The organism is Curtobacterium sp. MMLR14_006 (genome assembly GCF_001864985.1).
In the GTDB taxonomy this organism is placed as follows: domain Bacteria; phylum Actinomycetota; class Actinomycetes; order Actinomycetales; family Microbacteriaceae; genus Curtobacterium.
In genome coordinates, this window is the sequence record NZ_MJGU01000001.1 from 1 (window position 1) to 57,671 (window position 57,671).

The following is a 57,671-nucleotide window of genomic DNA, read 5'->3' on the forward strand; positions in this document are numbered from 1 at the left end:
AGGCCCGGTGCCAGCTGGCACCGGGCCTCCCGTCCGTCAGGTGGTCGCGTGGACTACGCGGCGACCGGCGCGCGCTGGCCGACCGTCTCGGCGGCCGCGGCAGCCTCGCCGCCGGCGGCGGCCTCGTCCACGGGACGGCGGCGCACCCACTTCTTCAGGGCGACGAGCACCCCGGCGGACACGAACGCGCCGAGCACGACCGCTCCGAGCCAGGCCCAGAAGTTCCCGATCGCGAAGAACACGAACACGCCGCCGTGCGGTGCTCGCGAGGTCACGCCCACCGCCATCGAGATCGCACCGGTGACCGCCGCCCCGACCATCGAGGCCGGGATGACGCGGAGCGGGTCGGCCGCGGCGAACGGGATCGCACCCTCGGAGATGAACGAGAAGCCGAGCAGGTAGGCCGCCTTGCCGTTCTCGCGCTCCGGCTTCGTGAAGCCCCCGCGGTAGAACAGCGTCGACGCGAGCGCCATCGCGAGCGGCGGCACCATGCCGGCGCCCATCACGGCGGCCATGATCTCGAACGGCACGACGTTCGTGGCGGTCCCCGCGCCGAGGCCGGCGACGGCGAACGCGTAGGCCACCTTGTTGACCGGTCCGCCGAGGTCGAACGCCATCATGAGGCCGAGGATGATGCCGAGCAGGATCGCGGAGGCACCGGACAGCGAGTTGAGGAAGCCGGTCAGCTGCGTCATGAGCCAGGCGATCGGGCCGCCGAGCACCAGGAGCATGAGCCCGGAGGCGATGATCGACGCGAACAGCGGGATGATCACCACCGGCATGAGGCCGCGCAGCCAGCGCCAGGTCGGGATGCGCCCGATCCAGTACGCGGCGGCACCGGCGATGAGGCCGCCGACCAGACCGCCGAGGAACCCGGCGTTCATGAAGACGGCGATCGACCCGGCGACGAACCCGGGCGCGATGCCCGGTCGGTCCGCCATGGCGTAGGCGATGTACCCGGCGAGCGCGGCCACCAGGAACCCGAGCGAGACCTGTCCGATCTGGAACGCGGCGGCGCCGAGGTAGTAGCCGAGGCCCTCCGCCGGCAGGTTCAGCAACGTCGAGTGCGTCAGCGTCCAGGCGGCGTTGCTCACGCCGTCGTCGCCGTGGGTCGACGCGATCTGGTACCCGGAGAGCAGGAAGCCGAGCGCGATGAGGAGCCCGCCGCCCGCGACGAACGGGATCATGTAGCTGACGCCGGTGAGCAGCCAGCGCTTGAGCGACTGACCGAAGTGCTCGTTCTTCGCGGTCGACTCGCCGTCGGTGGCGGCGGCGCCCTGGACGCGGGCGGCGTGCGGGTCCTCCGAGGCGCGCACGGCCTCGGCGATCATCGCATCGGGCTCGTCCACGCCGCGCTTGACCGGCCCGGAGACGAGCGGCTTGCCGGCGAACCGACCACGGTCGCGGACGTCGACGTCGACCGCGAACACGACGGCGTCGGCCCGGGCGATGAGCGCCGGGTCGAGGGGCTCGACCTGCGAGGACCCCTGCGTCTCGATGTGCATCTCGGCACCGGCGCGCTGGGCGGCGGCGACGAGCGCGTCGGCCGCCATGTAGGTGTGCGCGATGCCGGTCGGGCAGGCGGTGACGCCGACGAAGACCTTGCGGTCGGCGGCCGGTGCGGCCGGTGCGGCCGATACTGCGGTCGCAGTGGAGGCCCGGCTCGCGTTCCCGACGCCGGCCTCGGCCACCTCGCCGCTCACCTCGTGGTCGACCAGCCGGACGATCTCGTCGGCGGTGGTCGCGGCGCGGAGTGCGGCGGTGAAGTCGTCGCGGATGAGCGCACGGGCCAGGGTCGACAGCACCGTCAGGTGGTCCTTGTCGGCGCCCTCGGGCACGGCGATCATGAAGACGACGTCGGCGTCGCCGTCCGGGGCGCCGAAGGGCACCTTGCGGGCGAGGCGCGAGAACGCCAGGGTCGGCTCGGACACCGACGCCGACCGGGCGTGCGGGATCGCGATGCCACCGGGGACGCCGGTGCCGACGCTCGCCTCGCGGGCGATGGCGTCCTCGGCGAGGGCACGGCCGTCGGCGGCACGCCCGGTCGCGGCGACGCGGTCGGCCAGGACGCGGATCACCTCGGTCGACGTGGCACCGAGGTCCTCGTCGAGGCCGACGAGCTGTGCGCTGATGAGGCGCGGACTCGAGTCTGCGGACATGTGCTTGCTCCTTCGCAATGGCGCTGGTCGCGCGGTGGTGCAGGTGTTCGGGGGTGGGGAGGGGATCAGGCCGGCTCGGGGGCCGGGTGCGTGTCGAGCACCCGGACGGAGACCGCCGTCGGGTCGGTGTGGTCGAGGGCCGGCACGTCGCTGCCGGGCAGTGCCGCTGCGGCGGCCCCGGTGGCGACGGCCTGGGCGAGGCGCCGCTCGGGGGACGCCCCGGCGACCTCGGCGAGCAGGTAACCGGCGAGCGAGGAGTCCCCCGCGCCGACCGTCGACCGGGCGACGATCGTCGGGGCGGCCGCCGCGAAGGCGCCGTCCGCGGAGACCAGGACCGCGCCGGCGCTGCCGAGGGTGAGCAGCACCGTGCCGACGTTCCGTTGCCGGAGCCGGCCGGCACCGGCGACGGCGGCGTCGAGGTCGCGCTCGTACTCGTCCGGGTCGCCGCCGACGACCTCGGCGAGCTCCTCGGCGTTCGGCTTCACCAGGTCGATCCGTTCGCCGGACTGCAGCAGCGCCGTGAACGGCACCCCCGACGAGTCGACGGCGATCCGGACGTCCGCTCCGTGCCGGGCACGGACGGCCCGGACGAGCACCGCGAGCGCGTCGTCGGGCAGTCCGGGCGGCAGCGAGCCGGCGAACACGACCCAGCGGGCGGCCGGACCGGTGGCGGTCGCGGCGGCGGTGTCGGCGACCAGCGCGGCGAGGTCGTCGAGTCGGCCGGCGAGCGAGGGGCCAGGCTCGTTGAGCTTCGTCGTGGTGCCGGTCGGCTCGGTGACGGTGACGTTCGAGCGGAGCGGTGCGCCGATCGGCAGCGCGGCGGTCGGGATGCCCCGGGTCGCGAGGCCGAGCAGCACCGGGTCGAGCTCGTCGCCGGGCAGCACGGCGGTGGTGTCCCCGCCGCTCGCCACGACCACGCGGGACACGTTGACGCCCTTGCCGCCGGGCTCGGCGGTCGACCGGGTGGCCCGCTGCACGGCACCGCGCTGCAGTTCACCGGCGAGCTCGATGGTGCGGTCGAGGGACGGGTTCGGGGTCACCGTGACGATGCGGGTGCTGCCGTGCTGCTCGTTCACGCGACGACCACCTCGACGTCGGCGTCGGTGAGCGCCCCGGTCAGGTCCGCCGGCGGCTGCTCGTCGGTGACGAGCGTGTCGATCTCGTCGAGCCGGGCGAAGCGCATGAGCGCCTCGACCCCGTGCTTCGCGGCGTCGGCGAGCACCACGGCCCGGCGGGCGGCGAGGACGTAGGCACCCTTGACGGCGGCCTCGTACTCGTCGGGGGTGCTCAGGCCGAACCCGGCGGACAACCCGTTCGTGCCGATGAAGGCGATGTCGGGGCGCAGCGCCCCGATCTGCTCGACGGTGGCGGTGCCGACGGCGGCGCTCGTCACGCCGCGCACCCGACCGCCGAGCAGGTGCAGCTCGACGTTCGCGCTGTGCTGCAGCACCGCGGCGATCGGCACCGAGTTCGTGATGACGGTGATCGTCGCGCCGGCCACCTCGGGCTCCCAGCGGGCGAGCTCGGCGGCGACGGCGGCGCTCGTGGTGCCGGCGTCCAGGGCGATCGACCCGGTGAAGGTGGCCGGCACCAGGCGCATCGCGGCCCGGGCGATCGCGGACTTCGCGGTGCCGTGCTGCCCCTCGCGCTCGGCGACGCTCAGCTCGACGACGCTCGAACGTCCGACCGGCACCGCTCCCCCGTGCACCCGACGCAGCACGCCGGCCGACTCGAGCGCGCCGAGGTCGCGGCGGACGGTCTCGGTGGTGACGTCGAAGTGCTCGGCCAGGTCGGCGACGGAGACCCGGCCGGCGTCCTGCAGCGCTGCTGCGATCGCCTCGTGCCGCTCGGTTGCGTACATGCCCGAACTCCTTCGTTCCCGTGGGTTTTGGAAACTGTAAGCCCGAACCCCACGCAAACGCAACCGCCGCCGCGAACGACCGAACACGACGAGGTCGCACGATCTGCCGCTCGAACAGCGCCGACGCGGCACATCGTGCGACCTCGACGCACCGCACGCGGCGAGTCGTGCGACCTCGGCGGCGCCGCGCGGGCCGGGGCACGCGGCCGGGGCGCGCCGAAGTGACGCCGCCCGCACACGGACGCCCCGCCCTGCTCGTGCAGGACGGGGCGTTCGTCGCGGTGGGTCAGCCCTTCACGGCCCCCGCCGTCATGCCGCTCACCAGCCGGCGCTGCACGATGAGGAAGAAGACCACCACCGGGATCGAGAACAGCACGCTCGCCGCCATGAGCCCGCCGAAGTCCGTCCCCTTGTTCGTCGAGAAGCCGGCGAGCCACACCGGCAGGGTGTACATCCCCTGGTCCTTGAGCATCACGTACGCGATGAGGTAGTCGTTCCACGCCGCGATGAACGCGAACACGCTCGTGGCGATGACCCCGGGCATCACGAGCGGGAACAGCACGCTCCACAGGATCCGGAACGTGCCGGCGCCGTCGACCTTCGCGGCCTCCTCGATCTCGACCGGCACGGAGACGAAGAACCCGCGCATCACCCAGATCGAGAACGGCAGCACGCTCGCGACGTAGGCCAGGATCAGCCCGATGTAGCTGTTGAGCAGCCCGAGGGTCTGGAACGACAGGAACAGCGGGATGAGCAGCGCGCCGGACGGGATCATCTGCACGAACAGGATGGCGACCAGGATCGCGCGTCGTCCGCGGAACCGGAACCGCGAGAGCGCTGCCGACGCCAGGAACCCGACGACGATCGACAGCAGCACGGCCGCCACGACGACGATGGTCGAGTTCCGCAGGTACACCAGGAACCCGTCCTGCGTCAGCGCGCGGGTGAAGTTCTCGAACGTGGGGTGCAGCGGCAGCCAGATCGGGGTCATCGTGGTGACCTCGTCGGCGGGCTTGAACGCGGTGTTCACCATCCAGTAGATCGGGAACACCCACACCAGGCAGAACAGCACCGCGATCGTGTTCGCGACGATCCGCGGCCTGCGCCGCCGGGTCCGCGGCGTGGCGGGCGTCGGCCGAGGTGCAGGAGCCGGCGTCGGCGCCCCGGCGGTCGGGCGGGACTGCGTCGAGAGGGTCACAGGTCCTCCTCACCGCTGCGGACGAGGCGGCGGATGTAGTAGCTGGTGAGCACGCCGAGGATCACGGTGGAGATGACGGCGATGGCGGCGCCCTGCCCGTAGGCGTTCGAGACGAACGACTGCACGAAGGTCCAGATGCCGAGGGTCAGGGTCGCTTCCTCCGGTCCGCCACGGGTGAGCAGCCAGATCTGGTTGAAGACGTTGAAGTCCCAGATCACCGACAGGATCGACACGAGCAGCAGCGTCGGCGCGAGCGCCGGCAGGGTGATCGACCGGTACATCGTCCAAGTCGAGGCGCCGTCGAGCGCGCCGGCCTCGTAGTACTCGGGCGCGATCTGCGACTGCGCCGCGTAGAGCGTCAGCGCGACGAAGGGCACGGCCTGCCAGATGACGAGCGTGAGCACGATCGTGTAGGCCTGCGCCGGGTGCGACGCCCAGTTGTCCTGCGTGTGGTCACCGAACACCCGCAGCTGCGTGACGAGCCAGTTGAGCACGCCGTAGAACGGCTGGAACAGCCACTGCCAGACCAGGCTCGACGCCACGTTCGGCATCGCCCACGCGAGCACGAGCACGACGCTCACGATCGTCCGCATGGCCACGCCGAGCCGGGTGAGCAGCTGGGCCACGCCCATCCCGATGACGATCGTGCCGAGCACCATCGCGCCGGTGACGAGCACGGTGCGCAGGATGACCGGCCAGAACGACGCGTCGGTCAGGACGTCGGTGTAGTTCGACGCCCCGGCGAACCCGGCCTGTCCGGTGAAGATGGCCCGCAGCCCGTAGTCCTGGAACGAGATGACGACGAGCCGGACCAGCGGGTAGACCACGAGGGCGAGCAGCAGGACGGCTGCCGGCGCGAGCAGCACGAGCGGTGCCCGCGACGCCACCGGCGACCGGCGACGCGGCCGGGGTCGGGGCTGGGGGCCGTCCGTCCCCCGCCGGCCGGTGGCCGGCCCGGTGTGCACCGGGTCGGCCACCTGCTCCGCAGTGGAGGTCATCGACTACGGCTGCGCGTTCAGCGCGGTCGTGAGGTGCTTCGAGAAGCCCTCGGCTGCCTGCTGCGGCGTCTTCCGTCCGGTCGCGACGTCGGCGAACATCGACTGGAACGACGCGTCGCCCTCGATGGTCGCCCAGCCCGGCGCGCCCGGGGTCGGACGGCTGGTCGAGGCGGCCTCGAAGTACGGCTTGTGCAGCGTGTCCACGTCACCGGCGACCGCGTCGAGCAGCTGGGTCGAGTTCGGCTCCCAGCCGTCCACGCCGAAGACCTGCTCCTGCTGGAACTCCTTCGAGGTCAGGATCTTCAGGTAGTACAGCGCCAGGTCCTGGTTCTGCGACTTCGCGGGGATCCCGAGGTCGGACCCGCCGAGGAACACCGGCTGCGTCTTCCCGGCCGTCTTCGAGGGCATCGGGAAGGTCCCGATCTGGTCGGCGAGTGCGGGCTTGGCCGTCGTCACCGACCCGATCTCCCACGCGGACCCGAGGAACGCCGAGGTGTTCCCCTGGGCGAAGACGTCGCTCTGCGAGGGCTTGTCGGTGTTGATGTCCTGCGTGGACTTCGCGGAGTAGTCGTTCTGGAAGTCCTTCCACGCCGTCAGGCCCTCGACCGCGTCGTCCGAGTCGAGCGTGCCGGTCCACTTGCCGCCGTCGTCCGTGGCGATCTCGCCGCCGGCGTCCCACACCCACTGCAGGCCGCCGTACCAGTACTGCCCGGGCATGTAGAACGCGGAGAAGTCGCTGCGCGGGTTCGCGGCCTTGACCTTGTCGAGGTCGGCGGTGAGCTCCTCGTAGGTCGTCGGCACCTCGGTGACGCCGGCGTCCTTCCAGACCTTCTTGTTGTAGACGACGGCACGGTTGCCGGCGAAGAGGGGCGCTCCGTAGAGCTTGCCGTCGACGGTCGCCGGCCCCTCGAGCCCGGTGAGCCAGGTCTGCCCGTCCTTCAGCTCGTCGCGGTACGGCGTCAGGTCCTTCAGCCCGCCGGCGGCCGCGTACACCGGCACCTGCGTGTTGCCGAGGTCCACGACGTCCGGAGCGTCGGACTGCGCGAGCGCGGTGGTGAGCTTGGTGGTGATGCCGTCCCACTGCTGGGTCTGGATCGTCACCTTCGCCCCGGTGTCCGCGGTGAACTGCTTCTCGGCGGCCTGCAGGACCTTGTCCGTCAGGTCGCCGTTCATCACCCAGACGGTGATGGTCTTGCCCTTGCCATCGGGTGTGCCGATGGACTTCGTGCCGCCGTCGGAAGCTCCGTTGCTTCCGGCGGAGCACCCGGTGAGGGCGAGCGCGCCTGCGAGGGCGAGCGCACCGAGTGCGGCGAAACGCGTGCGTGTCACGTTGACTCCCTTGGTCCGACCTTTATGAAAGGACGTTGCGTATTGGTCATGAAAGACCCTTCGGAAGCCGTTGTCAACCGTTGGACCGGTCCCTGCGGAGAGCGGTCTCCCGCGTGTTTCCGGGGGATCACGGATGGCGAACAGATGATGACCACCGCTTGACGCGGTGGTCATGACCAGGCATGATCTGCGCCGCACGAGCGTGGCTCTGCAGGCGACGGCCAGGAGGCCCGGCACCGGTCTCGGGACCGGTGCCGGGCCTCCACGGCGCCACCTCCACGGCGTCACCTCCACCGCACCGTGTCAGACGGCCGCCAGGGCGGACGTCGGCGGGATGCGCGCCGCGCGCGCCGCCGGGTAGAGCCCGGAGACCCCGCCGATGACGACCGTCGCGCCGAGGCCGCCGGCCACCGCCCAGGGCGGCAGCGCCACCGGCCACCCCTGCGCGACGGCGAACGCCACCGTCACGCCGACGCCGATCACGACCCCGGCCACCCCGCCGAGGAACGACAGCAGCAGGGACTCGACCAGGAACTGGTCGCGGATCGTCCGCCGACGTGCTCCGAGGGCGCGGCGCACCCCGACCTCGGCGCGACGCTCGAGCACCGTGATCACCATCGTGTTGGCGACGCCGATGCCCCCGACGAGCAGCGCGACGCCGCCGATGCCGACGAGCAGTCCGGTGAACGAGTCGTCGGTGGCGTCCTTCGCGGCGAGCGCGTCCGACGGTCGGGTGACCCCGACGTCCTGCGGCGCACCCGGTCGGACCGCGGCCGCGAGGACGTCACGGGCCGCTTCCACCCGCTCCGGGTCGACGCGCGTGTAGACGGCGGTCGGCGCCCCGTCGAACCCGAGCTGTCCGGCGAGCGCACGCGGCACGAACACGCTGTTGTCGAGTTCCGCGGCGAGCGCGAGCGGCCGGAGGACCCCGACCACCTGCACCCACTGTCCGCCGATCCACACCCGGGTGTCGGCACGGACCCGGTCGATGCCGAGCGCGGCCGCGGCCGCGTCCCCGAGCACGACCTGCGGCGCCGCGGTCCGGGCGTCGTCGATCCACCGCCCGGAGGCGAGCTCGCCACCGAGCACCCCGGGCACGTCGCCCCAGGCGGCGAGCACGGCGATGCCCTTCGTCTCCGGCGCCGGGACGTACCCGTTGCGGTAGACCCCGGCGCCCGGCACCGTGCCGACCGCGGCAGCGGACTCGACGTCGTCCTGCCGGTGCACCGACTCGAGCGCGGTGTCCGGCAGCGGCGGTGTCTCGCCGAACCCCTCGGCCTCGGTGACGGTGAGCACGTTCGTGCCGAGGGCGTCGAGGACCTGGTCGACCTTCGCCTTGCTCGACGACGAGATCCCGACGACCGCGATCATCGCCGCGATGCCGATGGCGATGCCGAGGGCCGACAGCACGACGCGCGCCGGCCGGGTCCGCAGGCCGAACACCCCGAGTCGGAGCAGGTCCGTCGGGCTGACGGTGCCCCGGGCGCTCACCGGTCGCCCCGGATCGCGGCGGCGAGCGCGGCGGCCCCGCCCGCGGTGTCGTCCTGCGAGACGAGACCGTCCCGCATCCGGACCCGGCGGGGCAGCGATGCCGCGAGCTCGAGGTCGTGTGTGATGACGAGCACGGTGGTCCCGCCGTCGTTGAGCTCGCGCAGCAGTCCGAGGACCGCCGTGCCCGACGCGGTGTCGAGCGCCCCGGTCGGCTCGTCCGCCAACAGGATCGTGGGCTCGCCGACGACGGCCCGGGCGATCGCGACCCGCTGCTTCTCACCGCCGGACAGCTGGTGCGGGCGGTGGTCGACCCGGTGCCCGAGTCCGACCCGGCCGAGCGCCTCGACCGCGCGCCGGTGCCGGTCGCGGCGCGGGACTCCCGCGTAGAGCAGCCCGTCGGCGACGTTCTCGGCGGCGGTCGCCCCGGCCTGCAGGTGGAAGTGCTGGAACACGAAGCCGATGTGCTCGGCCCGCAGGCGCGACAGGGCGTCGTCGGACATCGTGGCGACGTCGTTGCCGGCGATCGTCACGGTGCCGGAGGTCGGCCGGTCGAGCGTCCCGACGATGTTGAGCATGGTCGACTTGCCGGACCCGGACGGCCCGACGACGGCGACGAGTTCCCCGGCCGTGACCTCGAGCGAGACGCCGCGGAGCGCGCCGACGTCGCCGTAGGTCTTCACGACGTCCGCGAGCGACAGGACGACCTCGCGGTCCGGCGCGGTGGTGCCGGTCATCCGGGCACCACCACCCGGTCGCCCGCGGCGACGTCGCCGGTGATCGCCACGCGGCCGCCGGCGGTGAACCCCGGCTCGACGGGCACGCGCTCGGTCGTGCCGTCCCGGCGGACCAGGTCGACGGCGTAGTGGCCGCCGGAACCCGCGACGAGGGCCGAGACCGGCACGGAGAGCACGCCCCGTTCGGTGGTGCCCTCCGCGTCGACCTGGGCAGAGGCCGCGGCCGGCAGCTTGCGGTCGCCGGGGTCGAAGGACACCGAGACGACGACCTTGGTCCCGCCGTCCTCGTCGGTCTCGGGCTGGACGTCGGCGACCTCGCCGCGCATCGGGGCCCCCGTGCCGTTCACCCGGACGTCCACCCGGGTGCCGACCGCCAGCCGCTCGGCGTCGCGCTGCGACACGGTCGCCGAGACGATGCGCTCCGTGCTCGTGACCTGCAGCACGTCGCCGCCGCCGGTGCCCGCTGCGCCCGCGCCTGCGGCGCCGGTCGACCGGCCGAGCTCGCCGTCCACCGACGCGACCCGCACGGCCCCGTCGACGAACGCGACGTCGTCGGCGGTCAGGACCCCGGTCACCTCGTGGTCCCGGTCCTCCTGCCACTGCCGCACCGCGGCCTGGGTCCGCGGGCCGAACTCGTCGTCCACGGACACGTCGTAGCCCAGGGCCGCGAGGTTCTCGTTGAGCTGCCGCACGTCGGTGCCGTGCACCCCGCGGGACAGGTCGCGCCACAGCGGTACCGTGCCGTACATCGACCGCACACCGCGCTCGTCCACCGCGTACAGGTCCTCGTCGCGCTCGATGACGTCGCCGGGGCGGGGCAACCACGTGATCGTGCCGGCGGCCGCTGCGGGCACGCCCGTCGGGGCGCCGTAGCCGAGGGTGCCGGCGAAGACCTTCGAGTCGGTCAGGTCGCCCTTCGTGACGGTCGCGGTGGGGCCGCTGGAGGCGTCGTCCGGGGTGGCCGACGCCGACGACGACCCCGGGGCCGGGGCGACGACGGCCCACGTGCCCAGACCGACCCCGACGACGGCGACCAGACAGGCGCCGACGACCAGCGACCGTCGACGCACGGAGCGGCTCACTCGCCGGCCCCGGTCGTGCCGGACCCGAGCGTCTCCTCGTCGCACGCGCGCGCGACCTCGTCGAAGGCAGCCCGGTCGTCCGGCTGGTACGCCTGCCTGCCCGCCTCGTCGTCGGGGTAGTCGGAGAACCCGCCCTCGCGGATGCACGCCGCTGCCTGCCGCTGCTGCTCGGCCGCACCCTCCATCGGCTTCGCCATCTTCCCGTCGCCGGCGCCCCCGCCGTCACCGATGCACTCCTTGAGGTCGTTCTGGTACTGCTCCGGGTCGACGCCGTCGGGCGCACCGAACTGCATCGTCTGGCCACCGCTCGAGGGGTCCGCCATGTCGTACCCCTTGCCGCGCATGCACTCGGCGAGCGTCGCGCCCTTGCCGGCCGCCCCGGCGGTGTGCCCCGAGGTGGCGCCGGCGGACCCGGTGTCCTCCGCGCTCGAGCACCCGGCGAGCAGTCCGGGCAGCAGGACGACGGCGACGGCTGCGGTGGCGAGGAGGGAACGGGTCCGGCGGGTCTTCGTGGTGGTTGTCGTGTTCATGCCTCCAGGACACCGGATCAGCTGTTTCGCCCGGCGTCTCGTCGGGGTTGCACCGGCGAAACACCGACGCGGACGACGAGTCCACCGGCAGCTCGCGCGTCGACGGACAGCGACCACCCGTGCGCCTGCACGACGGACGCCACGATCGACAGTCCGAGACCGCTGTGCCGCCCGGCCGACCGCGCCGACGAGCACCGCCGGAACGGTTCGACCAGGCGGGGCGCCTCGTCCACCGGCACCGCGGGCCCGGAGTTCTCGACGACGATCCCGTCCGACGACGTCGTCACCCGGACGAACCCGCCGGGCTCGTTGTACTCGACGGCGTTGCCGACGAGGTTGCCGAGGAGCTGCCGCAGCAGCGTCGGCTCGGCGTCGACGACCAGGCCGGGAGGCCCGGTGCGGGTCTCGTGCGTCAGCGCGACCCCGGCGTCGGCTGCGTTTCCGGCCGCCCCCGCGACCACCTCGGCGGTCACGTCGTCCACGTGGACCACCTGCGTCGTGCCGTCGAGCCCGCGGTCGGCCTCGGCGAGTACCAGCAGCGACTCGACCAGGTGCTCGGTCCGCCGGTTCTGCTCGAGGAGTTCGTCGCGGACGGCCCGGACGTCGTCGCCGCCGACGTCGTCGTGCAACCCGATCTGCACGGCGGCCCGCTGCACCGCGAGCGGGGTCCGGAGCTCGTGCGACGCCTGCGCCACGAACCGCCGCTGGCTCTCGAACGCCGTCTCGAGCCGGTCGAGCAGGTCGTCGATGGTGCGGGACAGCCGCCGGAGTTCGTCGTCCGGACCGACCAGGGCGATCCGCTCGTGCAGGTTCGACGCGGTGATCCGGGTCGCGGTGGCGGTGATCCGGTCGATCGGGCGGAGCATCCGCCGGCTGACGAACCACCCGACACCACCCGCGAGCATCCCCGCGACGACGATCCCCACCGCCGACCACTGCCACTGCAGCGCGTTGGCCTCGGTGACGACGCGCAGGGTCGTCTGCGACGCACCGATCCGCTCGGGGGTGATCGGGACGGCGGACGGGATCCGGGTCGCCGGCCCGCCGTCCCGACCGAGCACGGGGAGCGTCCGGGCGAACGACTGCTGGGACGCCAGGTTCACGAACACCAGCACGGCGGTGGTGAGCACCATCGAGGCCACGGCGAAGGCGAGAGCCGTCCGGACGCGGATGGTGAGCGTCCGCATCACAGGGCGTACCCCTGCCCCGGCACCGTCCGGATCGGGTCCGGGTCGCCGAGCTTGCGCCGGAGCTTCGACATCGTCACCCGGACGGCGGCGGTGAACGGGTCGACGTTCATGTCCCAGACCTTCTCGAGCAGTTCCTCGGCCGAGACGATCCGGCCGTCCGCACGCAGCAGGGTCTCGAGCACGCCGAGCTCCTTCGCGGTGAGGTCGAGCGGGCGACCGTCACGCGTCGCCATCCGTCGGTTCGTGTCGAGGAGCAGGCCGGCACGTCCGAGCACCGGCGCGACGGGTGCGACGCTCCGGCGGCCGAGCGCCCGGACCCGCGCGACGAGCTCCGGGTACTCGAACGGCTTCGTCAGGTAGTCGTCGGCGCCGAGTTCGAGGCCGTTCACCCGGTCGGTCAGGGTCGTCGCCGCGGTGAGCATGAGGATCCGGGTCAGGCTCCCCCGGGCCGCCAGCCGCCGGGCGACCTCGTCGCCGTGCATGCCCGGCAGGTCGCGGTCGAGCACGACGACGTCGTAGTCGTTGACCGCCAGGAGCTCGTCGGCGTGGTCGCCGCGGTGGGCGACGTCGACCGCCATGCCCTGCCGGGTCAACCCCGTCGCGACGAGGTCGGCGAGGGCTTGCTCATCATCCACCACGAGTACACGCACTGATGTATTGCAGGTGATGTTCCTACGAGGAGACTGGGAGCACGGTGACGACACCGGTCCGCTCGTCCACCCGGACCACGAAGGTGGCGGCCGTCGGCAGTGGGACGGTCAGGAGCGGCAGGGCGTGGGTGCTGACGAGGTCCATGCTCCGACCATGGCGGCCGGAGGGTTTCCTCGGTGTTGCGCGTGCGGCTCAGGCGTCGAACGGCACCTCGCCGTGGTCGCTCACGCCGGCACGCTGTCGGTACGCCAGGTGCCCACCGAGGTACCCGCCCACGCCGACCACCGCCAGCGCCGCGAAGCCGAACGCCTTGCCTGCACCGTGGTTCCCGTGCTTCCGCTGCCACCACGACACCCCGTACAGCGAGATGCCGACCCAGTTCACCGCCTGGTGCACCCACCCCGTGCGCAGCTGCTCACGGTCGAGCTCGGACCAGTCCACGTAGCCGGCGAGCGATGCGCTGCCGGACGACACCAGCCCGACGCCGACCAGGGTCTTCGCGGCCTTCGCGTTGCCCTTCCCGCCGATCAGGTCGAGCACCGCGGCGGAGATCCAGGCGCCGAGCGGCACCTGGACCATGAGGGGGTGCACGGGGTGGCCGAACGGCACGCCGTGCAGGAGCCGGCGGAGTCCTCGCGGCTTCGCGAGGGCGTTCACGACGGCACGGTCGATGTCGACGGCCTTGTCGAGCACGCTCGCGTGCTCGACGGCGTCGGTGAGGCGGCGGAACGCGCGGATCTCAGGCATGCCCTGCAGCCAACCCGGGAGGCCCGGTGCCGGGTCCCAGGAACCGGCCCCGGGCCTCCTGTCGGTCACCCCGTCCACCCCGGAACCAGGTTCCGGACACAGCACCACGTCGTTCCGCGGTGTCGTGTCCGGAACCTGGTTCTGCGCGGCCGTCGCCTACTCCTCGACGATCTCCGCCAGCTCGAAGGGCTCGACCGTCAAGCCGTCGCCATCGGCGGCGACGTCCACCCGCACGGTGTCGCCGTCACGGACGTCGCCGGACAGGATCGCCCGCGCCAGCTTGTCGTCGATCTGCCGCTGCATGAGCCGGCGGAGCGGCCGCGCGCCGTAGAGCGGGTCGTACCCGCGCTCGGCGAGCCAGCTGCGTGCCTGCGGCGTCACCGCGAGTTCGAGCCGTCGGTCGGTCAGGCGTCGGGCCAGCCGGTCGACGTAGAGCGAGACGATCTGCCCGAGGTCCTCGGCCGACAGCGCCTGGAACACCACGATGTCGTCGAGACGGTTGATGAACTCCGGGCGGAACGCCTGCTGCACGAGCTCGCGCACGGCTGTCTCGCGCTGCTCGTCGGTCAGTGTCAGGTCGGTCATGAACTGCGAGCCGAGGTTCGACGTCAGCACCAGGATGGTGTTCCGGAAGTCGACCGTCCGGCCCTGACCGTCGGTGAGCCGCCCGTCGTCGAGCACCTGGAGCAGCACGTCGAACACCTCGGGGTGCGCCTTCTCGATCTCGTCGAGCAGGATCACCGAGTACGGGCGGCGGCGGACCGCCTCGGTCAGCTGCCCACCGGCCTCGTACCCGACGTACCCGGGCGGGGCGCCGATGAGCCGCGCGACCGAGTGCTTCTCGCCGTACTCGCTCATGTCGATGCGGACGAGCGCCTTCTCGTCGTCGAACAGGAACTCGGCGAGCGCCTTCGCCAGCTCGGTCTTGCCGACACCGGTGGGCCCGAGGAACAGGAAGGACCCCGTCGGCCGGTCCGGGTCGGAGATGCCGGCGCGGGTGCGGCGGACGGCCTCGGACACGGTGGTCACGGCAGTGCGCTGCCCGATGATCCGCCGGCCGAGCTCGCTCTCCAGGTGCAGGAGCTTCTCGGTCTCGCCCTGCAGCAGTCGACCGAGCGGGATGCCCGTCCACTGCGCGACGACGGCGGCGATGTCCTCGTCGGTGACGCTGTCGTTCACCATGCGGTCGGTGCTGCCTGCCCGCTCCGCGGCGGCGAGCTCGGCCTCGATGCGGGGCTTCTCGCCGTACTCCAGGCGCGAGACGAGCTCGTAGTCGGCCTCGCGCTGCGCCCGCTGCGACCGCATGTTCAGGTCGTCGAGCTGCTGCTTCAGTTCACCGATGCGGTTCAGGCTCGCGCGCTCCGCCTGCCAGCGCTGCTCGAGTTCGCCGAGGCGTTCCTCGCGCGTGTGCAGCTCGTTCCGCAGGGTCTCGAGCCGCGCCTTCGAGGCGTCGTCCTTCTCCTGCTTCAGCGCGAACTCCTCGACGCGGAGCCGGTCGACGTTCCGCTTCAGCTCGTCGATCTCGACCGGGCTCGAGTCGATCTCCATGCGGAGCCGGCTCGCGGCCTCGTCGATGAGGTCGATGGCCTTGTCGGGCAGCTGCCGGCCGGAGATGTACCGGTTCGACAGGCTCGCCGCGGCGACGAGCGCGGAGTCGTTGATCGTGACCTTGTGGTGCGCCTCGTAGCGCTCCTTGAGCCCGCGGAGGATCGCCACGGCGTCCTCGACGCTCGGCTCACCCACGTAGACCTGCTGGAAGCGGCGCTCGAGTGCGGCGTCCTTCTCGATGTACTCGCGGTACTCGTCGAGGGTGGTCGCCCCGATGAGTCGGAGCTCCCCGCGGGCGAGCATCGGCTTGAGCATGTTCGAGGCCGCGACGGACCCCTCGCCGCCACCGGCACCCATCAGGGTGTGCAGCTCGTCGATGAAGGTGATGACCTGGCCGTCGGAGTCGTTGATCTCCTTGAGCACGGCCTTGAGCCGCTCCTCGAACTCGCCGCGGTACTTGGCGCCGGCGATGAGGGCGGAGATGTCGAGGGAGACGAGCCGCTTGTCCTTGAGGGAGTCGGCGACGTCCCCGGCGACGATGCGCTGCGCGAGCCCCTCGACGACGGCGGTCTTGCCGACGCCGGGCTCGCCGATGAGCACGGGGTTGTTCTTCGTGCGGCGGGTCAGCACCTGGCTGACGCGTCGGATCTCGGAGTCGCGTCCGATCACCGGGTCGAGCTTGCCGCTGCGGGCGATCGCCGTGAGGTCGACGCCGTACTGCTCGAGGGCAGTCTTCTGTCGCTCTTGCGAGTCAGGAGCACCCTGGAGGTTCGCCATGCGTTCCGTCCTTTCGTTGCGGTGGTCTCGTACTTGAGTCTACTGCACTCAACTTAGGACCGCGCGGGTTCATTCCGGATCCCGACGGCGCTGACGAGCGCGCCGGCCAGCAACAGCAGCGCCATCACCACCATGGCCCGGTGCAGCCCCTCGACGCCCACCTCGCCGCCGAGCACGACGCCCGCCAGCGCCACCGTGACGAGCCCGGCGATCCGCGCGACGGCGTTGTTCACCGCGGAACCGGCGCCGGCCTCGGTCTGCGGGACCGAGCCGAGCACGGCGCTCGTGAGCGGGGTGACCATGAGCGCGATGCCCGCGCCGACGAGCACCAGCCCAGGGAGCACCGACCACCAGTACCCGGCCGGGTCCTCGCCCGTGAACAGGAGCAGGAGCGCCCCGACGGCGCCGACGGCGGGTCCAGCGGCCATGAACCACCGCGGCCCCCACCGGCCGGCCAGCGAGCCGACCGTCGTCGAGAGCAGCAGGAGCATCACCGTCGGCGGCAACGTCGCGAGGCCGGCGACCCAGGCAGGGAAGCCCCAGACCTCCTGCAGGAACAGCGTGACGACGAAGAACACCATGCCGAGCGCGCCGTAGATCGACAGCGTCGCGAGGTTGCCGACCGTGAAGTTCCGCGCCCGGAACAACGCGAGCGGCACCAGCGGCGCCCCGGACGTGCGCGTCACCCGGAGCTCCCACGGCACGAAGGCCACGAGCGCCGCGGCCCCGAGCACGAGCGCGGCGACCACGACCGGCGCGCCCCACCCGAGCCGCTCCTGCTCGATCAACCCGAGCACCACGCCGCCGACCCCCACCACGGCGAGCACCGCACCGACCACGTCGATCCGTGGGCGGGTGGCGGGGTGCACGTCGCCCGTGATGCGCAGCACGAGCACGATCGTCACCGCGATCGGCACCGCCGTCAGCACGAAGATCCACCGCCAGCCGATGCTGTCCACCACGAGCCCGCCGACGACCGGCCCGAGGATCGACGCCGCGCTCGACCACGCCGTCCACGTGCCGATCGCCCTCGCCTGGGCCGCCCCGCGGAACGCAGCCACGATGAGGGCGAGCGCACTCGGCGTGACGAGCGCACCCCCGACGCCCTGCAGCGCCCGGGCGACGATGAGCACCGCGCCGGACGGGGCCACCGCGCACAGCACCGACACGACCCCGAACACCACCAGCCCCCACGTGATGATCCGCACCCGGCCGAACACGTCCGACAGCGACCCCGCGACCAGGATGAGCGACCCGAGTGTCACGAGGTAGGCGTCGACCGTCCACTGCTGCACGACCAGGCCGCCACCGAGCTCGGACCGGATGGCGGGCAGTGCCACGTTCACCACGCTCGAGTCGAGCCCCACCACGAACGAGGACAGGACCGCCACCACGAGCACGGTGCGTCGGTCGTCCCGGAGCGCCGCGACGGCGGCGTGCGGTGCGGAGGTCATGTGCTCATCCTCCGCCACCCCGGCCGATCAGGCGGCCGGTCGGACGGCTTCGCGGGCGAGAACGGTTCCCTCGGGGGCCCGGACCCGCCGTACGCGACCCCGGACACGCCGAAGCCCCCGCGACCGGAGGGTCACGGGGGCTGCCGACAGGACGGGGCTGGGTGTCCTAGATCTGGGAGGAGTTACGCGACTCCGGGGTGGGCTGCACCGTCGGCGCCGGGTTCACGACCGGCTGGGCGACGGGAGCGGCGGGGTCGGCGACCGTGTTCTGGACGCCGGCATCGGTGCCCTTGGTCCGCTTGTCATCGGTCTCCATCTCCTTCTTGAAGATGTTGATCGACTGACCGAGGCCCTTGGCGAGCGCCGGGAGCTTCGTCGCACCGAAGAGCAGGATGACGATCCCGAGGATGACCAGCAGGTGAATGCCGGTGAGACCTTGCCACATGTTGACTCCTTGGTTCTGGACCTGATCGCCGTCTCGCGCGTCATCGTCGACACGTGCAGCGGAAGTCCGTCGTCCTCCCATCGTAACGCGCGCTCCCCGGGATGCCCAGGCCGAGCCGGAACGGACACCGTTCGCACAGGGAAGCCGCGCGCCCGCGGCAGCCGCGGGCGACCGCTCAGTAGGCCCCGTGCGAGCGGAGCACCGACGGGATCGTCCGCGCGAGGATCACCAGGTCGTGCAGGAACGACCAGTTCTCGACGTAGTGCAGGTCGAGGCGGACGCCCTCGGCCCAGTCCAGGTCGGACCGACCGCTCACCTGCCAGAGTCCGGTGATTCCCGGGGTGACGAGCAGACGGCGGTCCGCGAAGTCCTCGTACAGGGCGACCTCGCGCGGGAGCGCCGGCCGCGGCCCGACCAGGCTCATCGAGCCGGTCAGCACGTTCCAGAGCTGGGGCAGTTCGTCGAGCGAGGTCCGCCGCAGGAACGCACCGACGCGGGTCACCCGGGGGTCGTCCTTCATCTTGAAGAGCGGCCCGGCACCCTCGTTCTCGGACTGCAGCGCGGCCATCCGGGCCTCGGCGTCGACGCACATCGTGCGGAACTTCAGGATCGAGAAGGCCGCCCCACCCCGGCCGACGCGCACCTGGCGGAAGAAGACCGGCCCGCCGTCGTCGAGGCGCACGGCGAGGGCGACGACCCCGAGCAGGGGCGCCAGCAGGAGCAGTCCGACACCGGCCCCGACGACGTCGAGCAGACGCTTGCCCGCCCGACGCCGGTAGTCCGGGGTCTCGATGTGCATGAGCGGCAGGCCGTCGACGGGGCGCTCGTGCACGCGTCCGGCCGCGATGTCGGCGAGGGGCGAGGACACGACGAGCTCGACCCCGTGCTCCTCGAGCTGCCAGCCCAGGCGGCGCAGGCGGGCGTGCCCACCCCGCACCGCACCCGCCACGACGACCGCCGAGACGCCCTGCTCCTGCGCGAGCGGGAGCACGTCCTCGATGCCACCGACGACCCGGGCGCGCGCGGCCCCGAGGTCGATCTCGGCACCCGCGGCCTCGCAGTCGGTGACGACGGCCCGGACGCGGTAGCCGGCGCTCGGCGTCGCGGCGATGCGGGAACCGACGTAGCGGACGTCCTCGGCGTCGCCGACGAGCAGGACGTCCTGCAGGCGCTCGCCCCGGGAACGGGAGCGCGCGAGCACGGTCCGGACGGCCTTCCGGCCGAGCACCAGGAACGCGAGCCCGAGCGGGAACGCGATCGCGACGTAGCCACGGGCGAGGTCGAGCTGTGCCGCGTACGCCACCACCGCCACCCCGGCGACGGCCACCAGGCTCGCGGTGACGAGCCGGCGGTACTCGTCGCCGCCGATGCCCGCGATGCGCGGGTCACGGGTGCGGAACACCGACAGCAGGACCATCCAGACGACCACGATGGCCGGTGCGACGGCGAACTCGAGCCAGCCGGACCGGGGCCGGACCGCCGTGAGCTCCCAGGGGAACCGGGCGACGTGCGCCACCGCGAACGCGGCGAGCAGCAGCCCGAGGTCGAGCAGGGCGACGGCCGGCACGTACCCGTGGCGGGCGCCCGCGGGGGCGACCGGACGGTGCGCGTGCGGCGTCGCGTGCACCCGCGGCCGCGGTCGCGCCGGACGGGAGCGCTCGGTGCCCGTCAGACCGGTGTCGGTCGGGTCGGTACCGATCAGGTCGCGGCCGATCGGGCCGGCGCCGACCGGATCGGTGCCGGCCGGCGCGGGCGCGACCGGGACGGCAGCGGTGGGTGGACGCATCGCGAGGGACATGGTGGGACCTCCTGTCGACCGGCCGACCGGGGAGGTCGACCGGACGCCGGGTCGGTCGGGTCACGACGGCGAGCGGCGCACCATCCAATGTATCACCGTGTCGTTCTGGATATCACCGAGCGGACAGCACCTGGTCGAGGCTCCACAGGACCGGGGCCGCACGGAGGGCCGGGACGTCTGCTTCCGAGACACCGGTCAGGCGGAACACGACGCGCTCCCCCGGCAGCAGGGTCATGAACCCCCGGTCCACCGTCCCGGCACCGGCGACCCGGTCCGGCTGCACGAGCAGGTCCCGCACGAGCGAGTCGGCCTCGACGGTCAGGTCCAGGCCGCCGTCCACGGCGGTGAACGACGTCCGGTAGCGCGCCGGCTCCCACCGCAGGTCGGCGTCGGGTGCCGACGTCCACACCGCTCGGCGCCAGTCCATGTCCGCGACGACGAGCTCGTTCGCGGGGTCGTCGACCACCCCGACCGACTCGGGCAGCGCCACCACCGCGACGCCGGCCGACGGCAGGCGGACCGGCAGCTCAACCTCGGCGAGGATCGCCCCCGCCGTCGTGACCCGGCGCACCCGGACGACGCTCTCCAGCCCGCCCCGGGCGGAGCGGACGGCGATCTCGACGGGCGACGACCCGAACGCGCCGGGCGAGACGCCGAGCGAGAGCGTGTCAGCCAGCTCGCCCGTCTCGTCGACCGGAGCCGACGGCGCCGGGTGGTCCGGGCCTCCTGTCCGGTCCTCGTCCTGGGCGACGGACGCGGGCGGGCGCGCCCCCGACGCGGACGGCGACCCGGCGGTGGCGACGGACACGCGGGACACCGGACGGATCGTCAGCAGGACGTCGTCGTACAGCCGTCGCAGCTCGTGCGCGAGCGGCTTCAGCCGCCCCGCCGAGTCGATCGCCGACCACGAGGACACCGGCCACAGGTCGTTCAGCTGCCACACCACGACACCCGTGTTGCGGGGCCAGTGCGTCCGCCAGTGCTCGACGCCGGTCGCGATCGCCCGGGTCTGCTGCAGCTGGGTCAGGTAGTGCCAGGCGTCGAAGTGCGCTGGGTCGACCGCACCGAACCGCGGTGCGATGCCGCTGGCGAGCTTCGCCATGCCGCCCTCGGCCTTCTGGTGGTGCACGACGCCGGGTGAGTCGACGCGCATCGGCTCGTCGGCCACGGCGTCGCGCAGGGTCCGCCAGGCCGGCGGCGCCTGCCAGCCGAACTCGGACACGAAGCGCGGCACCGACTCGCGGTACGCCGTGTCGGGCAGCCGGTTCCAGGCGTCCCACGAGTGGTGCGTCTCGTGGTCGACGTCGTTCGCGGGGAGCGACTCCGAGCCGGACCACGGCGAGGCCACCGTGTAGAAGCGCGACGGGTCGACCGCGTCGACGATCGTCGGCAACAGGTCGAGGTAGTAGTCGAGGCCCCAGCCGCGCCCGTCGAGCGAGGACTCCCAGTCCCCGACGTCGTGCAGCCAGATGTTCTCGTTGTTGCCGTTCCACACCACGAGCGAGGGGTGCCGCGACAGCCGGGCGACGTTGTCCCGGGCCTCGGCGATGACCTCGCTGCGGATCGGCTCGACCTCGGGGTAGGCGGCGCAGGCGAAGGGGAAGTCCTGCCAGACGAGTAGCCCGAGCTCGTCGCAGACCTCGTAGAAGTCCCGGGACTCGTAGACCCCGCCGCCCCAGACACGCACCAGGTTCGTGCCGAGCGACGCCGCCGCGGTCAACCGGGACTCGAGCCGCGACCGGTCGACGCGCGAGATGATCACGTCGTCCGGGATCCAGTTCACGCCCCGCACGTCGACGAGGGTCCCGTTGACGTGCACGGCGAACGGGCGGCCGATGCGGTCGACCTGGGTCTCGATGCGCGTCGACCGGAACCCGGTGCGGAACGTGTCGCGGTCGAGCACCTCGCCGTCGACGGTCTGCAGCTCGACGACGACGTCGTACAGCGACGGGTCGCCGTACCCGCGCGGCCACCAGCGCCGCGCATCGGGCACCCGCACCGTCACGACGGTCTCGTCGTCCTTCGGGGTGAGCTGGGCGCGGGAGCGCTGCCGGGTGGTGGTGCCCTCCTCGGTCTCGCCGCTGACCGTCACGACGAGCACGAGGTCGTCGTCCTCGCCGTCCTGGTCGAGGTCGGCGGTGCTCTCGCCGAACACGGACGGTCCGGACCGCTCGACCGTGATGTGCGTGTCGAGCACACCCTCGCCGGCCTCGACGTCGACGAGCGGCCGCACCTCGCGCAGCCGGGCGGTGGACCACCGCTCGATCGCGACCGGCCGCCACGGCCCGCTGGTCACCGCTGTGAGGCCCCAGTCCCAGCCGAAGTTCGACGCCGACTTGCGGACGTACGGGAACGGCTCGTCGTACGGGCCCGGCATGCTGCCGGCCTTCGCGGCGACCCGGCCGGCCTCGCGGTAGGGCGACTCGAACAGGATCTCGAGGTCCTTCGCGGTCGCGTCGCCCGACCCGCTCTGCACGCGGGCGTCGAACCGGTAGCGGCGGTGCATGTTGCGGGTGGTGCCCACGACGACGCCGTCCAGGCTGAGCTCGGCCACCGTGTCGAGCCCGTCGCAGACCAGGTCGACGCGCTCGTACCCGCGCGGGTCGACGTCGACCGTGCGGCGGTACGCCCAGTCGGCGCGGCCCACCCACTTCGCGGGCTGCTCGTTCAGGTGGAACGTGGGGTCGGGCAGCAGCCCCTCGCGCTCCAGGTCGGTGTGCACCTGCCCCGGCACCGTCGCCGGGATGGTGCGGTCCGCGATGCCGGCCGGCGCGCCGGCGGGCACGGTGTCCCCCGCGATCGTCACGGTCCAGTCGTCGCGGAGTTCCTCGCGTTCGAGGGTCATGCGGGTCCTTCTCTGGGTGCACGGGATGTCCGTCCACCTCGGTCGGGACGCCGGCCGGCGGCCCGCCCCGCGGCCGTTCGGGCGGCCAGGAGGCGCGGCACCGGTTGCCCGGGCGTCGTCGCGTCGCGCGCGCGGGCGGGTTGCGCTCGCGCGGAGGGTGCTCGGCGATGCTAGTACGCCCGAGCCACCAGCGACCTCCGTGGTGACACGGTCGGTGTCGTGCGGCAGGGTGGGGAGGTGATCACCGTCGACCTCGCCCGAGCCCTCCGAGACGCCGGCCTGCGCTGGCACCCCGACACCGGGGACCGGTTCGTCATCGACAAGCCCGAGGCCGACGGCGACGTCTACACGGTGTCCGAGATGACCGTCGAGCGGCACGACTCCCCGACGGGCACCATCCTCGGCTTCAACGGCACGACCGAGTGGGCGCTCGACTCCGTCACCGCGGACGAGTCGCTCTGGCTCCCGCGCGAGGACCAACTGCGCGAGCTGCTCGGCCCGTCCTTCGTCGGGCTCACCCGGGTGCAGCTCGGCGACCGCGTCGTGCACACCGTGACCGCGACGATCGGCGGCGTCGACCGGAGCTTCGCGTCGGAGGACCCCGCGGTCGCGTACGGGCAGGCGCTGCAGGCGTACATCCGCGCGGCGCTCGACTGACCGACGCGCCGCACCTGGACGTTCCTGGAACAACCGCTGACCGCCGTTTGGTTGCATGACACCATGACCGTTCCGAACATCACCCTGAACGACGGCAAGACCATCCCGCAGCTCGGCTTCGGCGTCTTCCAGATCGACCCCTCCGAGACGAAGGCCGCGACCCTCGCCGCACTCGAGGTCGGCTACCGCCACATCGACACCGCCGAGATGTACGGCAACGAGAAGGAGGTCGGCGAGGCGATCGCCGAGTCCGGCATCGACCGCTCGGAGATCTTCGTCACCTCGAAGCTCAACAACGGCTTCCACGCGCCCGAGGCCGCGCTGGAGAACGGCAAGAAGTCGGCGGAGCTGCTCGGCGGCTACACCGACCTGTTCCTCATCCACTGGCCGCTGCCCACCGTCTCGGACTTCGTGCCGACCTGGAAGGCCCTCGAGGAGCTCTACCACGCCGGCACCTCCCGCTCGATCGGCGTGAGCAACTTCCAGGCGCACCACCTGCACCGCCTGCGCGCCGAGACCGACGTGCCGCCGGCCGTCAACCAGATCGAGGTGCACCCGTACCTGACGCAGGACGAGCTCCGTGCCGTGGACACCGAGCTCGGCATCGCGACCGAGGCCTGGTCGCCGATCGCGCAGGGCCTCGTGCTCGACGACGAGACCATCACGCGCATCGCCGGCGCCGTCGGCAAGTCCCCGGCGCAGGTCGTCCTCCGCTGGCACATCCAGCGCGGCGACATCGTCTTCCCGAAGTCGGTCACCCGCGCCCGCGTCGAGGAGAACTTCGCGATCTTCGACTTCGAGCTCTCCGACGAGGACATGACGGACATCACCGGCCTCGACAAGGGCCACCGCACCGGCCCGGACCCCGACACGTTCGACTACGTGCCGGCCTGATCGGTCCGGACCACCACGCACGGAGCCGCCCGGGACCCCCGGGCGGCTCCGCCCGTTCCGGGCGGATACGCTCACAACCAGAGGGGTGGAGATGACGGTGAGTCGTGCGCGCGACGACGGCTGGACACCGGAGTTCGGTGCCGCCTACCGCACCGTGCTCGGCGCGATCCGAGACGGCTCGCTCGAGCGCGACACCGACCACGACGAGCTCGCCCTGTCCGGACGGTTCGACGTCGACCCCGCCGTGTTGCACGGCGCACTCGAACGCCTGGCCGACATCGGACTCGTGGAGTTCGTCGCCGACGCGGCGGTCCGATTCGGCTCACTGTCCGTCCCTGCCTGGGTCGACAACGGCTGGCTCCTGGTCGGGTTGGTGGAAGGCGTGATGCGATCTGCGCTGCCGGTACTCACCGAGACGGACGTCGCGGCGCACACCGCCGTCGCCGAGGCTCTGCGTCGAGCCGCCGCCCTCCGCACGCCCGACCTGGACCCGGCCTTCTGGGCCTCCCTGCAGTTCTGGATCGAGCGCACCCCGAACCGGGTCCTCGCACGCCTGACGTCCCGGGCGATGGAGCGCGTGCGCTTCGGGTTGGAACCGTCGGTGCGCTTCGAAACGACCGACGTCGAAGCTTGGGTCGCGACGTCGCAACAAGCTGTCCGCTACCGCGTTCCTGCTTCGACCGAGCGCGCTGCGCACGTCCTCGCTCGGTTGTGGGACGCGCACCTGCGCGGGTCGGCCGGACGCTTCGACCGATTCCCCGACGCCCTCGTGGCCGAGACGTCATCGGCCGAGGACGCGCCGTTCTGGGCCACGTGGCGCCCGGACGACCTGTGGTGGGATCTGCTCGCCATGGTGCGCGACGGCACGCTCCGGCGCGAGCACACCTACCGCGCTCGAGAGATCGCCGCACGCCTGCGGCAGCCGGTGCGGACCCTCATGCCGCTGTTCCGGCGGCTCGAACTCATGGGCCTCGTGGACACGCGGGCGGACGACCCCGAGGGGATCCGTGTCACCCGGCCGGACGTGCAGCACTGGATCGACTCACTCCAACTCGCCTCGACGCTCGCCGAGATGTGCGCCCGGTGGGCGGTCCCGGTGCTCTCCGACCAGGGTCGAGCCGAGCTGCACGCGGTGACCGCCGCAGCCCGACGCCAGGCGCGGATCCGCGACTACGCGTACACGCTCACGATGGTCGACCTCTCGCGGGTACTCGGGGCGCACACCCCGAACCCGTGGATCGCGGGGAACCTCCGCCTGGCGATCAGTCGGCTGGCGTTCGTGTTCGACGAGGCGCCGCCGCTCCGGCAGTGGGACATCGACGACGTCTTCGCGTTGCTCGACCAGGCGATCGACGCCGGTGACGCGGCGCTCGCCACCGAGGCGATGCACGCGCAGAACGTGCTCTTCGACGCGCACATCGCCGACGTCGTCGAACGGTTCGGTCGCCGCACGAGCTGAGCCGCACGGCGCGCGTCCGCGCCGTGCGGCCCAGGCCGGTCAGACCTCCGTGCCGACGTCTCGCCGACGTCGACGGACGACCAGCAGCACGGCGCCGGACGCCGCGAGTCCGCCTCCGATGAGGGCAACGGCCACGACGCCATCGGACCCGGTCCAGGCCAGCCGGGACGTGCCGCTGCCGGCGGACCCACCGGCGCGTGGTCCACCGGACGCGGACGCGGCCCCCGGAGATCGACCTGGATCACCGGGTTCGCCGAGACCGACGCCCGGCGTCTCGGACGGTCCCGGCGTGGGTTCCTCCGTCGGACCCGGCGTCGGGTCGGGCGTCGGACCAGGCCCCGGCGTCGGGTCCGGGTCCGGGTCCGGGGTCGGTTCGACCTCCACGCGGATCGTCGCCGACGCCACCTGCCCGGCGTCCGAGGTGACCTCGTACCGGACCGGCTTCGCCACCCCGCTGAACCCGTCCTCCGGTGTGAAGGTGATGCGCCCCTGGTCGTCGGCCACGTAGGTGCCCTCGCCGGGGACCCGCAGCTGCTTGCCGTCCGCGGAGAGCTCGGCCCCGTCGATCCCGTCCGCGGTCAGCCGCAGCGACCCGAGGTCGGCGCCGCTGCCGTCGAGCGCGTCGTTCCCGACCACGTCCACGACCACCGGTTCGCCCTGCGCGCCGGACGCCGTGTCGTCGGACGCGACGGCCTCGGGCAGCAGGACGTCGAACCCGATCGTGTCGGTGTCGTTCGTCAGGTCGACGTCGCTCACCGAGCCGTCCCGCGCGACGGCGGACAGTCCCTCGTCGAAGCGGTCCGCCGTGAAGTCCGTGACGGTCTCCGCGGTGGTCGTGTAGGTACCGCTCCGGGTCGTCGCCGGCACGGTGCCGCGACCGACCAGGGTGATCTCGCCACCCGGCGGAGCCGTCCAGTCGGTCCCGACCGCACCGCTCCCCCGGTCGTCGCCGCACGTCGCGCCACCGCTGGCCTCGCACGTCCAGCTGACCTCGGTCAGCGGCAGGTCGTCCGTCAGCGCGACGGTCCGGGCGACGGCGTCCGGCGGGCCGCCGATCGTCGCCGGCCCGTCGTTGACCGAGCGCACGCGGAACGTCACGTCGCTCCCGGCCGCGACCGGTCCGTCGGTGTCCACAGACGCCGTCGTCACCACGTCCGTCGGCTGCGTGGCCCGCACGTTCCGGAGCTCGTGGAACTCCGACCGTCCGCCGGTCGAGGCGCTGAACCCGAAGCGCATCCGGTCCGGCAGCGCCGTCGCCGGCAGGTCGGTCGAGATGACGTGCCGCAGCTCGGCCGGCTCCGAGCCGACCGCCGTGGCGTCGGACATCGAGACGATCGCGGTGATGCCCCCGGCGTCCCGCGGCACGACGTCGACCTGCACGTGGCGGTAGGTCGCCGTGGCGGCGTCGGCTCCGCGGTCCTCGAGGAACCCGAGTCCTCGGTCACCGGTCGTCGCGAGCACCGGGTAGCACTGGGCCTCTGCACCCCGGACCGTCACGGCGTTCGGGACGGACTCCGGCACCGCGAAGTTGCCGAAGCGGTCGAACCCGACCCCGACGACCCCGCCGTCGAGCCCGGCCGAGCACGCGGCACGACCGTCGTAGTACCCGAGCCCGCCGCCGACCGGGCCGATCGACTCGAGCGGCACCGCGGCGTCCTGCAGGAAGAACCCGATGCCGTCGGCGTACCCGGTGTCGGTCGGGCTGTACATCCGCTGGTCGAACTCGACCGTCAGACCGTGGCTCGAGTCGTACGGCACCTCGTTGTACACGGCCGAGCGGGAGTACTTCGCGTTGTCGGTCATCCGCAGCCACTTGCCCGCGGCGCCGTGGTCGACGACGGCGGCCTGGGCGTCGTCCGTCGCGATGCGGGTCCAGCCCGCGGGCATCGCGGTGCCGACCGGCAGGTCGGCGAAGGGGTCGCGGATCGGGAACGGCTCGACGGCGTGCGCCGGGCCGGGCTCGGCCACGACACCCACCCCGGCGACGAGCGCGCCGAGGGCGAGCGCCGGCACGAGGGCGACGGCCCTCGCGGTGCGGCGTGGTGATCGGTTCATGGGAGTCCTCTCTGACGTGCGAGAGACGACTGTGCAGGACCGTTCACCGACCCACAAGTATTATCTGCGTGATATGCCGGAGCCGGTATCGGGGTCGATCACGTGGAGCTCGCGACCGACGCCGTGACCGTGAACTTCGGCGTCCGGACGACCTGCCTCGTCGGCCCGACGAGCCGCTCGAGCACCGGCCGGTAGCGCAGGTGCGAGTTCCACACGCACCACAGTTCGCCGCCGGTCTGGAGGATCGTGGCCGCGTTCCGGAACATCGCTGCGGCCGCGTCGGTGGTCACCGTGGTGTCCGCGTGGAACGGCGGGTTGCAGAGCACGAGCTGCGCCGAGCCCGCTGCGATCTCGTCGCCGGCGTCGGTCCGTACCACCGTCACCCGGTCCGCGACGCCGTTCGCCTCGGCGGTCGCCCGCGTCGAGTCCACCGCGATCCGCGAGACGTCGGTCGCGACGACCCGCACCGTCGGTCGACGACGCGCGACTGCCGCGGCGATCACCCCGTTGCCGCTCCCGAGGTCGACGACGGTGCGAGCTGTGGGCACCGCGTCGTCGAGCACGTCGAGCAGCACCCGGGTGCCCTGGTCGAGCGAGGTCCCCGCGAACACCCCGCCGTGCGCGACGAGCGTCATGCCGAGGTCGTCCACGTGCACGGACCGCGGCCAGGGGTCGGTGACCGCGGCGCGGTTCGCCTGCGCGCGCAGCGGGTCCTGCGCGATGAGCAGCCGCGACTTCCCGCGCCCGCGCGACGCCGTGACCTCGCCGAACGACCGCCGCAGCACGTCGTTCTGCGACACGTGCATGTACTTCACGTTGCCGCCGCAGAGCAGCACGACGTCGGGAGCCGCGAACCGTGCGACGGCCCGCGCGATCTCGTCGAGCCGGTCGTGCGACTTCGACAACCGGAGCACCACGAGCCGGACGTCGCGGAAGGCGTCCTCGAGCGTCGCCGGGTGGTGGAACCCGCGCAGCCCGAACGTGCCGGCGTTGGCCTCGAGCGCACGCTCCCCCACCAGGGAGTCCTGCACGACCCGGATGTCCGACGCCCCGTACTGCGTGATGAGCCCGAGCGTCAGGACGCCGTGACGGTCGTCGACGACCGCGACCTCGCCGGGCTGCCGGAGCGCATCGCCGTGCACGTGCGGCGCCTCGTCGATGAGGAACCGGTCGGTGCCGTCGATCGCGATGAGGTCCGGCGCGGAGTCGTCGCGGCGGCGGAAGAGGTCGGCGAAGTCTGGCACCGCGTCAGCGTACCGACGACGGCGCTGCTGTCGGTCAGCGCGGCCCGCGGTACAGGACGATCTGCGTGTTCCGCTGCGGCCGGGACCCCGCCTTGAGCGAGATCGCGGCACCGGTCGCCGTGGCCGCGAACACCCGCGCGCCCGGTCGGTTGATGAGGTGGTCGGCCAGCGCGGACTCGAGCTCACGCACCCGGTCGCGCAGTGCCCGGTTCTCGTTCTCCAGGTCGAGCACGCGCCGGATCCCCTCCAGCGACACCCCCTCGGAGCCGAGCCGCGCGATCTCACGCAGCTGCACGACGTCGCGCATGGAGTAGCGGCGCGAACCGCCGCGGGTCCGCCCCGGCACGACCAAGCCGAGCCGGTCGTACTGCCGCAGCGTCTGCGGGTGCATCTCGGCAAGCTCCGCCGCGACCGCGATCGCGAAGACGGGCGAGTTCTCGTCCATGTCGGTCACGGCGCGTTCCCTTCCGTCGTCCGCGTGGTGTGGGGACCGGCCTGGAGGCTCGGGGCGGCTTCCTGACGGAGCCGCTCCGTGCCTCCAGGCCGGGTCTTCTGCTGTGGTCGCGTGACGCTAGTCGCGCGCCTTGGCGAGGAGGTCCTCGCGGGGGTTCTCGTCGGGCAGGGCGGCCGCGAGCGCCTCGACGGCCTCGCGCTGCTTGTCCGACAGGTGGGAGGGCACCGCGACCTGGACGGTCGCGAGCAGGTCGCCCGTGCCGTTCTTCGTCGTGACGCCGCGGCCCTTGACGCGCAGGACGCGACCCGACGGCGTGCCGGGAGCGACCTTGAGCTTCACGGGTGATCCGCCGAGCGTCGGGACCTCGATCGTCGCGCCGAGCGCCGCCTCGGTGAACGTCACGGGGACGTCCACCCGCAGGTTGAGCCCGTCACGCTCGAAGACCGGGTGCTTGCGCACCGAGACCTGGACCACGAGGTCACCGGGTTCGCCGCCGTCGGGCGAGGGTTCCCCGCGACCACGCAACCGGATCTTCTGCCCGTCCGCGACCCCCGCGGGGATCCGGACGTTCACGGGCCGACCGTTGCCCTGCGACAGCTTGACGGTGTCGCCGGCGATCGCGGTCGCGAAGTCGAGCGTCGTCGACGCCGTGACGTCGCGGCCCTTCGTCGGTCCGCCGAAGCCACGGAACCCGCCGCTCGGCTGACCGAAGCCACCGCCACCGCCACCGCCGAACATGCCACCGAGGATGTCCTCGAAGCCGCTCCCGCCGCCCGCGCCGCCCTGGCCGAAGCGGACACGCTGTCCGCCACCGCCCTGCTGCCCGAACATGCCGCCGAAGACGTCCTCGAAGCCCCCACCCTGGCCCGGGCCACCCGCGGTGAAGCGGGCACCCGAACCCATGGCACGGACCTGGTCGTACTCGGCGCGCTGCTCCTTGTCGGAGAGCACCGAGTAGGCCTCGCTGATCTCCTTGAAGCGGTTCTCGGCAGCTGCGTCACCGGGGTTGGAGTCCGGGTGGAACTGCCGGGCGAGCTTCCGGTAGGTCTTCTTCAGCTCGGCCTCCGACGCGTCCTTCGACACGCCGAGGACCTTGTAGAAGTCCTTGTCGAACCAGTCCTGACTGGCCACTGGTACCTACCTTCCGTTCCGGCTCAGGCCGGGACCGCCACCGCGACCTTGGCCGCACGGAGCACGCGCTCACCGAGCTTGTAGCCCGGCTCGACGACGTCCGCCACGGTCTGGCCGGTGGCACCCGGGGTCGGGAGCTGGACGATCGCCTCGTGGATGTTCGGGTCGAACGCCTCGCCCTTCTCGCCGATCTGCACGAGCTTGAACTTGTCGAAGCCCCCGCGGATCTTCTGCCCGATGACCTGCATCGGCCCCTCGGTGAGGTCGCCGTGGGCCTCGGCCCGGGTGAGGTCGTCGAGCGCCGGGAGCAGCGCCCGCACGACCTCCGCGATCGCGACCTCGCGGTTTGCCTCACGGTCACGCTCGACGCGCTTCCGGAAGTTCACCAACTCGGCCTGCGCGCGGAGCATGTCCGCACGCATCTCGGCGACCAGGTCGCGGTCCTCGGTGCTCAGCTTGTCCTCGGCGATGCCGCGGGCGGCGTCGGCGAGCAGTGCTTCGTCCTCGGGGCTCAGGTCGGTCGGCACCTCGACGTCGGGACCCTCGGCCTCGATGAGGTCCTCCGGCTCCGCGGCGTTCGTGGCGTCGCCCTCGACCTGCGGCTCGTCGTTGTTCTCGACGCCGTCCTTCGGGTCCTGGGTGGGATCGGTGTTGGGGTCCGTCACTTCTTGTCGTCCTCGTCGTCCACGACCTCGGCGTCGACGATGTCCTCGTCGTCCTGCGCGGTCTGGTCACCGGCGGGCTGCTCGCCACCGGCCGCGGCACCCGCGTCCTGCTGCGAGTAGATCGCCTGGCCGAGCTTGCCCTGCGACTCGTTGAGCTTGTCGAAGGCGGTCTTCACGGCGTCGTCGTCCTCGCCGGCGAGGGCCGACTTCAGCGCGTCGACGTCGGCCTGGACCTCGGACTTGACGTCCGCGGGGAGCTTCTCGTCGTTCTCCTTGATGAGCTTCTCGATCGAGTAGACGAGCTGCTCGGCCTGGTTGCGACGCTCGTTGGCCTCGCGACGGGCCTTGTCCTCGGCGGCGTGCTCCTCGGCCTCGCGGACCATGCGCTCGATGTCCTCCTTCGGCAGCGACGAGCCGCCGGAGATGACCATCGACTGCTCCTTGCCGGTGCCCTTGTCCTTCGCGGACACGTGCACGATGCCGTTGGCGTCGATGTCGAACGTGACCTCGACCTGCGGCACGCCACGGGGAGCCGGCGCGATGCCGGTGAGCTCGAAGGTGCCGAGCGGCTTGTTGTCGCGGGTGAACTCGCGCTCGCCCTGGAAGACCTGGATCGCGACCGACGGCTGGTTGTCGTCAGCGGTCGTGAAGGTCTCGCTCCGCTTGGTCGGGATCGCGGTGTTGCGGTCGATGAGCTTCGTCATCAGGCCGCCCTTGGTCTCGATGCCGAGCGACAGCGGCGTGACGTCGATGAGCAGGACGTCCTTGCGCTCGCCCTTCAGCACGCCGGCCTGCAGCGCGGCGCCGACGGCGACGACCTCGTCCGGGTTGACGCCCTGGTTCGGCGACTTGCCGCCGGTCAGCGACTTGACGACCTCGGCCACGGCGGGCATGCGGGTCGAGCCACCGACGAGCACGACGTGCGCGATGTCGTTGACCGAGACACCGGCTTCCTTGATGACGTCGTTGAACGGCTTCTTCGTGCGGTCGAGCAGGTCGGAGGTCATCTGCTCGAACTGGGCGCGCGAGATGGTCTCGTCGAGGTTCAGCGGGCCGTCGGCGGTGAGCGTCAGGTACGGGAGCTGGATGTTCGCCGACATCTGCGACGAGAGCTCCTTCTTGGCCTGCTCTGCCGCTTCCTTCAGGCGCTGCTTGGCGATCTTGTCCGTGGACAGGTCGACGCCGTGCTCGTCCTTGAACTTCTTGATCAGGTGGTCGACGATGCGCTGGTCCCAGTCATCGCCGCCGAGGCGGTTGTCGCCGGAGGTCGCACGGACCTGGATCGTCGAGAAGTCGTCGTCCTTGCCCACCTCGAGCAGGGAGACGTCGAAGGTGCCGCCACCGAGGTCGAAGACCAGGATGAGCTCGTCTTCCTTGCCCTTGTCGAGGCCGTAGGCCAGCGCGGCCGCGGTCGGCTCGTTGATGATGCGCAGGACGTTGAGGCCGGCGATCTCACCGGCGTCCTTCGTGGCCTGGCGCTCGGCGTCGTTGAAGTACGCCGGGACGGTGATGACCGCGTCGGTGACGTCTTCACCGAGGTACTGCTCGGCGTCGCGCTTGAGCTTGCCGAGGGTACGGGCCGAGATCTCCTGCGGCGTGTACTTCTTGCCGTCGATCTCGACGGTCCAGTCAGTACCGATGTGGCGCTTGACCGACGCGATGGTGCGGTCGACGTTGGTCACGGCCTGGCGCTTCGCGGTCTCGCCGACCAGCACCTCGCCGTCCTTCGTGAACGCGACGATCGACGGGGTGGTCCGGAGGCCCTCGGCGTTGGCGATGACGGTGGGCTCGCCGCCCTCGAGAACGCTGACGACCGAGTTGGTGGTTCCGAGGTCGATGCCTACTGCACGTCCCATGTGTGGTGCTCCTTCTTGCTCGAGGTAAGTCGTTGGACTTGCGTCCGATGGACTCAACTCTACTCGGGACCACGGCGACGTCAACCCAGGAGGGTCGAAGTTGCGTCGATCCCACTCAACTCCCAGCGACAGGCAGTGCGTGAACCTATGTATCTCACGTGATATTCTGAATACACATGCTGCGACGTTCGTTGTCGCCCGCGTGCTTCCCTCCCGCACAGCCGCCGTCGCGCGGCTTGTCCTGAAAGATGCACATGTCTCACAAGAAGAGGGCCTCGACGGCCTTCAAGTCCATGGGCGCGGCCGGGCTGGCCGCCGCCACGATCGTGTCAGGGTTGTCGTTCGGCTTGCCCGCCGCCAGCGCCGCTGCCGATCCAATTTCGACGAGTTCGATGACCTCTCCGCTCGTATTCAAGGTCGGCAGCTCGTATCGCGCTTACACGATCCAGCCGGAACAATGGGGCGAAAGTCGATTCAAGGTCACCAACCACAGCAGCTACAGCTCGGCCTCGGCTGCGGCGACGCCCGTCAGCATGCCTGACCCCGGTCAGCGTGGCGTCATCAGCGTCGAGGGGAAGTGTCTCGGTGCGCACGGCTTCGGGTCCTTCACCCTGGTAAGTGCGGAGGCCCGCTACTGCAGTGGAGACAGTCAGAGCAACTGGCGCGTATCGACAAGCGGCTCGCTCTACCTGGACTTCGGCGATTGGAAGGGCTATGCGGGCGCGCAGCAGTCCTATGAAGGCGCCGTTTTTGGAAGCATCAGCGGCACGAGCTACGACCTGGGTGGACCGCGTTTTGATACGTCGCCGCTGGTCGCGAGCCTCACGAAGACGAACAACATCGCGCGAACCGCGGTGATCGGCGGGACGGCGACACCGAACGGGACGGTGACGATCGGCTCGAAGACCGTGAACGTGTCGAATGGCGGCACGTGGTCGATGACGGTGGATGGGCTCTCGGTTGGGACCCAGACGTTGACGGCGAAGCAGCGGTTCAACAACGCTGACGTCGACGAAAAGCCCGTGACGGTGACGATCGTGGAGGGTGGCACCGTTGTCGGTGTCAACCAGGGTCCGGTTGAGTTGACGCGTGGTGCAAGCACGGAGGTGCCGTTCCTGGTGCAGAACAACGAGACCCGCACGAACATGAAGGGCTCGGTCACGTTGACTGCGCCGGCGGGCACGACGTTCGCGGACGGACAGGCGACGGTCGCTGCCAGCTATCGTTCCGGCACGAGCGGTGACTTCCGTCCCTACACCCGGCTGGACCTGAAGAACGGTGTCCGTTCCGACGGGAACACGAAGATCACCTTCGACCTGGACACCGCTGGCGGCAATATGGTCGCCGGCGAGCAGTACCAGTACATGCTCAACGTCACGACTCCGGCTGATGCCGCTGCGGGCTCCGGGCAGATGGGCTTCACCTACGCCGGTGACAGCTCGAAGGGTGACTACCGTGCCGAGGGGAAGACGACCACCAATCTCGAGGTAGCGCAGCGTGAGCTGACGGCTGCAGTCGACTCGATCGACCACGCCGCCGGCAGCGCGGTCCTCAAGGGCACGGCGACGCCGGGTGCGACGATCGTCATCGGTGAGCAGAGCGCGACCGCGAACGAGGACGGCGACTGGAGCCTCGAGGTCACCGGCCTGGAGTCGGGCCCGAACAGCCTGCTCGTGGAGCAGAAGATCGGCAACGACACGGTTGACTCGAAGCCGGTCACGGTCACGATCAACGACGCCGCGATCATCGGGCAGGACGGCCCCGCCGCCACGCTCGAGCGTGGTGAGCGCACCAAGGTGCAGGCACAGTTTGAGACCAAGGGCGACGTCTCGCGTCCGGACGCACAGGTGACCTTTACAGCACCCGAGGGCACCACGTTCGCCGAGGGGCAGAACACCATCGAGGGCTCCTACAAGAAGCCCGGTGAGGACTGGGCGAACCGTTCCGCGACGCTCACCGGTGGGGAGCAGTCGATGGACGGCAAGACCTACACCTACACGTTCAAGCCGACCAGCAGCACGTGGACGCTCCCGGATGCGTCGCTACTGCGCTGGGACATTGATGTGGTGACCCCGGTGGATGCTGCCGAGGGCACGTCCTCGATGACCACGAAGCTCGAGGGCACCGCTGTGCAGGGGTCCTTCAACGCCTCCAGCAGCACGCGGACCACGATCGAGTCGGCGGAAGCGCCCGCTCCGGCGCCGCTGGTGGTCACCACGCCGGCGAACGACTCCGTCGTCGATGTGAAGCGCCCCATGTTCTCCGGCACCGGCGACGAGGGAGCGACGATCGAGGTGCGCGGCAAGTCCGGCCGCCTCGTCGCCACGACCACCGTGCAGGACGGCGCATGGAGTGTCCCGGCGTCGTTCGACCTGAACGACAACGCGTACGCCCTGGACGTGTTCCAGAAGCCGCTGCAGGGCAAGGAGTCGCAGACCGAGGTCCGCTTCACGATCGCGACGAACCCGCTCACGACGCAGCTGACCGCCGACGGTCGGTTCCTGGCCGATGTCACCAAGCCGGCTGAGATCTTCGGCAACGCCACCACCGGCGCGACCGTGACCGTGAAGGACAGCCTCGGCAATCCCGTCGGCGAGGCGGAGGCTGTGGACGGCAAGTACGTCATCCCGGTGCCGCCGTCGCTCGCCCACTTCGGTGTCAACGAGTTCACCGTCACCCAGACCAAGAACGATGTCACCTCCGACGAGGAAGACGTGTCCCTGGATTACGGCACGCCCGCACCGATCCAGATCGCCAGCCCCCAGAACGGTGACACCGTCGCCAAGGAGGGTCTGACCTTCACCGGCACCGGCGACGACGGCGCCCGGATCGATGTCCGCGGCAACGTCCGCGCGATCGCGACCGGCACCGTCACCGACGGCACCTGGACCGCACCCGTGACCCTGGACCTGCAGAACGATGTCTACGACCTCCGCGCGATCCAGACCACCAAGGGTGGCCTCACCACGCAGCAGCCCATCACGATCACCATCACCGACCGCACCGATCGCGGACCTGACGGCGACGGCGGCGTTCAACGCCACGGATGAGAACCTGCCGGCACTGGTGTCGGGCACGGCCGAGCCGGGCGCGACGGTCACCGTCCGCGACAGCAAGGGCGAGGTCATCGACACCGCCATCGCCACGGGCGGTCGTTACACGATCACGATCCCGCCGTCGAAGGCGCACTTCGGTGTCAACGAGTTCACCGTCACCCAGACCGTTGACGGGAAGGTCTCCGACCCGCTGACCCGGACCCTGGACTACGGCACCCCCGCAGCCCCGGCGATCCTCACCCCGGACAACGGCGCGACCGTCACGAACGGGTCGATCCGCTTCACCGGCACCGGCGCCTCGGGCGCGAAGCTCGACATGCGCGGCAACACGTCCTCGATTGGTGACACCAAGATCGTCGACGGCGCATGGACGGTCGACGTCACCCGACAGCTGACCCCGAACGTCTACGAGCTCCACGCGTTGCAGACCACCAAGGGCGGTCTCACCCAGCGCAGCAACATCACCGTCACCATCCAGGACGAGCAGATCACCGAGCTCAACGCCGCCGGGACGTTCCCGGAGGACGTCGAGCAGGAGGCGTTCATCTCCGGAGCGGCGCAGAACGGCGCTGACGTGGTCGTGAAGGAAGGCACGACGGTCATCAAGAGCGTCAAGGCCGTCGACGGCAAGTACACGGTGCAGATCCCGGCGACCGTCGCCGGGGAGCGCACCTTCACCGTCACCCAGACGGTCAAGGGCGACACCTCGGCGCCGAAGACCGTGACGCTGGACTACGGCACCCCGGCCGACATGGTCGTGGAGTCCCCGACCGACGGCAGCACCGTCCCGGCCGACCAGGTCGTGTTCACCGGCACCGGCCAGCCCGGCGGCAAGGTCACCCTCGGCGGCACCGTCAGCCGGCTCGGTGAGGCCAACGTCAACGCGCAGGGCAACTGGACCATCACCGTCCAGCGCACCCTGGTCCCGATGGACTACGCCCTGTACACCAAGCAGATCACCAAGGGGAACCTGATCGGCGCGGACGACGTCCGCACCATCACCATCACCCAGTAACACCGCACCAGCACCACCACGGGCGCCCCTCCACACCAGGAGGGGCGCCCGTCCTCGTTGCGTGCTCCGAGCCAGGGCAACCCGGGCGACGGCGACGCCGGTCAGGGGATCTCAGGCGGAGACCCCAGCTGGAAGGTCCGAGCCAGGACCCCCGGCAGACGCGAAGAAGCCGCCGGCCCGAGGGCCGGCGGCTTCTGCGCTGCGGGGGAAGGGATCAGCGGGTCACGAAGAAGTTCCCCTTGCCGTCGTCGTCGACCTTCGGCTTGTTGTCCGAGGTGACGCGGTTGCCGTCGGTGGTGACCTTCACCGAGCCGACGGTCTTCGCCGAGATGTCGTTGATCGAACCGGTCACGACGAGCTCCTCGACGTTGCCGAGGTGGATGACCGCGTTGCCGGCGGTGACCTGCACCGAGGCGCAGTCGCCGAGCGTGACGTCCTTGTTCGCCTGGTCGATGACCGCCTTGCCGTCCGTGCAGGAGGCCTTCGTCTTGTCGATGTCGGCCGGCGGGTTGCTGAAGACGTCGCTGTGTGCCTTCGCGGTGGAGCTGGCGCTCGCGCTCGGCTTCGTGGTCGCCTTGCTCGTCGCGTCGTCGCCGGTGCCGGAGCAGGCGGTGAGCGCACCGAGCACGCTGACGACGGCGAGGCCGGTGACGAGGAGGCGGCGGATCGGGGGCGTGGGGGGCGTCATGGCAGTGTCCGTTCTCGAGGTTGACGGGCGCGTCGGGCGCACCCATGGGCGTGACGTATACATGTCACGTTCTATACAATACTTGATATGCTACCGAGGTGACAATCCACACGCGGCCCTGTGCGGCCTTCCTCAGCCACAGCGCAGCACTCTCCGGGGCAGAGCTCCTGATCGCGCGGGTCGCGGCCGCCTGCACCCGGACCACGCCCGTCGTCGTGCTGGGCGAGCACGGGCCGCTCGAGGGCGTCCTCGCCGACCGCGGCGTGCCCTGCGCGGTCGTCGAACTGGACCGCTCCGTCCAGCAACACACGGTCGGCACGACGTCCGGCGTCGTCGCGAAGACCGCCGCGACACTGCGCTCGACCCGCGAACTCGCACGTGCTCTCCGCCGCCTCGGCGTCGACGTCGTCGTGACGCACTCCGCGAAGGCCCACGTGTACGGCGGGCTCACCGGCCGCATCGCCGGCATCCCCGTCGTCGCGCACGTCCACGACGTCGTCGGCACGGCCGGGTCGTCCCGCGCGAACGCCCTGCTGCTCCGCGCCGCCCTCGCCGCGCTGCCGCGCGCCGTCATCGCGAACTCGCAGACCACGGCCGCTTCCCTCGGCCGGTCGGCTCGCCGGGCCAGCGTGATCGGCTGTCCGACGGTCGTCCCGGACGTCGTCCCGCCGAGGACCGGCACGACGCCCACCATCGGCATGGTCGGGCGGCTCACCCCGTGGAAGGGACAGGACGTCGCGCTCCGGGCCTTCGCGGCCGCCAGGACGGCCGGACTCGACCCTGCGGCCCGGCTCCGGCTGGTCGGAGCGGCGCACTTCGGGGACGACGAGCAGTTCGCAGCGGCGCTCCGCCACCTCGCCGACGCGCTCGGTGTCGCCGAGGTCGTCGACTTCCGCGGGCACCGTGACGACGTGGTCGCCGAGATCGCCGCGTGCGACCTCGTCGTCCACGCCAGCACCCGTCCGGAACCGTTCGGGCAGGTGGTCGTCGAGGCGATGGCGCTCGGCCGTCCGGTGGTCGCCGCGGACGCCGGCGGACCGGCAGAGGTCGTCACGGACGGCGAGGACGGCGTGCTCGTGCCCCCCGGCGACGTCGGTTCGCTCGCCGCCGCCATGACGCGGCTGATGGCCGACCGGGAGGCCCGTGCCCGGCTCGCCGACAACGGCCGCCGGTCCGTCGCGCGGTACGCGCTCCCCCACGTGGTCGGCATGATCGAGGACGTCCTGCTCGCCGCCGCGCGCTGACGCGCGCGGCGGCCCTGGTCGCTCGCACGACGTCGACCGGACCCGACCGACGGAGCCGCGCCGGGCCTCCCGTCAGACGCGGACGGCGCTCTCGATGCCGGTCCACGCACGGACCTCGCGGCGGAAGCGCGCCGTGGAGAAGTCCTGCGCGCGCGCCCGACAGGCGTCCGGGTCGAGGCCGACCGCGGCGTCGACGGCCGCGCGCAGGGTGCAGTCGCGGAAGTCCTCGACGACGACGCCGCTGCGCCCGGCCTGGACCGAGTCACCGGCACCGCCCACCGCGTTCACGACGACCGGGGTGCCGAGTGCCATCGCCTCGACCGGCATGATGCCGAAGTCCTCCACCGGTGGGAACACGTAGACCGCCGCCCGCTGCAACAGCGCGGCCAGCAGGGCGTCCGAGGGACGCACGACGATCCGGACGTCCGCCCCGGACGCGTCCGCGTGCGCCCGGAGCCGTTCGAGGTCCGGGCCGTCACCGGCCAGGACCACCGGGCGACCGGCAGCCCGACCCGCGTCGACCACCACGTCGAGTCGCTTGTACGGCACGAAGCGGGACGCCCCGAGCACGAACCCGCCCGGCAGGGACTCGAGCAGCGTCCGCTCGCGGTCGTCCAGGGCGTCCGCCCAGTCGTCGTGGGCGGCGAGCCGCTCGACCCCGACCGGCGGGTGGACCACGACGGCGTCGACGCCCCAGCTGTCCTGGATGCGGCGCTGCACGAACCGGCTGTTCGCCGCGACGTGGTGCAGGCCGGCCGCCCGGCGACGATCGACCGACCGCAGGACCGGCCCGGCGACGCGTGCGGCGAGCGAGCTGCCACGCGCATCGAGCTCCGGGTTCCACAGGTACCGGGCGGGTGTGTGCACGTAGGTGAACTGCCGCTCGGGGTCGACGCCGGGCACCCGTGCCTGGTGCGCGAAGAGGTGGGAGCTGACGATCGCCCAGTCGTACGGGCCGAGGTCCCGCAGGCCTGCGGACCACAGGGCCGGCAGCAACGGGACGGTGAGGGCCTTCCGCCCGCGGAGCGGGGTCCTCGCGAGGGCGCTCTCGATCACCCGACGGCCGGGGTACCGTCCGGGGGCGTCGTTCCACAGGCCGAACAGGTCGGCGTCCGGGTACTCGTCCGCGATCGCGTCGAGGACGCGTTCGGCGCCGCCGACGGCCTCGATCCACTCATGCACCAGCAGTCCGCGCACGGCCCGCTCCTTCCGCCGCTCGGGACGCACAGGCGACGACGGCGTCCATCGCCGCGTCGGTGGTCGCGCACATGCGGTCGTGGTCGATCGAGTCCCCGCGCACAGGGTCGTCGACGTCGTCGTCCTCGGGGGTGGCCGGGGTCGTCGCGAGCCGGGAACGGGCGACGAGACGGGGGAAGGTCTCCCAGAAGTCCTCGGTGACGTCGTCCTGCTCGAGCAGGGGCCGGACGAGCCGTCCGAACTCGCGGAGCGTGAAGGTCCGACGGAGCAACGAGGGAGCGAGGTCGAGGACGGCGGCCCGGTGCGCGCGCTCCATGGTCAGCACGAGGTCCGTACCGGCGAGCAGCCCGGCGGTCAGCGGGGTCGATGCGAAGCCCTCGAGATCGGCACCGTGGCGTTGGGCGGCCTCGGCGGAGCGGGGGAACGCGGGTGTCCCTGCCGTCGCGGCGGTCCCGGCGCTCGACACGTGGAAGCGCCCGGGGGCGACGGCGTCGAGGCGGGCCTGGAGCACTCGTTCGACGTAGGGCGAGCGGCAGACGTTCCCCTCGCAGACGATGAGGATGGCGGTCACGGTCGGGCTCCTGTCCGGATGGGGATGGGCGAGGTGGGCGTCGGAGGTGGTCGATGTTCGGCGCCGGGCCCTGGTCCTGGTCCTGGTCCTGGTCCTGGGCGGAGACGACCCGTGTCGGGAGCGGGCCGTTGGTCGCGCGTCCAGGCCGGGACGGCACACGCGGCGATGAGCACCCAGAGGATCGGGGTGGAGAAGTCCGGCGTGCCGACGACCTTCGCGACGAGCAGGGCGACGAGCGCGACCCCGGCCGGGACCGTCCTCGGCGTCCGCACCGCGGCGACGACGATCCCGACGGCGAGCGCCGTGAACGCGACGGTCCCCGGGATGCCGAGGGTGGAGAGCAGGGCGAGCGCGAAGGACGACGGTCGGTTGCCGCCGAGGCCGGTGCCGAGGCCGAGGGTGTCCGCGACGACGCCCCAGCTGAAGGTGTCCGCGCCGGTCCGGGCGTTGTACGAGGTGCTGCCGACCTTGTCGGCGACGATCTCCTGGACGGGCGCGAGCAGCCTGTCGCCGGCGGTGAGCGCGACGATCCCGGCGACGAGCAGTCCGATGACGAGCCAGGGCGTCCCGGTACCGCCGCGGGCGACGTACCGCACGGCCAGGACGACGAGGCCGAAGGCGATGAACACGGCCGACGCGACCACGGCGGTCCCGGATGATGCCTGCAGCAGGTTCGAGCACGCGAGCGCGCACACGACCGCCCAGAGGAGCCGTCGCCGGCCGTTCGCCCGCATCGCGGCGACCACCGCGAACGCAGCTGCGGCGAGTGAGAACGTCGCGAGTTCGCTCGGCTCGCTCAGCACACCCCGCAGGCGGTCTCCCGGATCGGTCTCGGAGTACTGGATGTTCGGCATCGTGTCGACGAGCGGTGCGAGGACGTCCGCACCGACGGCGACCATGACGCCGCGGATCGAGCTGAGCACCGTGCCGACGACGAGCGCGACGGCCGCGGCGGTCACCGCGCCGCGCACCCGGACGAGGTGGAGCGTGGCGCAGGCCGAGAGCGCGAGGTACCCGAACTGGGCCACCGTGCTGACCGAGTACTGCAGCGTGCCCGGGTCCAGGACCTGCTCGTCGACGCCCCCGCGTGGGACGAGCACCCGGATGCCGGCGAACAACCACGGCCCGAGGGCGGTGATGACGGCGGACCAGGCGATGAGGACGGCGAACGCGTTGGCGGTCCAGTGTGCGGTGCCGAGCCGTCGGGAGCCCACCAGGGCGACGACGGCACCGGCCGCGGCGACGGAGAACAACGGCACGCCGTTCTCGCCGAAGGCGACGCCGGCGGAGGCGGGGAGTCCGGCAGCCACCCCGAGGACCACGGGCAACCAGGCGGGCCGGATCGACAGGGTGACGCCCAGCACCCCGAGGAGCGCGATGCCCAACACCGTCATGACATCTCCGATCGTGGTTGCCGTCGTATTTCATATCTACTACTATGAGTATCACACACACACACAACGATCGAGGGGAAGTGCGTCGATGACGCTTGCGCAGTTCGTCGACCTGCTGAGACTCCGTTGGCTCTCCGTCGTGGCGGTGGTCGTGCTCGCGGCCGGCCTCGCGGCGGCCGTCTCCGCCGTGCAGTCGCCGCAGTACCGGGCATCGAGCGCGGTCTTCGTCTCCGTCGCGTCGGGCGCCTCGGTGAACGACCTGAGCCAGGGCAACAACTTCTCCGCCGCCCGCGTGAAGTCGTACGAGGAGCTCGCGCTCACGCCGCGGGTGCTCGGCCTCGCCGCTCGACAGCTCGGGTTGCCCGCCGACGCGGACCTCAGCCGCGTGGTGTCCGCGGAGTCGACGACGGACACCGTGCTCATCACGATCACGGCGACGGACACCGCACCGGAGCAGGCGGCGGCGATCGCCAACGCCGTCGCCGACCAGCTCGTCAAGGTGGTCGAGCAGGTCGAGCGGTCGACGTCGGCCGCCGACTCCCTCGTCAACCTCAGCGTCTTCCAGCGGGCGTCCCCGCCGACGGTCCCCTTCGCTCCGCGCCTGCCGGTCAACATCGCGATCGGCGTCCTCGCCGGCCTCGCCCTGGGCGTCGCACAGGCCGTCCTCCGCGAGGTCCTCGACACCCGACTGCGGTCGTTCGAGGCGCTGCGTCGGCTCACGGACGCGAGCATCCTCGGCGAGTTCGCCGTCGACGACACGATCGCGAAGGACCCCCTGGTGTCGTTCGACAACCGGTACAGCACCCGGGCCGAGGCCTTCAGGCAGCTCCGGACGCACCTGACCTACACGAACCTCGACGGTGCGGCGCAGAGCATCGTCGTCACGAGTGCGACTCCGGGCGAGGGCAAGTCGTCCACTGCCGTGAACCTGGCGCTCATGCTCGCGCAGAACGGCTCGAAGGTGGTCCTCGTCGACGCCGACCTGCGTCGCCCGACCACCGGGGTGTACCTGGGGATCGAGAGCCGCGTCGGCCTGTCGACCGTGCTCACCCGGCAGGTCGACCTCGACGACGCCGTCCAGGAGATCGGCGCGGACAACCCGCTGCACGTCCTCGCCGCCGGTCGCGTGCCGCCGAACCCGAGCGAGCTGCTCAGCTCGAGTCGGATGGTCGACCTGGTCCGTGAACTCGAGTCACGGTACGAGTACGTCATCGTCGACGCACCGCCGATGCTGCCCGTCACCGACCCGGCCGTCCTCGGGGCGATCTGCTCCGGTGTCCTGCTCGTCGTCAGTGTGCAGGGCCAGACGAAGCGTGCCGACTTCACCACCGCCGAGCGCACCGTGGCACAGGTGGGCGCCCGACTGCTCGGCCTCGTGGTGAACCGCCTGCCCCCGCAGCGCCGGGCCAAGACCTACTACAACTACGAACCGTCCGCGCCGGTCAGCGAGAGTCCTCGCCGGGCCTCGCGCGCCCGCCTCTCCTCGAAGGACCCCCGATGAAACCCACCCGCCGCTCCCTCGTCTACCTCGGGTGGCAGAGCAACGGCAACTTCGGCGACGACCTGCTGCACGAGACGTGGCGAGCGGCGCTCGACGACCCCCTCGACGTCGAGGCGCCCCTGACGACCCGCGCGTACCTGCGTGCCCTGCCCCGGGTCGCTCGCGAACGACTCCGGTTGGTCGGTTCGGAGCGCGTCGTCCTGCTCGGCGGCGGCACGACCATCGGGTACCAGGCCTGGGCGGAGCACGCCCGGCTCGCCGTCCGGAACTACGGAGCAGCCGGCGTCGTCGGCGTCGGGCTCGGCGCCGCCGCCCGGACGGACGCGTACGCCCTCTCCCGACACCCTCAACAGTGGAGCGCCTGGCAGGAGCTCGGCGGGATGCGCCTCGCCGGGGTCCGCGGTCCGATCACGGCGGACGAGGTCACCGAACACCTCGGCCCGACGACGGTCTGCGGCGACCCGGCGCTCCTGTACCCGCTCGTCCGGTCCGTGGAACCGACCGGCACCCCAGTGCGACGACGGATCGGTGTCGCGCTGGGGTCCGACCCGCAGACCCGCTTCGACGTCGAGACGGTCGCCGCGGCGGTCGACGAGCACGCCCTCGCCACCGGGACGCACGAGGTCGTCGCGCTCGCACTCTCACGACCGGACCGCGCCGCGGCGCGTGTGCTGTCCGAACGGCTCGTGACCCCGTCGACCGTCCACGAGTACACCGACGTCGCCACGACGATGTCGGTGCTCGCCGGGTGCGACCTCGTCGTCTCCGAGCGGCTGCACGGCGTCGTGGCAGCGCTCGCCCTCGACGTCCCGACGGTGCCGCTGTCCTACGCCTCGAAGTGCGACGACTTCTGGTCGAGCGTCACCGGCGCGCCGGCGCCCGTCTCGGTGGGCCACTCGGTCGACACCCTCGTCCGTGCGATGCTCGGCGCCGACGCCGTCCGTGCCGGGGCCACGGGCACGGTCTTCGCCCTGCAGGAACGGCTCGAGGGCATCCGGCGCGAGCTCGTGGACTGGCTCCGCGGGGACCGCTCGACGGCCGCCCTGCTGCACACGGGTCCGGTGTCGTCGTGACCCACGCCACCGCTGCAGCGACCCACCGCTTCCACCTCGTCATCTCGACCATCCGGTCGCCGGAGCACATCGAGCGCTGCCTCGAGTCCATCCGCCGCGCTCGGGTGTCCGTCTTCGTCACCGTGGTCGAGCAGCGCCCGGAGCCCGACGCGCTCCCGGTCCTGCGCGCCCTCATCGACGCCGGCCACGCCGAGCACGTCCACGAACCGGTCGTGCGCGGGGTGAGCCGCGGGCGGAACCGTGGACTCGCCGTGCTCCGCGGCGACATCGTCGCGTTCCCGGACGACGACTGCTGGTTCGACGACGGCGTGCTCGAGCTGCTCTCCGAACGGATGGACGCCCGGGGCCTGGACGGCGCCGCGATCCCCTGTCGCGCGTCGGACGACAGCGGCACGATGCTGCGCTGGCAGCGACGCCCGAGCCTGGTGACCAGCTGGCGGGTCCCCCGCACGATCGTCGCCGCGGGGATCTTCCTGCGCCGCGAACTGCTCGAGCAGAACGGGTTGTTCGACGTCGCGCTCGGCACCGGTGCCGCGACACCGTTCGGCTCCGGTGAGGAGAACGACCTGGTCATCCGGGCACTGCGGAACGGTGCGCGGATCGCGTACATGCCGGACACCACGGTGCGGCACGGCGACTTCCGGCACGACGGCATGACCGACGAGACCCTGGCGAAGGTGCTGCGGTACAACCGCGGCTTCGGGCGGGTGCTGCGGAAGCACGGGCTCCGGGGGCAGGCCGCGTACTGGATCGCCCGGTCGGCAGCCGCGGTGCTCGTGGCCCGGGTGCGCCGCGACGCCGACGGGGTGCGGTTCCAGCGCGCCCAGCTCCACGGCCGCTGGCAGGGGTGGCGCGGGACGGACGGGCACGGGACTCGGCACCCGTTCGACCCCGCGACCACGCCGTCGGTCCGCTGACCGTGCCCGCCGGCACCGATCCCGCCGACGCAGCCCTGCGCCGGCGGGATCGTCGTGCGCTAGTCGTCCCAGACGACGAACCGCGGGATCCACTTCGCGGACATGGCGAGCGTGCCGTCCGTCGCGGTCACGGTCTTCGCCGATCCGGTCGGCTCCACGATCGTCCCGGTGCCGCGCATCGCCACGCGGACGGGCGTCGCCGAGGACCGCGAGGACGTCTGCCAGACCACCCGGGTGTGGTGTCGTCCGTCCGGCGAGCTGAACAGCATGTCGCTCTGGTCGCCGACGCGGCGCTCGGGGACGTACCGCTTGCCGGCGAGGACTCGCTGCATCGTCGCCCACCCCGCGGCCGAGGTCTTCGGCTCGTACCCGGTGACCGCGCTGCCCGTCAGGCCGAACGTCCGTGCGGTGCCGTCCGGGTCGGCGAGCGAGGGCTCGGCCATCTCGAACAGGTACAGGCGTTCGACGCCGAACTGCGCCGCGACGGCGTAGGTCCGCAGGACGTACGCGGTCTGGTCGTCCGGGTCGACCCAGCCCTGCCCGGCGAACCGGGTCGGCCAGCCGGTCTCGGTGATCCAGATCGGCAGTGCCGTGCCGTCGGCGCGCGGGTACCGGTCGGCGGTCTCGCGAAGCCAGAACAGGGCCTCGCCGATGCACGGGTTCGTGGGCTCGCAGTGCTCCGGACCCCACGGCTGGTTGTACGGGTGGATGCTCACGGCGTCCACGTGGTCGGCGCCGCCGGCTGCGAACCACTCCGACAGCCACCGCAGCTCGTGGCCGGCGACCGCGTTCTGGGCCGGTCCGACGATGGTCGCGTCGGGATCCGCGTCGCGGATGACCGCCGCGGTGACCCGGGCGAGTTCGATGTACGCCGCAGGGGTGTCCGGCAGCGAGCCGTGGTTGTTCGACCACTCGTTCCAGACCTCGTAGGACAGGTCCGCGCCGGGGTGCCGCTCGCGCATGTGCGTGACGGTCTCGCGGACGTACCGCTCCCACGCCGCGGCCTGCGCCGGCTTCGAGACGTCGGGCGGCGCCATCGCGCTGCCGGTGTACGCGACGTGGCCGTAGTCGAGGACGAAGAGCGGGCTGAGGCCGCGGTCGCGCACGAGCGGGTCGATGCGCGCGTCTACGGCGGTGAAGTCGAAGGTGCCGGCCTGCTTCTCGACGGCGCTCCACTGGAGGTCCTGTCGGGAGGTCCCCGCGCCGAGGGCGTCGAGCGTCGGGAGTGCCCCGGCCACCGGGTCGACGGCGAGCCCGAAGTACGTGTCCTCGGCGGTCGGCCCCGCGATCGTCCGCACGAACCGGTAGGACGTCGTCGCCCCACCGGCGACGTCCACGGTGACGCGGTACGTGCCGGACGGCAGGACAGCGGTCGGCTGGACCTCGACCGACCGGGCCGCAGCGCGTCCGGCTCCGGAGTCGACGATCGCGCCGCTCGTGTCGTTGATCTTCCACGTGACGTCGGCGGCCCGTTCGACCCCGGCGACCGTGAAGCGCGGCTGCTCGCCGGGTCCGAACAGTCCGCTGCCCCCGATCGGTCGGATCGAGGGCGTCGGACTGGCTCGGGGTTCCGCACGGGCGGATCGGGGCGGCCCGTGCTCGGCGAGCAGGACCGCGAGGACGACGCCGGTGACGACGGTCGCGATGAGCCCGGCCGAACGGCGACGGGTGGGGCGAGGGGGATCGGCGGCCCGGAGGCGCCGCGAGGAGGGTTCCATGCGCCCCATCCTGTGCAGGGCGCGGACGAGCGGAGCAATCCTCCGAATGCATGGCGGACGCGATGGGAACGAGAGCGATGACACCGCGAAACACGACATCTGGAGAGTTCGCGACGCGCGTTCCTGCCGGTGAGGCTGGAGGCATGTCCGTCGCCCGACCGTCCTTCGGCGGTGTCCAGGTGCTGCGATTCGTCGCAGCGCTCCTGGTCGTGTGCGCGCACCTGCCGATCTACCTGCACGCCCGTTTCGGCACGCCGGCGGTCGACCTTCCGACGGGACAGGTCGGTGTCACCGTCTTCTTCGCGATCAGCGGCTTCGTCGCCGTGCTCGTGACGCAGCGCACCCCACGGCCGTCCTGGCGGGACTTCCTGCGCCGACGGCTCGTCCGGATCCTGCCGCTCGCGTGGGCGGTCATGACGGTGAAGCTCGCGATGCTCGTGGTCGCGCCGCAGGCACTCGAGCGGGCCGCGACCTCCCCCGGGTACATCGTGCTCTCGTACCTCTTCCTGCCCGGTCGCGGGCCGAACGGTGTGGTCGAGCCGTTCTACACGGTCACGTGGACGCTCTCGTTCGAGCTGCTGTTCTACCTGGTGGTCACGATCGCCCTCGCGGCGCGGATCGACCCGTTCCGGCTGGCGGCGCCGGTGTTCGTGGCGCTCGCGGTGCTCTCGGCCGTCCGCGGTCGCGGGTGGCCGACGTGGCAGTTCCACGCGAACCGGTGGGTGCTCTGCTTCCTCGTCGGCATGGCGATCGGCACCTGGGCGCTCGACCGCGCCACGCGCCGGCTCGTCCTGCGGATCGCAGCGATCACGGTGGTCTGGACGCTGGTCGGGATCGTGGCCGGGGCCTCCGTGCCGAGCCTGTCGCTCCTGCCGCTGGCCGCGCTGGTGCTCCTGACCACAGTCGCCGGCGAACGGTCGTGGGGCCGGCGGGCCGGTCCCGTCGGACGCACGCTCGGCGACGCCTCGTACGCGCTCTACCTGACGCACCCGATCGTCGCTCCGGCCGCGGTCGCCGTGGTGGCCGCGGTGGTGTCGGACGCCCGCGGCCCGGTCGTGGCCGTGGTCGGAGCGGTGTCCGCAGCGGTGGTGGCCTCGGTCGTCGTGTGGTTCGCGTTCGACCGACCCGTCATCCGGCTGCTGCAGCGCAGGCGTCCCGATCGGCAGCCCGGCGGACCGCCGCAGGGCGCCGCCCCGACGAGGCGACGGCACCGCCGGGGACGGAGCACGCTCGCCGGGTAGTGTCGACCCGTGCGATGGAGTCGAGTGAACTGGCCGGCGGTCGGCTACGTGTCGCTCGAGGACCTCGAGGGAGCAGCCGACCACCTGACCCGACTGCTCGAGGACGCTCCCCCGCCCGTGGCGGCCCTCGCCACCGTGCGCTGGGTCGACTCGCGCCTCGCCGCGCTGAGCGCCGAAGCGCCGGCCGCGGGCAGCACCGGTGACGGCGACGACGAGGCGACGACCCCGGTCGACCTGCCGGGACACGGCACCCCGGATCCCGTGGTCGTCCGCGCCGAGGTCGTGGTGCGGAACGACGAGGTGCTCGACACCCCGGACGGCCTGTGGCGCCGGTGGAACCACGCGCGGGTGACCCTGCGCTTCGACGACGCCGTCATCGACCCGACGCACGTCGACCCCGCGGACCTGCTCGCCGGCGACGCCCACATCGCCCGCGGGGAACTCGACCACGTGCCGGGGCAGGACGCCTGGGAGCTCCGGCTGCTCGTCTCCCCCGTCGGCGAGGTCGCGATCCGGTTCACCGACGTCCAGGTCGCCGTCCGGAGCGTCGCCGAGTCGGTGTACGACGCGCTCGGGGACCGCCCGGCGCGGGGCTGGCACGGGCCGGTGCCGGACGGCTGGGTGGAGTACGCCACCGAGGTCGTGCGCGCCGCGGCGTACGGCGACCTCGGCGGGCTGCACCTGGCCGACGACGCGAGCGACGTCGACGACGTGGACCAGCGGTGGGGCTTCGCGCCGCTGCACGCCGCCGCGTGGTTCGACCGTGCGGCGATGCTCGAGGAGCTCCTGCGTCGCGGGGCGTCGGTCGAGCTCACGGACACCGAGGGACGCACGCCGCTCACGCTGGCGATCGACCGGGACGCCCGTCGTGCCGTCGCCGTGCTCGCCGCTGCCGGTGCCGACCTCGAGGCGCGGGACGCCGACGGCAACACCGCGATCGTCCGCGCGGCCTGGGGTGGTCACGCCGAGGTCGTCCGCGCCCTCGCCGCGGCGGGTGCCTCGACACGGGCGGTCGGTTCGCGGGGCGCGACCCTGCTCATCGCCGCGGTCGACTCCGGCGACGTCGACACGGTGCGGGCCGCCCTCGAGCTCGACGTCGACGTGAACGCCCGGGACGACGAGGGGTCGAGTGCGAGCGACCGCGCGGAACTGCTCCGCGACCGAGCGGTCGCGGAGCAGCTGGCGCACTACTACGGGGCGAGCTGACCCACGCGCTCGAGCGCGTTCGCCCGGGCCACGCCGCCGTACCAGTGGGCAGAGGGCTTCGGCGTGCGCTCGAAGGTCTCCGGGTCCCAGGCGACCAGACCGAACGTCGGCCGGAAGCCGGACGCCCACTCGTAGTTGTCGAGCAGCGACCAGTGCTGGTAGCCGAGGACCTCGATGCCGTCCTCGATGCAGCGGTGGATGCCCTCGAGGGCGCCCTGCGTGTAGACCTGCCGGCGGGAGTCGTCGGCGGTGGCGATGCCGTTCTCGGTGATCATCAGCGGGACGCCACCGGAGAGCTCCCACGCGCTGCGGAGCCCGTCGGCCGAGGCCTCGGGGTAGAACTCCCAGCCGGTCAGGGTGGTCTCGACGTCGTCCGCCACGGGCAACGGACCGGAAGCGCCGATGAAGGTCCGGGTGTACGCCTGCACGCCGAGGAAGTCGTCGCCGGCAGCGTTCTCGAGGTACCAGTCGTCGCGCGGGTACCCGTACTCGCGGAGCATCGCGTCCGCGCCCGGCTCACCGTTGGACGTGAACGCCTGGGTCGCGATGGTCCAGCCTGACTGGAGGCCCGACACCTGTGACAACACGTCTCGCGACCGCTTGTGGCTGGCCAGCAGGGCGTCGGCGACGCCGAGGTCCGGGTTCGGCAGGCCGAAGGCGACGAGGTTCGCGGCGTCCTCGCCGCCGGCGAGCATGGCCGCGATGTTCGGCTCGTTGATCGTGCAGACGTAGCGGACGCCGTCCTGCACCACAGGCAGCGCGGCCTCGGTGTAGCGGGCGAACAGGTCGGCGGCGTCGGGGGCGCGCCAGAAGCCGTCGCGCTCGAACCACCGCGGCACGGTGAAGTGCATGAGCGTCACGATCGGCTCGATGCCGAACTCGTGGCACGTCTCGACCATGCGGCGGTAGTGGTCGACCTCGGCGCGGCTGACGGACCCGCGCTCGGGCTCGATGCGGGCCCACTCGATGCTGAACCGGTACGAGTTCAGGCCGAGCTCGGCGGCGATGCGGATGTCGTCGCGGTAGCGGTGGTAGCTGTCCGCGGCGTCGCCCGAGGGCTCGACGATCGTGGTGTCCGGCTCGTGCTCGTGCACCCACCAGTTGCTGTTGACGTTGTTGCCCTCGATCTGGTGGGCGGCGGTGGCGGCGCCCCAGAGGAAGCCGTCGGGGAAGTGCAGGGTGGTGATGATGGTGCCTTTCAACGGGCCGGCATCAGTGCGCCGACAGGAAGCGGTCGAAGACCTCGAGCGTCGCCGCGGGGTTCTCGACGTGGGGGCCGTGGTAGCTGGTCGGGATGACCTCGTAGGCCGCCCCGGTGTCCTCCGCCATCCGGCGCTGCCACGGGATCGGCCAGGCGTTGTCCCACTCGCCGTGCGCGACGAGCACGGGCAGCCCGGTCGCGCGGAGCTCGGCCGACGAGTCGGTGTGGTCCTCGAGGATGTGCCCGCCGGCGACGACGCTGAGCGGGCTGGTCGCGTCGAAGCGGTCGCGGACCATCCGGACGCCGTCCGGCAGCTCGTCGTCGGGGCGGTAGGCCCAGAGCGGGTTCGTCGAGTCGAACAGCTGGCGGAGGTTGCCACCGGTGTCGTGCAGGATCGTCAGCTCGGTCACCTTGCGGTAGGGCCAGCCGTACGGTCCGGAGCAGAACTGCACGACGTCGCGGAACGACGACGGCGAGGCGATCGCGGCGGCGCGGGCGATGACCCCGCCGAGCGAGTGACCGATCAGGTGGACCGGGGCGCCGTCGTCGAGCAGGGCGGCCACCCGGACGACGTCGGCGGCTTCCTCGTCGAGCGAGTGGTCCGACGGCGAGGGCGGCGCTGCCGAGTCCGCCTGCCCGCGACGGCTGATCGCCACCGCGGTCCAGCCGGCGTCGCGGAGGAGCGGCATGAAGGTGCGCCAGTCCTCCTTCGAGCCGGTGTAGCCGGGGACGATCAGGACGGTGCCCTTCGACGGCCCGTCAGGCACCACGCGGTACGCGGTGAGCCGACCGACGGGCAGGTCGATGCCGACGACGTCGACGTGGTCCGGGGTCGGGAGGTGCCCGAAGGGCGGCACGGTGGGGAAGTTCATGCCAGCAGTGTCCGCCGCGGGTTCGGCACGGCGTCCAGGAGCGCCACCGTGTAGTCGTCCTGCGGGTGCTGCAACACCTCGGCGGTGCGGCCGCGCTCGACGACCGCGCCGTCGTGCAGCACCATGATGTCGTCCGTGATGAGGCGCGCGCTGAGCAGGTCGTGCGTGATGTAGAGGAGCGAGACGCCCCACTGCTCGCGGAGGTCCTCGAGCAGGGCGAGCACTCCTGCACGCAGCGTGACGTCGAGCATCGAGACCGGCTCGTCGGCGATGATCACCTGCGGGTCGCTCGCGAGCGCCCGGGCGATGACGACGCGCTGCCGCTGCCCGCCGGAGAGCTGGTGCGGGAGCTTCTGCGCGAACTGCTCGACGGGGGTCAGGCCCACGGTCTCGAGCAGCTCGAGCACGCGCCTGCGGGCGTCCCGCCCGCGCAGGTCCGTGTAGTTCGCGATCGGCCGGGACAGCGTGTACTCCACCGTGTGCAGCGGGTTGAGCGCCGAGTACGGGTCCTGGAAGACCATCTGCACCTCGGAACGGAGGTCCTTCAGGCCGCGCCGGCCCAGGCGGCCGACGTCGGCGTCGCCGAAGCGGACCGTGCCGGTCGTCGGCTTCTCGACGCCGGTGAGCATCTTCGCGATCGTCGACTTGCCGGAACCGGACTGGCCGACGAGCGCGAGCGACTGCCCGGGTTCGAGGGTGAACGACACGTCCCGCACGGCCTGCACCGGCTGCTCCCCGCGACGCGGCGCCGGGTAGGTCTTCACGAGGTGGTCGACCACGATCGGGTTCTTCGCGGCGGAGCGTTCACGGGAGCCGACGGTGGCGAACGACGAGGTCGTCTGCTGACGCGAGACCGAGCGCTGCGATCGGTCGGGGAACCCGGGCAGGGAGACGACCTCGGCGCGGGGGTCCGCGTAGTGCGACAGCAGCATCTTCGTGTAGTCGTCCTGCGGGTCGCGGAGGACCTCGAGTGAGCGGCCGTCCTCGACGATGCGGCCCTCGTGCATGACGAGGACGCGTTCGGTGGCCTCGAGGACGATGCCGAGGTCGTGGCTGATGAGGACGGCGGTGAAGCCCTCGGACCGCTGCAGCTCGATGATCGTGTCCATCACGGCGTGCTGCACGAGGACGTCGAGTGCCGTCGTCGGCTCGTCGAACACCATGAGCTGCGGCTCGAGCGAGAGCGCCAGGGCGATGGAGACGCGCTGCCGCATGCCGCCGGAGAGCTCCCCGGGGAACCGGGCGAGCATCGACGTCGGCAGCTTCACCTTGCCGACGAGCTCCTGCATGCGGGCGTCCCAGCGGTCGCGCGGCACGTGGCCGTGCGCCCTGAAGACGTCGATGAAGTGGTTCCGGATGGTGCGCACCGGGTTGAGCGCGTTCATGCCGGACTGCAGCACCATCGCGAAGCCGCCCTGCCGCTGCTGGCGCAGGGCTTCCTCGTCGAGGTCGCGGATGTCCTTGCCCGCGAAGACGATGCTGCCGCCGTTCGTGCGCGCCGGCGGCTTCTGCAGCCGGGTCAGCGCGTAGCCGAGCGTCGACTTGCCGGAACCGGACTCGCCGACCAGGCCGACGAACTCGCCCTTCCGCAGGCAGAACGACACGTGGTCGACCGCCTGGACGGCCTCCTGGCCGGCCGATTCGTAGACGACCGACAGGTCGCGGACGTCGAGCAGGACGGAGGCGTCGCCTTGGTCGTGACGGGCGTCGGACTGGGCCCCCGCCGCCGGTTCCGGACGTCCGCGAAGCGGTCGGCCGGCCGTGTCGGATGGGGAGAGGCGCGTGGCGGCGCCGTCCCGTGCCTCCTGGCCGTCTGCGGGGTGCGTTCCTGGCGAGCCGCTCATGCGGTCTTCTCCTTACGGGGCCGCGCGCCCTCGCGCAGCCGCGGGTTGGACACGGCGTCGACGCCGAAGTTGATCAGGGTGAGGCTCATCGCGAGCAGCGCGATGCAGAGGCCGGGCGCGAAGAGCAGGATCCACTGGCCGGTGAGGAGCGCGTTCGAGTTCTGCGCCCAGTACAGGATCGTGCCCCAGCTGACGATCGAGGAGTCGCCGAGTCCGAGGAACTCGAGGCCGGCCTCGGCGAGGATCGCGCTCGTGGCGGCCCCGAAGAAGCTGCCGACGATGAGGCTCGTCATGTTGGGCAGGATCTCGCGGAACACGATGCGCGTCGCGCCGTCACCGGAGAACTGGGCGGCGGTGACGAAGTCCCGGCCGCGCAGCGACTGCGTCTGCGACCGGAGCACGCGAGCGCCCCACGCCCAACCGGTGACGACGATGACCGCGATGATCACCGCGATGCCGCCGTTCTGCAGGTAGGCGGCGATGACGATCATCAGGGGCAGACCCGGGATGACGAGGAACAGGTTCACGATGAACCCGATGACCTCGGCGATCCAACCCCGGACGTAGCCCCAGCTCAGGCCGATCGCGACGGCGACGAGCGTGGACAGGACGCCCGCGACCGCGCCGACGAAGACCGAGATGCGGGCGCCGTACACGAGCTGTGACAGGACGTCCTCGCCGGCGGCGGTGGTGCCCATCCAGTGGTCGGGCGTCGCGTCGGCGGACCGGGCGAAGCCGTTCTGGCTGGCGCCGTACGGGGCCAGGAGCGGGGCGAAGACCGCGACGAGCACGAAGACGCCGAGGATGACGATGCCGGTCCGGGCCTTCCCGTTCGACCAGACGACGCCGAACTGGCGGGCGGCGGCGCGCCACTTGGACGGCGCCTGAGCTGCTTCTTCTTGGGTGCGGACTGCGACTGTGGCGTCCGGGGTGGTGGTGTTGGTCATCGACGCGTCCTCGGGTCCAGGACGCCGTACATGACGTCCACGATGAAGTTGGCGATGAGCACCGACACGGTGATCATCAGGAAGAGGGCCTGCATGAGCGGGTAGTCCTGCCCGATCACGGCGTTGAACAGCAGGTAGCCGATGCCCGGGTACCCGAACACCTGCTCGACCAGCACCGAACCGCCGACCACGCCGCCGAGCGCCAGGCCGAAGCCGGTCAGGTTCGGCAGGATCGCGTTGCGGGCCGCGTACCGGACGGCCACGGTGCGCCCGCGCAGGCCGTTCGCCTCGGCGAAGGTCACGTAGTCGTCACCGAGGGTGTTGATCATCGCGTTGCGCATGCCGATGATCCAGCCGCCCAGGCTCGTCACCAGGATCGTGACGGCCGGCAGCACGGCGTGCTGCAGGGCGTCGCCGAGGAACGCACCGTTCAGACCGGGCGTCGTCGTGGCCGAGTAGGCGCCCGTGGTCGGGAACCAGTGCAGCACGTAGCCGAGGAAGAACAGCAGCAGCAGGGCGGTCCAGAAGTACGGGAACGTGGACATGAAGCTGCCCGACAGGGTGGGGAGCGAGTCGAGCCAGGTGCCGCGCTTCCATGCCGCCGCTACACCGATCAGGGTGCCGAGGACGAACGCCAGGATCGTGACGACCCCGACCAGGATGAGCGTGTACGGCAGGGCCTTCGCCACGAGGTCGCCGACGGGCTGGGGGTAGAACGTGTAGCTCGTGCCGAAGTCGAGGGTGATGACCTGGTGCAGGTAGCTGACGTACTGGTCCCACACGTTGCCGGTCGGCACGCCGAGCTGGGCCTCGATGGCCTTCTTCGTGGCGTCGGTGACCGGACCGTTCTGGCCGAGCTTCGCGAGTGCGGCGTCGGCCGGGCTGCCGGGCATGAGGCGCGGGAGCACGAAGTTGAGCGTGACCGCGGCCCAGAGCGTCAGGACGAAGAGGACGAGTTTCTGGAGGATGTACTTCACTTTGCGTCCTCCTGCTGCTGCAGGATCTCCTTGCCCGCCGCGCTGTCGCGCAACCGGAGCTTGGTGAAGATGAGCAGCGGTGCCGAGTCGTAGTTCTGCGGCGCCATGTAGGGGTCTTGAGCGCTGGGCCAGCCGACGAACTTGCCGGTGTTGAAGAGTCCCCAGAGGCCGCCGTAGTACATGCCGATGACGGGCAGCTCGTCGTAGACGATCTGCTGCAGCTGGTCGAGGATCTCCTGCTGCTTCGCGGTGTCCGTCGTCGCCTTGTACTCGTCGAGGAGCTCCTGGGTGTCGGCGTTCTTGTACCGCTCGTAGTTGTTGACCGTCGACTTGCCGACCGGCTGGTAGAACTCGGTGGACATCAGGGAGTTGAAGGCCTGGTAGACGTCGCCGTTGCCCATGCCGCCCATCGCCATGTCGAACTGCCCGTTGTTGATCGCCTGCTGGTAGCCGGCGGGCTGCGGGGCCTTGATGGTGACGTCGATGCCGATCGCGGTGAGGTTGCGGCGGACCTCCTGCACGGCGCGGAGCCAGTCGGAGTACCCGTTCGCGGTCGTGATGGCGATCTGGAGCTGCTTGCCGTCCTTGACGAGCTTGCCACCCTGCTCGCGGTAGCCGGCCTTCGCGAACGCTGCCTTCGCGGCGTCGGCGTCCTGCGTCACCATGCCCTTGTCCGGGATCGCGTCGTTCACGTAGCGCTCCTGGTTCGGCAGGATGAGCCCGGTCTGCGCCGCTGCCTGCAGGTTGCCCTCGGTCGCCGTCTCGGCGATCGCGTCGCGGTCGAGGGCCAGGGAGATCCCCCGACGGACGTTCACGTCGTTGAAGGGCGCCTTCGTCAGGTTCGGGATGAGGCCGGTGATGCCGCCCGGCGGGAACCAGTACTGGTTCGTCTCGGAAGCGGCTCCCCACGTGCCCTCCACGTCGGAGATGAACGAGTACGCCCAGTCGTAACCACGTGTGACGGTGTCGAGCTGGGTGTTCGTCGCCGGCAGGATGAGGTGCTTGATGGCGATCTCGTCGGCCTGCCAGTACCTCGGGTTCTTGTCCATCGAGTACTGCTGGTCGGTGTAGTTGCCGAGGACGAACGGACCGGTGCCGACCGGGTTCGGGTCGCGCCAGGTCGTCGGGTCCTTCACGCCGCCCCAGTGGTCCTCGCCGAGGATGTACGTCTGCCCGATGATCGTCAGGCTCGGGACGTCCTCGCTCTTGAGGTGGAAGACGACGTGGTCGCCGTCCTGCTCGATGCGCTCGATGTGCTGCCAGGCGCCCTTGACGTCCATCGCGGGGAACTTCTTGAGCAGGTCGAAGGTGAAGACGACGTCCTCCGCGCTGAACGGCGAACCGTCGGACCACTCGACGCCGGAGCGGATCGTCATGTCGATCGTCTTCGCGTCGGGCTGACTCCACGCGCTGGCGAGCCACGGGTTGCGCTTGCCGTCGAGGGGGTTCACCTCGATGAGGGGCTCGTACATCCACTTGGAGGCCGTCCGGGCGTTCGGGATGTACGGGTTGAAGTTGCGGTCGAACAGCGGGTTGCCGCGGTCCGCGTTGATGAGCATCGTGTCCTTGCCGATCGTGGGATCGGGTTCGGAGCGGACCTGGATGCTGCAGCCGGTGGCCACGAGGGCCACGACGGCGAGCCCGGCGAGGGCCGCGGCGAGGCGGCCGCGTCGGCGGGGGCCCGGGTCGCGCGGGCCGCGCGTGCGCTGTGGGGGAAGCGTCATTGCTCGGTCGACCTCCATGTCGATTCGGTACGT

At 71.7% G+C, this 57,671-nt stretch carries 47 protein-coding genes; 11 read left to right on the forward strand and 36 right to left on the reverse strand.

The window, feature by feature from the left end; all coding sequences use genetic code 11:
* Window positions 1–53 precede the first annotated feature (53 nt).
* The 19 genes from BIU94_RS00005 to BIU94_RS00090 form a co-directional block, all read right to left on the reverse strand.
* The gene (locus tag BIU94_RS00005) at window positions 54–2,159 is read right to left on the reverse strand and encodes a fructose-specific PTS transporter subunit EIIC (RefSeq protein WP_071252966.1); all 2,106 of its coding nucleotides are present in this window, start codon (window positions 2,157–2,159) and stop codon (window positions 54–56) included.
* Window positions 2,160–2,224: 65 nt separating this feature from the next.
* On the reverse strand, window positions 2,225–3,235 hold the full coding sequence (locus tag BIU94_RS00010; RefSeq protein ID WP_254784666.1) for a 1-phosphofructokinase family hexose kinase: 1,011 nt from the start codon (window positions 3,233–3,235) through the stop codon (window positions 2,225–2,227).
* Complete coding sequence (locus BIU94_RS00015; protein WP_071252969.1) at window positions 3,232–4,020, reverse strand: DeoR/GlpR family DNA-binding transcription regulator; 789 nt, start codon at window positions 4,018–4,020, stop codon at window positions 3,232–3,234. The genes BIU94_RS00010 and BIU94_RS00015 overlap by 4 nt, the downstream gene beginning before the upstream one ends.
* A 286-nt stretch (window positions 4,021–4,306) precedes the next feature.
* Window positions 4,307–5,218 (reverse strand): carbohydrate ABC transporter permease, encoded by a 912-nt coding sequence (locus BIU94_RS00020; protein WP_254784669.1) that lies wholly within the window; start codon window positions 5,216–5,218, stop codon window positions 4,307–4,309.
* Window positions 5,215–6,216, reverse strand: a complete 1,002-nt coding sequence (locus BIU94_RS00025) for a carbohydrate ABC transporter permease (protein ID WP_083404470.1) — start codon at window positions 6,214–6,216, stop codon at window positions 5,215–5,217. The genes BIU94_RS00020 and BIU94_RS00025 overlap by 4 nt, the downstream gene beginning before the upstream one ends.
* Window positions 6,217–6,219: 3 nt before the next feature.
* On the reverse strand, window positions 6,220–7,545 hold the full coding sequence (locus BIU94_RS00030) for a sugar ABC transporter substrate-binding protein (protein WP_071252971.1): 1,326 nt from the start codon (window positions 7,543–7,545) through the stop codon (window positions 6,220–6,222).
* A 303-nt stretch (window positions 7,546–7,848) separates the two neighbouring features.
* Entirely contained in the window at window positions 7,849–9,036 is a 1,188-nt protein-coding gene (locus tag BIU94_RS00035; RefSeq protein WP_071252973.1) for an ABC transporter permease, read from the reverse strand.
* Entirely contained in the window at window positions 9,033–9,770 is a 738-nt protein-coding gene (locus tag BIU94_RS00040) for an ABC transporter ATP-binding protein (protein WP_071252975.1), read from the reverse strand. The genes BIU94_RS00035 and BIU94_RS00040 overlap by 4 nt, the downstream gene beginning before the upstream one ends.
* Window positions 9,767–10,840 carry a peptidoglycan-binding protein gene (locus BIU94_RS00045; protein ID WP_139196197.1) on the reverse strand — a complete coding sequence of 358 codons (1,074 nt, stop codon included), beginning with the start codon at window positions 10,838–10,840 and terminating at the stop codon, window positions 9,767–9,769. The genes BIU94_RS00040 and BIU94_RS00045 overlap by 4 nt, the downstream gene beginning before the upstream one ends.
* Before the next feature lie 8 nt (window positions 10,841–10,848).
* On the reverse strand, window positions 10,849–11,382 hold the full coding sequence (locus BIU94_RS00050) for a hypothetical protein (protein ID WP_071252979.1): 534 nt from the start codon (window positions 11,380–11,382) through the stop codon (window positions 10,849–10,851).
* Window positions 11,383–11,399: 17 nt separating this feature from the next.
* Window positions 11,400–12,569, reverse strand: coding sequence for a HAMP domain-containing sensor histidine kinase (locus BIU94_RS00055; RefSeq protein WP_071252981.1), 1,170 nt, complete (start codon window positions 12,567–12,569; stop codon window positions 11,400–11,402).
* Complete coding sequence (locus BIU94_RS00060; protein ID WP_071252983.1) at window positions 12,569–13,222, reverse strand: response regulator transcription factor; 654 nt, start codon at window positions 13,220–13,222, stop codon at window positions 12,569–12,571. Before BIU94_RS00060 ends, BIU94_RS00055 begins: the two co-directional genes overlap by 1 nt.
* Window positions 13,223–13,244: 22 nt before the next feature.
* Window positions 13,245–13,367 carry a hypothetical protein gene (locus BIU94_RS18170; protein WP_302846889.1) on the reverse strand — a complete coding sequence of 41 codons (123 nt, stop codon included), beginning with the start codon at window positions 13,365–13,367 and terminating at the stop codon, window positions 13,245–13,247.
* A gap of 48 nt (window positions 13,368–13,415) precedes the next feature.
* Window positions 13,416–13,970 (reverse strand): DUF2231 domain-containing protein, encoded by a 555-nt coding sequence (locus tag BIU94_RS00065; protein WP_071252985.1) that lies wholly within the window; start codon window positions 13,968–13,970, stop codon window positions 13,416–13,418.
* 156 nt (window positions 13,971–14,126) lie between these two features.
* The gene (locus BIU94_RS00070) at window positions 14,127–16,295 is read right to left on the reverse strand and encodes an ATP-dependent Clp protease ATP-binding subunit (protein WP_083404472.1); all 2,169 of its coding nucleotides are present in this window, start codon (window positions 16,293–16,295) and stop codon (window positions 14,127–14,129) included.
* 53 nt (window positions 16,296–16,348) lie between these two features.
* Window positions 16,349–17,749 carry an MFS transporter gene (locus BIU94_RS00075; RefSeq protein WP_071252987.1) on the reverse strand — a complete coding sequence of 467 codons (1,401 nt, stop codon included), beginning with the start codon at window positions 17,747–17,749 and terminating at the stop codon, window positions 16,349–16,351.
* Window positions 17,750–17,915: 166 nt separating this feature from the next.
* Window positions 17,916–18,194: a twin-arginine translocase TatA/TatE family subunit gene (gene tatA, locus BIU94_RS00080; protein WP_071252989.1), complete on the reverse strand. Its 279-nt coding sequence runs from the start codon at window positions 18,192–18,194 to the stop codon at window positions 17,916–17,918.
* Between the two features lie 175 nt (window positions 18,195–18,369).
* The gene (locus tag BIU94_RS00085; protein WP_175472173.1) at window positions 18,370–19,980 is read right to left on the reverse strand and encodes a sugar transferase; all 1,611 of its coding nucleotides are present in this window, start codon (window positions 19,978–19,980) and stop codon (window positions 18,370–18,372) included.
* 124 nt (window positions 19,981–20,104) lie between these two features.
* The gene (locus BIU94_RS00090; RefSeq protein ID WP_071252991.1) at window positions 20,105–22,837 is read right to left on the reverse strand and encodes a glycoside hydrolase family 2 protein; all 2,733 of its coding nucleotides are present in this window, start codon (window positions 22,835–22,837) and stop codon (window positions 20,105–20,107) included.
* Window positions 22,838–23,074: 237 nt separating this feature from the next.
* Between BIU94_RS00090 and BIU94_RS00095 the strand changes: the two genes are divergently transcribed.
* The 3 genes from BIU94_RS00095 to BIU94_RS00105 all read left to right on the forward strand — a co-directional run bounded on the left by BIU94_RS00095 (window position 23,075) and on the right by BIU94_RS00105 (window position 25,847).
* The gene (locus BIU94_RS00095; RefSeq protein ID WP_071253182.1) at window positions 23,075–23,494 is read left to right on the forward strand and encodes a pilus assembly protein CpaE; all 420 of its coding nucleotides are present in this window, start codon (window positions 23,075–23,077) and stop codon (window positions 23,492–23,494) included.
* A 63-nt stretch (window positions 23,495–23,557) separates the two neighbouring features.
* Window positions 23,558–24,388, forward strand: a complete 831-nt coding sequence (locus BIU94_RS00100; RefSeq protein ID WP_071252992.1) for an aldo/keto reductase — start codon at window positions 23,558–23,560, stop codon at window positions 24,386–24,388.
* A 91-nt stretch (window positions 24,389–24,479) separates the two neighbouring features.
* On the forward strand, window positions 24,480–25,847 hold the full coding sequence (locus BIU94_RS00105) for a GntR family transcriptional regulator (RefSeq protein WP_139195839.1): 1,368 nt from the start codon (window positions 24,480–24,482) through the stop codon (window positions 25,845–25,847).
* Between the two features lie 39 nt (window positions 25,848–25,886).
* Here the strand turns inward: BIU94_RS00105 and BIU94_RS00110 are convergent, their stop codons facing one another.
* From BIU94_RS00110 to dnaK, 6 genes are all read right to left on the reverse strand, one after another.
* Complete coding sequence (locus BIU94_RS00110) at window positions 25,887–27,902, reverse strand: LPXTG cell wall anchor domain-containing protein (RefSeq protein WP_071290550.1); 2,016 nt, start codon at window positions 27,900–27,902, stop codon at window positions 25,887–25,889.
* A gap of 98 nt (window positions 27,903–28,000) precedes the next feature.
* Window positions 28,001–29,146, reverse strand: a complete 1,146-nt coding sequence (locus tag BIU94_RS00115; RefSeq protein ID WP_071252998.1) for a class I SAM-dependent methyltransferase — start codon at window positions 29,144–29,146, stop codon at window positions 28,001–28,003.
* A gap of 34 nt (window positions 29,147–29,180) precedes the next feature.
* A complete protein-coding gene (locus BIU94_RS00120; RefSeq protein WP_071253183.1) occupies window positions 29,181–29,591 on the reverse strand; it encodes a heat shock protein transcriptional repressor HspR in 411 nt (136 codons plus the stop codon).
* Window positions 29,592–29,717: 126 nt separating this feature from the next.
* On the reverse strand, window positions 29,718–30,731 hold the full coding sequence (locus BIU94_RS00125; protein ID WP_071253000.1) for a DnaJ C-terminal domain-containing protein: 1,014 nt from the start codon (window positions 30,729–30,731) through the stop codon (window positions 29,718–29,720).
* Window positions 30,732–30,754: 23 nt separating this feature from the next.
* Complete coding sequence (locus BIU94_RS00130) at window positions 30,755–31,396, reverse strand: nucleotide exchange factor GrpE (RefSeq protein ID WP_254782819.1); 642 nt, start codon at window positions 31,394–31,396, stop codon at window positions 30,755–30,757.
* Complete coding sequence (gene dnaK / locus BIU94_RS00135; protein WP_071253002.1) at window positions 31,393–33,252, reverse strand: molecular chaperone DnaK; 1,860 nt, start codon at window positions 33,250–33,252, stop codon at window positions 31,393–31,395. Before dnaK ends, BIU94_RS00130 begins: the two co-directional genes overlap by 4 nt.
* Window positions 33,253–33,506: 254 nt before the next feature.
* Between dnaK and BIU94_RS17555 the strand changes: the two genes are divergently transcribed.
* A complete protein-coding gene (locus BIU94_RS17555) occupies window positions 33,507–36,302 on the forward strand; it encodes an Ig-like domain-containing protein (protein WP_175472174.1) in 2,796 nt (931 codons plus the stop codon).
* A complete protein-coding gene (locus BIU94_RS00145) occupies window positions 36,208–37,323 on the forward strand; it encodes an Ig-like domain-containing protein (RefSeq protein ID WP_175472175.1) in 1,116 nt (371 codons plus the stop codon). The genes BIU94_RS17555 and BIU94_RS00145 overlap by 95 nt, the downstream gene beginning before the upstream one ends.
* A gap of 214 nt (window positions 37,324–37,537) precedes the next feature.
* On the opposite strand, the gene BIU94_RS00150 is transcribed toward BIU94_RS00145, so the two are convergent.
* Complete coding sequence (locus BIU94_RS00150) at window positions 37,538–38,011, reverse strand: DUF3060 domain-containing protein (RefSeq protein ID WP_071253008.1); 474 nt, start codon at window positions 38,009–38,011, stop codon at window positions 37,538–37,540.
* A 98-nt stretch (window positions 38,012–38,109) separates the two neighbouring features.
* On the opposite strand from BIU94_RS00150, the gene BIU94_RS00155 reads away from it, so the two are divergent.
* On the forward strand, window positions 38,110–39,255 hold the full coding sequence (locus BIU94_RS00155; protein ID WP_071253010.1) for a glycosyltransferase family 4 protein: 1,146 nt from the start codon (window positions 38,110–38,112) through the stop codon (window positions 39,253–39,255).
* Between the two features lie 72 nt (window positions 39,256–39,327).
* Here the strand turns inward: BIU94_RS00155 and BIU94_RS00160 are convergent, their stop codons facing one another.
* From BIU94_RS00160 to BIU94_RS17560, 3 genes are read right to left on the reverse strand one after another with little or no spacing between them, the layout of a single operon-like run.
* Entirely contained in the window at window positions 39,328–40,452 is a 1,125-nt protein-coding gene (locus tag BIU94_RS00160; protein WP_071253185.1) for a glycosyltransferase, read from the reverse strand.
* On the reverse strand, window positions 40,430–41,023 hold the full coding sequence (locus BIU94_RS17185; protein WP_071253012.1) for a hypothetical protein: 594 nt from the start codon (window positions 41,021–41,023) through the stop codon (window positions 40,430–40,432). Before BIU94_RS17185 ends, BIU94_RS00160 begins: the two co-directional genes overlap by 23 nt.
* Window positions 41,020–42,417 carry a hypothetical protein gene (locus tag BIU94_RS17560; protein ID WP_071253014.1) on the reverse strand — a complete coding sequence of 466 codons (1,398 nt, stop codon included), beginning with the start codon at window positions 42,415–42,417 and terminating at the stop codon, window positions 41,020–41,022. The genes BIU94_RS17185 and BIU94_RS17560 overlap by 4 nt, the downstream gene beginning before the upstream one ends.
* Window positions 42,418–42,505: 88 nt before the next feature.
* Between BIU94_RS17560 and BIU94_RS17565 the strand changes: the two genes are divergently transcribed.
* Genes BIU94_RS17565 through BIU94_RS00185 form a run of 3 tightly spaced genes read left to right on the forward strand, consistent with a single transcriptional unit; the run spans window position 42,506 to window position 45,908 of the window.
* Window positions 42,506–43,918: a polysaccharide biosynthesis tyrosine autokinase gene (locus tag BIU94_RS17565; protein ID WP_071253016.1), complete on the forward strand. Its 1,413-nt coding sequence runs from the start codon at window positions 42,506–42,508 to the stop codon at window positions 43,916–43,918.
* Entirely contained in the window at window positions 43,915–44,991 is a 1,077-nt protein-coding gene (locus BIU94_RS00180) for a polysaccharide pyruvyl transferase family protein (protein WP_071253018.1), read from the forward strand. The genes BIU94_RS17565 and BIU94_RS00180 overlap by 4 nt, the downstream gene beginning before the upstream one ends.
* On the forward strand, window positions 44,988–45,908 hold the full coding sequence (locus BIU94_RS00185) for a glycosyltransferase family 2 protein (RefSeq protein WP_071253022.1): 921 nt from the start codon (window positions 44,988–44,990) through the stop codon (window positions 45,906–45,908). The genes BIU94_RS00180 and BIU94_RS00185 overlap by 4 nt, the downstream gene beginning before the upstream one ends.
* Window positions 45,909–45,967: 59 nt before the next feature.
* On the opposite strand, the gene BIU94_RS00190 is transcribed toward BIU94_RS00185, so the two are convergent.
* On the reverse strand, window positions 45,968–47,626 hold the full coding sequence (locus tag BIU94_RS00190) for a glycosyl hydrolase (protein WP_071253024.1): 1,659 nt from the start codon (window positions 47,624–47,626) through the stop codon (window positions 45,968–45,970).
* Window positions 47,627–47,769: 143 nt separating this feature from the next.
* Here BIU94_RS00190 and BIU94_RS00195 point away from each other — a divergent pair, with 143 nt between their 5' ends.
* Together BIU94_RS00195 and BIU94_RS00200 are read left to right on the forward strand one after the other, a co-directional pair.
* Window positions 47,770–48,867, forward strand: a complete 1,098-nt coding sequence (locus tag BIU94_RS00195; protein WP_071253025.1) for an acyltransferase — start codon at window positions 47,770–47,772, stop codon at window positions 48,865–48,867.
* Window positions 48,868–48,876: 9 nt separating this feature from the next.
* Window positions 48,877–50,073, forward strand: coding sequence for an ankyrin repeat domain-containing protein (locus BIU94_RS00200; RefSeq protein ID WP_139196206.1), 1,197 nt, complete (start codon window positions 48,877–48,879; stop codon window positions 50,071–50,073).
* On the opposite strand, the gene BIU94_RS00205 is transcribed toward BIU94_RS00200, so the two are convergent.
* From BIU94_RS00205 to BIU94_RS00230, 6 genes are read right to left on the reverse strand one after another with little or no spacing between them, the layout of a single operon-like run.
* Window positions 50,058–51,275 (reverse strand): glycoside hydrolase family 1 protein, encoded by a 1,218-nt coding sequence (locus BIU94_RS00205; protein WP_254784671.1) that lies wholly within the window; start codon window positions 51,273–51,275, stop codon window positions 50,058–50,060. The two genes, BIU94_RS00200 and BIU94_RS00205, sit on opposite strands and share 16 nt — an antisense overlap.
* Before the next feature lie 10 nt (window positions 51,276–51,285).
* Window positions 51,286–52,146, reverse strand: a complete 861-nt coding sequence (locus BIU94_RS00210; protein WP_071253030.1) for an alpha/beta fold hydrolase — start codon at window positions 52,144–52,146, stop codon at window positions 51,286–51,288.
* Window positions 52,143–53,990 carry an ABC transporter ATP-binding protein gene (locus BIU94_RS00215; RefSeq protein ID WP_083404477.1) on the reverse strand — a complete coding sequence of 616 codons (1,848 nt, stop codon included), beginning with the start codon at window positions 53,988–53,990 and terminating at the stop codon, window positions 52,143–52,145. Before BIU94_RS00215 ends, BIU94_RS00210 begins: the two co-directional genes overlap by 4 nt.
* A complete protein-coding gene (locus BIU94_RS00220; protein WP_071253032.1) occupies window positions 53,987–54,937 on the reverse strand; it encodes an ABC transporter permease in 951 nt (316 codons plus the stop codon). The genes BIU94_RS00215 and BIU94_RS00220 overlap by 4 nt, the downstream gene beginning before the upstream one ends.
* The gene (locus tag BIU94_RS00225; RefSeq protein WP_071253033.1) at window positions 54,934–55,914 is read right to left on the reverse strand and encodes an ABC transporter permease; all 981 of its coding nucleotides are present in this window, start codon (window positions 55,912–55,914) and stop codon (window positions 54,934–54,936) included. The genes BIU94_RS00220 and BIU94_RS00225 overlap by 4 nt, the downstream gene beginning before the upstream one ends.
* Window positions 55,911–57,638 carry an ABC transporter substrate-binding protein gene (locus tag BIU94_RS00230; protein ID WP_254784674.1) on the reverse strand — a complete coding sequence of 576 codons (1,728 nt, stop codon included), beginning with the start codon at window positions 57,636–57,638 and terminating at the stop codon, window positions 55,911–55,913. The genes BIU94_RS00225 and BIU94_RS00230 overlap by 4 nt, the downstream gene beginning before the upstream one ends.
* Window positions 57,639–57,671: the final 33 nt, after the last annotated feature.

Excerpts from the sequence above, each read along its gene's own strand:
- BIU94_RS18170 (WP_302846889.1), bottom strand. The coding sequence starts at position 13,367 with ATGGACCTCGTCAGCACCCACGCCCTGCCGCTCCTGACCGTCCCACTG.
- BIU94_RS00195 (WP_071253025.1), top strand. The coding sequence starts at position 47,770 with ATGTCCGTCGCCCGACCGTCCTTCGGCGGTGTCCAGGTGCTGCGATTC.
- BIU94_RS00090 (WP_071252991.1), bottom strand. The coding sequence starts at position 22,837 with ATGACCCTCGAACGCGAGGAACTCCGCGACGACTGGACCGTGACGATC.
- BIU94_RS17565 (WP_071253016.1), top strand. The coding sequence starts at position 42,506 with ATGACGCTTGCGCAGTTCGTCGACCTGCTGAGACTCCGTTGGCTCTCC.
- tatA (WP_071252989.1), bottom strand. The coding sequence starts at position 18,194 with ATGTGGCAAGGTCTCACCGGCATTCACCTGCTGGTCATCCTCGGGATC.
- BIU94_RS00100 (WP_071252992.1), top strand. The coding sequence starts at position 23,558 with ATGACCGTTCCGAACATCACCCTGAACGACGGCAAGACCATCCCGCAG.
- BIU94_RS00150 (WP_071253008.1), bottom strand. The coding sequence starts at position 38,011 with ATGACGCCCCCCACGCCCCCGATCCGCCGCCTCCTCGTCACCGGCCTC.
- BIU94_RS00230 (WP_254784674.1), bottom strand. The coding sequence starts at position 57,638 with ATGACGCTTCCCCCACAGCGCACGCGCGGCCCGCGCGACCCGGGCCCC.
- BIU94_RS00015 (WP_071252969.1), bottom strand. The coding sequence starts at position 4,020 with ATGTACGCAACCGAGCGGCACGAGGCGATCGCAGCAGCGCTGCAGGAC.
- BIU94_RS00190 (WP_071253024.1), bottom strand. The coding sequence starts at position 47,626 with ATGGAACCCTCCTCGCGGCGCCTCCGGGCCGCCGATCCCCCTCGCCCC.
- BIU94_RS00065 (WP_071252985.1), bottom strand. The coding sequence starts at position 13,970 with ATGCCTGAGATCCGCGCGTTCCGCCGCCTCACCGACGCCGTCGAGCAC.
- BIU94_RS00055 (WP_071252981.1), bottom strand. The coding sequence starts at position 12,569 with ATGCGGACGCTCACCATCCGCGTCCGGACGGCTCTCGCCTTCGCCGTG.
- BIU94_RS00180 (WP_071253018.1), top strand. The coding sequence starts at position 43,915 with ATGAAACCCACCCGCCGCTCCCTCGTCTACCTCGGGTGGCAGAGCAAC.
- BIU94_RS00005 (WP_071252966.1), bottom strand. The coding sequence starts at position 2,159 with ATGTCCGCAGACTCGAGTCCGCGCCTCATCAGCGCACAGCTCGTCGGC.
- BIU94_RS00220 (WP_071253032.1), bottom strand. The coding sequence starts at position 54,937 with ATGACCAACACCACCACCCCGGACGCCACAGTCGCAGTCCGCACCCAA.
- BIU94_RS00025 (WP_083404470.1), bottom strand. The coding sequence starts at position 6,216 with ATGACCTCCACTGCGGAGCAGGTGGCCGACCCGGTGCACACCGGGCCG.
- BIU94_RS00075 (WP_071252987.1), bottom strand. The coding sequence starts at position 17,749 with ATGACCTCCGCACCGCACGCCGCCGTCGCGGCGCTCCGGGACGACCGA.
- BIU94_RS00070 (WP_083404472.1), bottom strand. The coding sequence starts at position 16,295 with ATGGCGAACCTCCAGGGTGCTCCTGACTCGCAAGAGCGACAGAAGACT.
- BIU94_RS00215 (WP_083404477.1), bottom strand. The coding sequence starts at position 53,990 with ATGAGCGGCTCGCCAGGAACGCACCCCGCAGACGGCCAGGAGGCACGG.
- BIU94_RS00210 (WP_071253030.1), bottom strand. The coding sequence starts at position 52,146 with ATGAACTTCCCCACCGTGCCGCCCTTCGGGCACCTCCCGACCCCGGAC.
- dnaK (WP_071253002.1), bottom strand. The coding sequence starts at position 33,252 with ATGGGACGTGCAGTAGGCATCGACCTCGGAACCACCAACTCGGTCGTC.
- BIU94_RS00120 (WP_071253183.1), bottom strand. The coding sequence starts at position 29,591 with ATGGACGAGAACTCGCCCGTCTTCGCGATCGCGGTCGCGGCGGAGCTT.
- BIU94_RS00105 (WP_139195839.1), top strand. The coding sequence starts at position 24,480 with ATGACGGTGAGTCGTGCGCGCGACGACGGCTGGACACCGGAGTTCGGT.
- BIU94_RS17555 (WP_175472174.1), top strand. The coding sequence starts at position 33,507 with ATGTCTCACAAGAAGAGGGCCTCGACGGCCTTCAAGTCCATGGGCGCG.
- BIU94_RS00040 (WP_071252975.1), bottom strand. The coding sequence starts at position 9,770 with ATGACCGGCACCACCGCGCCGGACCGCGAGGTCGTCCTGTCGCTCGCG.
- BIU94_RS00050 (WP_071252979.1), bottom strand. The coding sequence starts at position 11,382 with ATGAACACGACAACCACCACGAAGACCCGCCGGACCCGTTCCCTCCTC.
- BIU94_RS17560 (WP_071253014.1), bottom strand. The coding sequence starts at position 42,417 with ATGACGGTGTTGGGCATCGCGCTCCTCGGGGTGCTGGGCGTCACCCTG.
- BIU94_RS00110 (WP_071290550.1), bottom strand. The coding sequence starts at position 27,902 with ATGAACCGATCACCACGCCGCACCGCGAGGGCCGTCGCCCTCGTGCCG.
- BIU94_RS00085 (WP_175472173.1), bottom strand. The coding sequence starts at position 19,980 with ATGCGTCCACCCACCGCTGCCGTCCCGGTCGCGCCCGCGCCGGCCGGC.